This window comes from Vibrio sp. CB1-5, assembly GCF_059412285.1.
Map to the genome: position 1 here is coordinate 288,358 of NZ_JBJHPB010000001.1, position 41,349 is coordinate 329,706.

Annotated in this window: 38 protein-coding genes (1 of these 38 only partly in view); 14 read left to right on the forward strand and 24 right to left on the reverse strand. The window is 45.0% G+C overall.

Annotation, left to right across the window (positions count from 1 at the left end; genetic code table 11):
- On the reverse strand, positions 1-1,409 hold the 5' portion of the coding sequence (locus tag ACJB0T_RS01290) for an acyl-CoA dehydrogenase (RefSeq protein WP_479289787.1). It extends 874 nt beyond the left edge of the window; only the first 1,409 of its 2,283 coding nucleotides appear in the window; the start codon lies at positions 1,407-1,409; its stop codon lies beyond the left edge, outside the window.
- 1 nt (position 1,410) lies between these two features.
- The gene (locus tag ACJB0T_RS01295) at positions 1,411-2,070 is read right to left on the reverse strand and encodes a TetR/AcrR family transcriptional regulator (RefSeq protein WP_479289785.1); all 660 of its coding nucleotides are present in this window, start codon (positions 2,068-2,070) and stop codon (positions 1,411-1,413) included.
- Positions 2,071-2,739: 669 nt separating this feature from the next.
- Here ACJB0T_RS01295 and ACJB0T_RS01300 point away from each other — a divergent pair.
- The 7 genes from ACJB0T_RS01300 (at position 2,740) to ACJB0T_RS01330 (ending at position 8,797) form a co-directional block, all read left to right on the forward strand.
- Complete coding sequence (locus ACJB0T_RS01300) at positions 2,740-3,090, forward strand: phasin family protein (RefSeq protein ID WP_479289783.1); 351 nt, start codon at positions 2,740-2,742, stop codon at positions 3,088-3,090.
- A 57-nt stretch (positions 3,091-3,147) separates the two neighbouring features.
- Positions 3,148-4,908: a class I poly(R)-hydroxyalkanoic acid synthase gene (gene phaC / locus ACJB0T_RS01305; protein WP_479289782.1), complete on the forward strand. Its 1,761-nt coding sequence runs from the start codon at positions 3,148-3,150 to the stop codon at positions 4,906-4,908.
- On the forward strand, positions 4,898-5,296 hold the full coding sequence (locus ACJB0T_RS01310; RefSeq protein WP_479289780.1) for a MaoC family dehydratase: 399 nt from the start codon (positions 4,898-4,900) through the stop codon (positions 5,294-5,296). Before phaC ends, ACJB0T_RS01310 begins: the two co-directional genes overlap by 11 nt.
- Positions 5,297-5,423: 127 nt before the next feature.
- Positions 5,424-7,010 (forward strand): cytochrome ubiquinol oxidase subunit I, encoded by a 1,587-nt coding sequence (gene cydA / locus ACJB0T_RS01315; RefSeq protein ID WP_479289778.1) that lies wholly within the window; start codon positions 5,424-5,426, stop codon positions 7,008-7,010.
- Positions 7,011-7,024: 14 nt separating this feature from the next.
- Positions 7,025-8,161, forward strand: a complete 1,137-nt coding sequence (gene cydB / locus ACJB0T_RS01320; protein WP_479289777.1) for a cytochrome d ubiquinol oxidase subunit II — start codon at positions 7,025-7,027, stop codon at positions 8,159-8,161.
- Between the two features lie 12 nt (positions 8,162-8,173).
- Positions 8,174-8,281, forward strand: a complete 108-nt coding sequence (gene cydX / locus ACJB0T_RS01325) for a cytochrome bd-I oxidase subunit CydX (protein ID WP_000270284.1) — start codon at positions 8,174-8,176, stop codon at positions 8,279-8,281.
- 108 nt (positions 8,282-8,389) lie between these two features.
- A complete protein-coding gene (locus ACJB0T_RS01330; RefSeq protein WP_479289776.1) occupies positions 8,390-8,797 on the forward strand; it encodes an acyl-CoA thioesterase in 408 nt (135 codons plus the stop codon).
- Positions 8,798-9,040: 243 nt separating this feature from the next.
- On the opposite strand, the gene ACJB0T_RS01335 is transcribed toward ACJB0T_RS01330, so the two are convergent.
- Positions 9,041-9,862 carry an alpha/beta fold hydrolase gene (locus ACJB0T_RS01335; protein ID WP_479289775.1) on the reverse strand — a complete coding sequence of 274 codons (822 nt, stop codon included), beginning with the start codon at positions 9,860-9,862 and terminating at the stop codon, positions 9,041-9,043.
- 230 nt (positions 9,863-10,092) lie between these two features.
- Between ACJB0T_RS01335 and ACJB0T_RS01340 the strand changes: the two genes are divergently transcribed.
- Positions 10,093-10,257, forward strand: coding sequence for a hypothetical protein (locus tag ACJB0T_RS01340; RefSeq protein WP_479289774.1), 165 nt, complete (start codon positions 10,093-10,095; stop codon positions 10,255-10,257).
- 90 nt (positions 10,258-10,347) lie between these two features.
- Positions 10,348-10,482, forward strand: a complete 135-nt coding sequence (locus ACJB0T_RS01345) for a hypothetical protein (RefSeq protein WP_479289773.1) — start codon at positions 10,348-10,350, stop codon at positions 10,480-10,482.
- Between the two features lie 541 nt (positions 10,483-11,023).
- On the opposite strand, the gene ACJB0T_RS01350 is transcribed toward ACJB0T_RS01345, so the two are convergent.
- From ACJB0T_RS01350 to ACJB0T_RS01430, 17 genes are all read right to left on the reverse strand, one after another.
- Positions 11,024-12,202, reverse strand: coding sequence for a mechanosensitive ion channel family protein (locus ACJB0T_RS01350; RefSeq protein ID WP_479289772.1), 1,179 nt, complete (start codon positions 12,200-12,202; stop codon positions 11,024-11,026).
- A gap of 75 nt (positions 12,203-12,277) precedes the next feature.
- A complete protein-coding gene (locus ACJB0T_RS01355; RefSeq protein WP_479289771.1) occupies positions 12,278-12,832 on the reverse strand; it encodes a hypothetical protein in 555 nt (184 codons plus the stop codon).
- 2 nt (positions 12,833-12,834) lie between these two features.
- Positions 12,835-14,121 carry a hypothetical protein gene (locus ACJB0T_RS01360; protein ID WP_479289770.1) on the reverse strand — a complete coding sequence of 429 codons (1,287 nt, stop codon included), beginning with the start codon at positions 14,119-14,121 and terminating at the stop codon, positions 12,835-12,837.
- A complete protein-coding gene (locus ACJB0T_RS01365; RefSeq protein ID WP_479289769.1) occupies positions 14,121-15,272 on the reverse strand; it encodes a hypothetical protein in 1,152 nt (383 codons plus the stop codon). The genes ACJB0T_RS01360 and ACJB0T_RS01365 overlap by 1 nt, the downstream gene beginning before the upstream one ends.
- A complete protein-coding gene (locus ACJB0T_RS01370; RefSeq protein WP_479289768.1) occupies positions 15,259-15,924 on the reverse strand; it encodes a hypothetical protein in 666 nt (221 codons plus the stop codon). Before ACJB0T_RS01370 ends, ACJB0T_RS01365 begins: the two co-directional genes overlap by 14 nt.
- Positions 15,925-15,926: 2 nt before the next feature.
- Positions 15,927-16,844, reverse strand: coding sequence for a hypothetical protein (locus ACJB0T_RS01375; protein ID WP_479289767.1), 918 nt, complete (start codon positions 16,842-16,844; stop codon positions 15,927-15,929).
- Positions 16,844-18,145 carry a transglycosylase SLT domain-containing protein gene (locus ACJB0T_RS01380; RefSeq protein WP_479289765.1) on the reverse strand — a complete coding sequence of 434 codons (1,302 nt, stop codon included), beginning with the start codon at positions 18,143-18,145 and terminating at the stop codon, positions 16,844-16,846. The genes ACJB0T_RS01375 and ACJB0T_RS01380 overlap by 1 nt, the downstream gene beginning before the upstream one ends.
- Before the next feature lie 9 nt (positions 18,146-18,154).
- Complete coding sequence (locus tag ACJB0T_RS01385) at positions 18,155-18,883, reverse strand: ETEC_3214 domain-containing protein (RefSeq protein WP_479289763.1); 729 nt, start codon at positions 18,881-18,883, stop codon at positions 18,155-18,157.
- 482 nt (positions 18,884-19,365) lie between these two features.
- Complete coding sequence (locus ACJB0T_RS01390; protein ID WP_112461591.1) at positions 19,366-19,926, reverse strand: aldolase/citrate lyase/malate synthase family protein; 561 nt, start codon at positions 19,924-19,926, stop codon at positions 19,366-19,368.
- Between the two features lie 285 nt (positions 19,927-20,211).
- Positions 20,212-21,474, reverse strand: coding sequence for a quaternary amine ABC transporter ATP-binding protein (locus ACJB0T_RS01395; RefSeq protein ID WP_479289761.1), 1,263 nt, complete (start codon positions 21,472-21,474; stop codon positions 20,212-20,214).
- Positions 21,474-22,367, reverse strand: coding sequence for an ABC transporter permease subunit (locus ACJB0T_RS01400; protein ID WP_112461590.1), 894 nt, complete (start codon positions 22,365-22,367; stop codon positions 21,474-21,476). The genes ACJB0T_RS01395 and ACJB0T_RS01400 overlap by 1 nt, the downstream gene beginning before the upstream one ends.
- 128 nt (positions 22,368-22,495) lie before the next feature.
- Positions 22,496-23,506 (reverse strand): ABC transporter substrate-binding protein, encoded by a 1,011-nt coding sequence (locus ACJB0T_RS01405; protein WP_479289759.1) that lies wholly within the window; start codon positions 23,504-23,506, stop codon positions 22,496-22,498.
- Positions 23,490-24,002 carry an ATP-binding cassette domain-containing protein gene (locus ACJB0T_RS01410; RefSeq protein WP_479289758.1) on the reverse strand — a complete coding sequence of 171 codons (513 nt, stop codon included), beginning with the start codon at positions 24,000-24,002 and terminating at the stop codon, positions 23,490-23,492. Before ACJB0T_RS01410 ends, ACJB0T_RS01405 begins: the two co-directional genes overlap by 17 nt.
- Positions 24,003-24,376: 374 nt before the next feature.
- Positions 24,377-25,630 carry an anaerobic glycerol-3-phosphate dehydrogenase subunit GlpC gene (glpC, locus tag ACJB0T_RS01415; protein WP_479289756.1) on the reverse strand — a complete coding sequence of 418 codons (1,254 nt, stop codon included), beginning with the start codon at positions 25,628-25,630 and terminating at the stop codon, positions 24,377-24,379.
- Positions 25,627-27,009, reverse strand: coding sequence for a glycerol-3-phosphate dehydrogenase subunit GlpB (gene glpB, locus ACJB0T_RS01420; RefSeq protein WP_479289754.1), 1,383 nt, complete (start codon positions 27,007-27,009; stop codon positions 25,627-25,629). Before glpB ends, glpC begins: the two co-directional genes overlap by 4 nt.
- Positions 27,006-28,703 carry an anaerobic glycerol-3-phosphate dehydrogenase subunit A gene (gene glpA, locus ACJB0T_RS01425; RefSeq protein WP_479289752.1) on the reverse strand — a complete coding sequence of 566 codons (1,698 nt, stop codon included), beginning with the start codon at positions 28,701-28,703 and terminating at the stop codon, positions 27,006-27,008. The genes glpB and glpA overlap by 4 nt, the downstream gene beginning before the upstream one ends.
- A gap of 195 nt (positions 28,704-28,898) precedes the next feature.
- Positions 28,899-29,660, reverse strand: coding sequence for a DeoR/GlpR family transcriptional regulator (locus ACJB0T_RS01430; protein WP_479289750.1), 762 nt, complete (start codon positions 29,658-29,660; stop codon positions 28,899-28,901).
- A gap of 316 nt (positions 29,661-29,976) precedes the next feature.
- Here ACJB0T_RS01430 and ACJB0T_RS01435 point away from each other — a divergent pair, with 316 nt between their 5' ends.
- Together ACJB0T_RS01435 and glpK are read left to right on the forward strand one after the other, a co-directional pair.
- Positions 29,977-30,837: an MIP/aquaporin family protein gene (locus tag ACJB0T_RS01435; protein WP_479289748.1), complete on the forward strand. Its 861-nt coding sequence runs from the start codon at positions 29,977-29,979 to the stop codon at positions 30,835-30,837.
- 54 nt (positions 30,838-30,891) lie between these two features.
- The gene (gene glpK / locus ACJB0T_RS01440; protein WP_479289746.1) at positions 30,892-32,409 is read left to right on the forward strand and encodes a glycerol kinase GlpK; all 1,518 of its coding nucleotides are present in this window, start codon (positions 30,892-30,894) and stop codon (positions 32,407-32,409) included.
- A gap of 73 nt (positions 32,410-32,482) precedes the next feature.
- Here the strand turns inward: glpK and ACJB0T_RS01445 are convergent, their stop codons facing one another.
- The 4 genes from ACJB0T_RS01445 to ACJB0T_RS01460 form a co-directional block, all read right to left on the reverse strand.
- Positions 32,483-32,908 (reverse strand): DUF3995 domain-containing protein, encoded by a 426-nt coding sequence (locus ACJB0T_RS01445; protein WP_479289744.1) that lies wholly within the window; start codon positions 32,906-32,908, stop codon positions 32,483-32,485.
- Between the two features lie 132 nt (positions 32,909-33,040).
- Positions 33,041-34,147 carry a lipocalin-like domain-containing protein gene (locus ACJB0T_RS01450; RefSeq protein ID WP_479289742.1) on the reverse strand — a complete coding sequence of 369 codons (1,107 nt, stop codon included), beginning with the start codon at positions 34,145-34,147 and terminating at the stop codon, positions 33,041-33,043.
- Positions 34,147-36,642, reverse strand: a complete 2,496-nt coding sequence (locus tag ACJB0T_RS01455; protein ID WP_479289739.1) for an ABC transporter permease — start codon at positions 36,640-36,642, stop codon at positions 34,147-34,149. Before ACJB0T_RS01455 ends, ACJB0T_RS01450 begins: the two co-directional genes overlap by 1 nt.
- Complete coding sequence (locus tag ACJB0T_RS01460; RefSeq protein WP_479289738.1) at positions 36,629-37,306, reverse strand: ABC transporter ATP-binding protein; 678 nt, start codon at positions 37,304-37,306, stop codon at positions 36,629-36,631. The genes ACJB0T_RS01455 and ACJB0T_RS01460 overlap by 14 nt, the downstream gene beginning before the upstream one ends.
- Positions 37,307-37,672: 366 nt before the next feature.
- Between ACJB0T_RS01460 and ACJB0T_RS01465 the strand changes: the two genes are divergently transcribed.
- The 3 genes from ACJB0T_RS01465 (at position 37,673) to ACJB0T_RS01475 (ending at position 41,245) form a co-directional block, all read left to right on the forward strand.
- Positions 37,673-39,349 (forward strand): peptide ABC transporter substrate-binding protein, encoded by a 1,677-nt coding sequence (locus ACJB0T_RS01465; protein WP_479289736.1) that lies wholly within the window; start codon positions 37,673-37,675, stop codon positions 39,347-39,349.
- Positions 39,350-39,425: 76 nt separating this feature from the next.
- Positions 39,426-40,415 carry an ABC transporter ATP-binding protein gene (locus ACJB0T_RS01470; RefSeq protein WP_479289734.1) on the forward strand — a complete coding sequence of 330 codons (990 nt, stop codon included), beginning with the start codon at positions 39,426-39,428 and terminating at the stop codon, positions 40,413-40,415.
- Entirely contained in the window at positions 40,415-41,245 is an 831-nt protein-coding gene (locus ACJB0T_RS01475; RefSeq protein ID WP_479289732.1) for an ATP-binding cassette domain-containing protein, read from the forward strand. The genes ACJB0T_RS01470 and ACJB0T_RS01475 overlap by 1 nt, the downstream gene beginning before the upstream one ends.
- The last annotated feature ends 104 nt before the right edge of the window (positions 41,246-41,349 follow it).

The window sequence follows — 41,349 nt, forward strand, 5'->3', positions numbered from 1 at the left end:
TTTGCCGCCGCTTCCATTTCCTGGAACACATATGGATGGCATCGAGTCGCACCTTGTCCAAAAATCATTAGGTTACGAGTCAAAATGTTAGCACCTTCGACTGTAACCGCAATAGGGATACCTAAGTAAGAAGATGCCAAATAATTCATCGGACCGCACTGAATCGCACGACCACCATGAACATCAAACGAGTCATTAATCAGTGTTCGAGCAATCTCTGTCATATGGTATTTGGCAATCGCTGTAACAATACCCGGCTTCTGCCCCTGATCGAGTGCAGTAGTGGTTAGAGTACGTGATGCCTCAAGTAAGTAATTCAAGCCGCCGATGCGACCCAGCGCTTCCGCTACCCCTTCAAACTTACCGATAGACATGCCAAATTGTTTGCGGACGTAAGAGTATGCACCTGTAGTACGAGCAGTCAGGTGACCAATAGCAGTACCCAGTGCTGGTAGTGAAATCCCCCTACCCGCTGATAAACACTCAACCAACATACGCCAGCCTTTACCCGCGTAGTCTTTGCCACCGATGATCCATTCAAGAGGAATGAACACATCTTTACCCTTAATCGTACCATTCATAAAGGCTAGGTGCAGTGGATCATGACGCTCACCAATGGTGATGCCATCGGTATCCGTAGGGATAAGCGCACACGTAATGCCCAACTCTTTTTTGTCACCCAAGAGGCCTTCTGGATCTTGCATCTTGAATGCCAAACCCATTACTGTCGCGACAGGAGCAAGAGTAATGTAGCGCTTGTTAAAGTTGAGGCGTAGGCCTAACACTTTTTTACCTTCGTGTTCGCCATAGCAAACCACACCGGTATCTGGAATACCACCCGCATCCGAGCCCGCTTCTGGCCCAGTCAGTGCAAAACATGGGGTGTCTGTACCATTAGCAAGGCGCGGTAGCCAATAATCTCTTTGCTCTTGAGTACCATAGTGAGAAAGCAGTTCACCAGGGCCCAGTGAGTTCGGCACCATAGTAGTGATCGCTGCGCTCATGCTACGCGTCGCAATTTTCGCTACAATCGTTGAGTTCGCATGTGAAGAAAACTCACGACCACCGTACTGCTTAGAGATAATTAACGAGAAAAAACGCTCTTTGCGAAGAAAATCCCATACCTCTGGCGACAAGTCTTTATACTCTTTAACAAACTTGTGCTCATCTAACATTGAAAGCAGCGTTTCTAATTCATTATCAATAAATGACTGCTCTTCTTCTGTCAGCGTAGGCTTTGGATACTGATGCAATGTTTTAAAATCTGGACTTCCTGAGAAAAGCTCTCCATCCCACCAAACACCGCCAGCTTCCATGGCTTCTCTTTCCGTGTTTGACAATGGTGGTAGTACTTTTTTGAATAAGCTAAATGCTGGCTCACTCACTAATTTTCTACTAACGAAACCCATATTACCTTTCCTTTTGATTAGTTACGTTGTGTGACTTGTTGTTTTCGATACCAGCAGACACATATGCGATCGCTTGGTCGAAAATATTGATTAACTTTGTGTCAGTATCAAATGAACTTGATGCTATTTCGGATAGAGCTTTACTCGATACAGAAGCAAAAACAAATGCTCCTAATGAGAAATGCAATTTCCAAAATAAATCTTCTTCGCTGATGTCTGGGCTAGCTTTACGAATCGAGCTGGAAAAAAGATCCAATGTCTTACCGTAGTGATTAACGATAAACCACCTCAAGTGCCCTTGAATATCTCCATAGCCATTGGCTATAAGTAGCAGAAATCGACTCATTCCATCAGGCTTTATCTTATTAAGATTAATTAATGGAGTTCTGATCGCATAAAGCACCTCTTCCACAGTATAATCACCAGAGCGATTTAATTTTCTTAATTCGCTATCCACCTCTGGCATTAATTGGATTAAGTAGCTATCCAATATTGCTCTAACAAGTGTGTTTTTATCACCAAAGTGATAATTTACTGCCGCTAAATTGACATTAGCTTTAGCGGTGATATTTCTGAGCGATGTATTGCTATATCCTTGTTCAACAAAAAGTTTCTCTGAAACTTCTAGTATTTTTTTTGTTGTACTTTCCTTTGCACTCATAAATTCAAACGCCCGTATGAAACGTGCGTTTAATATATCCACCAAAACACAAACCAACAAGTGATTAACATCAAACTTTTAAAATTAACAACACCTCGCTTGATAAATTTCACATTAACACATTGAAAAATAATAACTTTGTAACAATGTCAATTTTACGCAAAAACACAACATTAACAACAAGCCTTTAAAATCAATAACATAGCCACAAGGCCACATCTATTATTTGCACGCCGAATACAATCACCAAAAACAATATACGCACAAAGGGCCAATTTGAAATTAATATTAAAACCACCGATACATTCACCCTGCCAATACCAGAAGTTGGCAAGAATCTCTAGCGCACTCTCAGAACGTGACCTTGATCATATTTATATAAAGTTAATTAATACTGATTAACCGTAAATTTCAAACAAATAATCCTCACCATAAATTTAAGAAAGCCCTTTATTTTCTACATTCAAGCCCTATTTTCACCTCTCACATTAAACAAGCCCAACAACATTTTAGAGTACCAACTCTATTCTATTGACACGTTTAGGTGGTGACATTCGACATTCAATTATTCACAATATCCTCATTCAAACACCTGTTTGAATTTTTCATTGATATAAATCAAGGCTCGGTCAGTTTTTAGCTTACCGACCAAATAAAAAGGAAGTCATCATGCAAAACCAAGCTGCGCTAGAAGCGGTAAACACTCAACTACAAACTGTTCTTAACCCGTTCGCTAACTTCAGCCAACTGGTCGCTAAAAACGTTGAAACGCTAACAAAAATGCAATTAGAAACACTTACTGCCTATAGCGAACTAACAAACGAAAACCTACAAAGCTTGGTGGAAGTTAAGCAACCGCAAGATCTGATGAACCACGGCAGCAAACAGCTAGAAATCATCAGCAAAGTAAGCCAACGTCTATTGGAAGATGGCCAAAAGCTTAGCCAAATTGGTAACGACTTTAAAACGGCAGTTGATGAGATCTCTGCATCAACAATCAAAGCAGATAAAAACGCTTAATCTTTGAGGCGGTGCTTGCCACCGCCTCATTTAACCATACTTAACAAGGATGGGAAGATGGACAAAACACCTCCGTTCCAAGACGTTATCAACAATTATTTTGAAGCTACTCAAGGTTGGTTTGGCGCGTTCCAAAAGCCGACACAATCTACCATCTTCAAATCTCAGGTCCAAGACTGGAATCAGTTAGCACAATCTGTGGCAAAAGATCCTACCAAAATCTTAGAGCAGCAGATGAATTGGTGGAACCAACAAATCAATCTGTTCAGCGATTGTGTGTTGGCTGCAAATGGTTCTCAAGAAAAAGAAACAGACCCGCGTTTTCGTGATGAAAGTTGGTCTGAGAACCCGTTTTACAACTACATCAAACAAAGTTACAAAATGGTGTGCAAGTCAGTATTAGACACCATCAACGACAATCAGGACATGGATCCTGATGCGAAAGAAAGATTGGAGTTCTTCGCACGTCAATTTCTGAACGCGATGTCACCTAGCAACTTCGTCACCACCAATCCAGAAGTGATGAAGCTTACACTCGAATCTAATGGTGCCAACCTAGTCAAAGGTCTAGAGCAGCTACAAGAAGATATGAGCAAAAGCGTCGATATGCTCAATATCCGCATGACCGACAGCGATGCGTTCAAAGTGGGCGAAAACATTGCTGCGACCGAAGGCAAAGTGGTTTACAAAAACCATATGTTTGAGTTGCTACAATACCAAGCGACCACAACAGAAGTGTATAAGCGTCCAATGATGATTGTTCCTCCATTTGTGAACAAGTACTACATCATGGATCTTAATCAACGTAAGTCATTCGTTAAATGGCTAGTTGACCAAGGCCACACCGTCTTTATGGTGTCTTGGATTAACCCAGACGCGAGCTACCGAGATACTGACTTTGGTACTTATATTACCGACGGCATCATTCCCGCTCTTGATGCGATTGAAAAAGAGACTGGCGAGCGTGAAGTCAATGGCCTGGGTTACTGTATTGGTGGCACACTGCTGACGACAGCAATGGCTTATCTAGCTGGTAAAAAGCGCAAGCAGCGCATTAAGTCAGCAACACTACTGACTACTATTCTTGATTTCCAACAACCGGGTGAACTGGGTATCTTCATCAACGACCCAATGATCTCGGCAATTGAAGCGCAAAACAACATGCAAGGTTATATCGATGGCCGCCAAATGGCCGTGTCGTTTAGCTTGTTGCGCGAAAATAGCTTGTATTGGAACTACTATGTGACCAATTACCTCAAAGGTGAAAAGCCAATGGCGTTTGATTTGTTGCACTGGAACAGTGACAACACCAACGTACCGGCAACCTGTCACAACCAGATGCTGCGCCAGTTCTACCTAGAGAACAAACTAAGCCAAGCGGGCGAATTCGAGGTTGATGGTGTCTCGATTGACCTAAGCAAAGTGAAGTCTCCTACCTTCTTCCTATCTGCGATTGAAGATCATATTGCACTGTGGAAAGGCACTTACAAAGGGACTGAACTTCTTGGTGGTCAAAATACATTTGTCCTAGCAGAAAGCGGTCATATTGCTGGCCCAATGAACCATGCAGACTCAAACAAATATGGTTTCTGGACCAACAAAGACGTAAAAGCAGACGCTGATACTTGGTTGTCAAAAGCCGATAAACACACTGGCTCGTGGTGGAACCATTGGCAGCAATGGTTAGATGCCCGCAACTTCTCTCAAAAACAAGAAGCTCGAATTCTTGAAGGAGAATTGGACGCACCAGGCACTTACGTGAAACAGCGAATCGAAGATGTACTGAAAAATTCAGAGGAGAAAGCAGATGTCGCTTAGTATTGGTCAAGAAGCAAGCCTTACAAAAACCTTAGATAAAGCCGCGGTAGAGCAATTTGCGTCTCTAGCTGAAGATTACAATCCAGTTCACTTGGACGAAGCGTTTGCTGCGATGACGCCATTTGAAGTGCCGATTGTGCATGGCATGCTGGGCGCAAGCCTAGTCTCTGGCTTACTAGCCTCTAAAATCCCTGGTCCGGGTGCTATTTACCTTGGCCAAACACTTCAATTTACTTGCCCGATTCGAGTGGGTGAGACGGTGACTGCTCGTGTTGAAGTAAAAGAAGTGCGCGAAGATAAGCCTATCGCGAAGCTCATTACCGAAGTTCTAAACGAACAAGGTAAAGTTGCTATCAAAGGTGAAGCAACGGTGTTACTTCCAAACTAATTTGTTATTTACTGAGTTCCCTACCAGTTTGGACGGCGTATGCCGTCCTTTTTTTTCCAAAAAGAATAATAGCGCTGCTGGATGTAAAAAGCGCTTCAATTGATATAACAAAGACAAAGGAGTTGTCATGATAGATATCGTTGATCTGTCTCGATTTCAATTCGCTCTCACGGCAATGTATCACTTCCTATTCGTACCATTGACTCTGGGGATGGCATTCTTACTGGCCATCATGGAGTCGCTTTACGTAATGACCAACAAGCAAATCTACAAGGACATGACTAAGTTCTGGGGCAAGCTGTTTGGTATCAACTTCGCTTTGGGCGTGGCAACAGGCCTGACTATGGAATTCCAGTTTGGTACTAACTGGTCATACTATTCCCATTATGTTGGCGACATATTCGGTGCGCCTTTGGCGATCGAAGCTCTGGTTGCCTTCTTCCTCGAATCCACCTTTGTTGGGCTGTTCTTCTTTGGTTGGGACAGGTTATCAAAACGTCAGCACCTCACCGTGACATGGCTAGTGGCACTGGGATCAAATTTCTCTGCACTATGGATCTTAATTGCCAACGGATGGATGCAACACCCTGTGGGCGCTGAATTTAATTTCGAAACCATGCGTATGGAAATGGTGAGCTTTGCAGAGGTTGTATTAAACCCCGTAGCACAGGTGAAATTTGTTCACACTGTTGCATCAGGCTACACCACTGGGGCTATGTTCATCCTTGGCGTGAGTTCTTACTATCTGCTTAAAGGCCGAGATATCGCCTTCGCTCGCCGCTCTTTCGCTATTGCTGCATCGTTTGGAATGGCGTCGATTCTTTCCGTCATCGTACTCGGAGATGAATCAGGCTATGAGCTGGGTGATGTACAGAAAGTGAAACTCGCAGCGATTGAAGCAGAATGGCACACTGAGCCAGCTCCCGCAGCGTTTACCTTGTTTGGCCTACCAAACCAAGATGACATGCATACTGACTACGCCGTTAAGATCCCTTATGTCATGGGCATTATTGCCACGCGGTCAATTGATACACAAGTAACGGGACTTCACGACCTACGTGAAGAACACGTTGATCGTATTCGCACTGGCATGTACGCCTATGAGCTTCTCGAAAAACTTCGTTCAGGTGACCGTAGCGACGCAAACCTAGCTGCGTTTGATGAAGTAAAAAATGACCTAGGTTACGGCCTGCTACTTAAGCGCTATACCGACAGCGTGACCGACGCAACAGAAGAGCAAATACAAGCCGCCGCCGATGACTCCATTCCAACTGTCTGGCCATTGTTCTGGTCATTCCGCCTTATGGTTGGTTGTGGGTTCATTATGCTGCTGATCTTTGGTGCTGCGTTTATTCAAACCTGTCGCCAAAAAATCGAACAGAAAAAATGGATTCTCAAAGCCTCGCTGCTTGCTATTCCTCTCCCGTGGATTGCAATCGAAGCAGGATGGTTTGTCGCTGAGTTTGGACGCCAACCATGGGCCGTAGGTGAAATTCTGCCCGTGCATGTAGCGGCATCGGCACTGACCGCCGAACAGATCTGGACATCACTGTTCGCCATTATCGCGCTCTACACAGTATTCCTGATTGCAGAAGTATACCTGATGGTGAAGTTCGCCCGCAAAGGTCCAAGTAGCTTGAAGACGGGTCGCTACCATTTCGAACAAAATGTCGATTCGGTAGAGAACAAAGTAAATCGTCAAGTAGAAGCATAAGCAAGGAGAAAAACATGTTTGATTACGAAGTGTTACGATTCATCTGGTGGGTGTTAATCGGCGTACTCTTTGCTGGGTTCGCGATTACCGATGGCTTTGACATGGGGGTGGGTGCATTAGTACCTATCCTAGGTAAGACGGATAACCAGCGCCGCGTAATGATCAACTCAATTGCTCCACACTGGGACGGCAACCAGGTTTGGTTGATTACCGCGGGTGGTGCTCTGTTTGCAGCTTGGCCATTAGTTTACGCCACATCGTTTTCTGGGTTCTATCTAGCGATGATTGTGACACTGGCGGCGTTATGGCTACGCCCTATTGGTCTCGATTATCGTTCAAAACTAGAAAACACGAAGTGGCGTAGTGCATGGGATATCGCTATCTCAGTTAGTGGCTTTATTCCGCCTATCATCTTTGGTGTCGCCTTTGGAAATCTGCTTCAGGGAGTACCATTTCAGCTTAGCGACTTTATGATGCCGACCTATCACAGTTCGTTCTTTGCTTTGCTTAACCCATTTGCCCTCTTATGTGGTCTGGTAAGCCTGTTCATGACTCTGCTACAAGGCTCTACCTGGCTACAAATGAAGACAACTGGTGATATCCATACTCGCGCTCGCAACACGGCACAGCTAATGGGCTTGCTCACGGTTGTCGTCTTTGTTGTTGCAGGTTTCTGGATTCAAACCATAGACGGCTACGTCATTGTCGGTGGCATCGACACTAATGCTGCATCAAACCCGCTCAATAAACACGTTATCCGCGAAACCGGAGCATGGATGGCAAACTTTGCACAATACCCGCTGCTGTGGATCGCCCCGGCACTGGGTGTTGTGATGCCACTACTGGCCATACTCGCTTCTCGTTTAGAAAAAGGGGCGATCTCTTTTATCGCCTCTTCATTGGCTAACGGCGGCATCATTTTTACAGCTGGCTTCACAATGTTTCCATTCGTAATGCCAAGCAGCATGAATCCAGACCACAGCCTAACCATGTGGGATGCCACCTCCAGTGAGCTGACCCTAAACCTAATGACGGCAGTCGCCTTTGTTATGGTCCCAGTCATCCTGAGCTACACCGCTTGGACCTACTACAAAATGTTCGGCCGTCTCGATGACAAATTCATCGAAGAAAACAAAAACTCACTTTACTAAGGAGCATAGACAATGTGGTATTTCGCTTGGATTTTAGGAGTATTACTCGCGTGTGCGTTTGGCATCATTAATGCGCTTTGGCTAGAGCACAGTGAAATGATGGATAAAGACAGCGAGTGATCTGGTGTAACACATAGAACGGACTCACTTTCGTGCAAATAGGCCTGAAATTTCGTTTTGGGGTTTATTTGCACGACTCAAATTAGACAGCAAATGAAGGAAATGTGCATGATCGAAACATACCGTGGAAAGGTGTATCCCAACCAACTAGACCACATGGGACATATGAATGTGCAATGGTACACCGCAAAGTTTGATGAAGCGACGTGGCACTTGTTATCTCATATCGGCATTAATAATCGTTATATCCGAGAAAATGAGCGAGGCATGGCGGCACTTGAACAGAAGATCAGTTACAAGGCTGAAGTAATGTCAGGGGATCTTCTTGTCGTTAAATCAGAAGTTTTAGAAGTCTCGGATAAAACAGTGCGCTTTAAACACCACATGTTTAATGTCGAAACTGGCACCCTTTCGGCCACGTCGGAGCTGCTTGGTGTCCATCTAGATAAAAAGATACGTAAAAGTACCCCGCTGCCGGCCTTCGCCAAAACAAACTGCGAAAAGCTCATTGGCTAAAAGCGAGAGTTATCAAGTCTAACTGCACAGTGAATACATGACCTCTTAATGTATTCACTGGTTGCACTTGTCAGCCACATTTGTACTTGCACTGCTGTAAGCGCATGAAGCAAGCGATTTACTCAGCTTTATACACAGATTTTGTGAACAAAATTCGCTCAACAAGCCTTTAAACAACACCTAAACGCACTCTTTTTTCTTTCTAACTACGCTAAAGTTACCAACCTAAATATACAGCCTCACTTAGGCACAAAAGCGGGTAATACTGTCACTAAGCTCCTGAACGTGCGTCTTAATGATCAAATGTCCGCCCTCTATGGTTTGCCAATGCGCGTTTTTGATGCCCTGCTTTAACCACTTCTGATTAACCGTTGGCAGCACCATATCGTTCTTCCCAGAAATAATTAGCGTCGGTTGGCTAATGTCATTCAGTTGAGTCAAATGACTATGAGAATTAACGGCGACCACTTGCGAACCAAGCCCCCACAATCGGAATAGAGTACTCATCTGTCCGTAAATACAGTCATTATAAGTAGGCGAAAAATCCCCCCCTTGGCTGGCGAGCTTTTGCCACACTTCTAAAGCAAAAAACGGGCTGTAGACACTGGTTAATCCACCAGCTGACGTTGCGATTAATATCAGATTTCGTATTGGACTGTCGTTCTCCATCGCTAAGCACTGTGCCAATACCCCACCCCATGAGTAACCGACGACATCGCATTGCTCAATGCCTAACTCAGTAAGGATAAGAAGTAGCAGTTGACTGTGTTGCTTCATCGACAATGGCACTAAACTCGCTGGCGATTGACCAGTACCCGGCGCATCAAAGCTGATGCACTCCCTATCGGGAAACTGCGTCAATAAAGGGAGCGCGGCTTCAAAGCTCGACCCAAGACCATTACAAAATACGAGCGGAAGATGCCCTTGATGTTGTGTATTCATCAGCCTCGCGACTCGATACACACAGATAGAGTACCCACCCACCTCAACCATTTGTGTGGTGTATTGAAATCGATTAAATGTTGAATGAGAAATAATCACCTCTTTAACGCAGCTGGCTGTCATCAATTGAGCCCATGCAATAAGAGTAGATGACTTAGAGGGATATTGAGTGCCTTTCAGTACAATAAAACAATACGCAAATTATAAGCGGATTCTCGGCTCTCGGCGTGATTCCGCCATTACATCGAAAAATCACCCCTCTTTTTTGTAACAAACATCTCACTACAGAAACAATGCATTTACACAAACAACCCAAAACGATAACGTAACCTTGAGAACAAAATGGAGGACTCATGAACGACTTTAACTTTTATCTTGTTAACGATTATTGCGCTTGTTGTAATGCAGTGACACCTCATGAAGCCTTTGAAGTTCAACACGACAGCCCTAGTCGTAATCAAAACAGCACCGCTGTTATTGAGCATCATTGCGAGCAATGCCAGCAACGTAATAACTAATTAAATAAATAGCGACCTGATACGCTATCAAAATGCCCTAATTCGATAAGGGCACTTTTTTACCCCCAATAACAAACAAGAGGTTTCACCATGAGTGAGCGTGACAATGAACATGGACAGTTAGATCAAGCCAACGAACTTATTCGACTTCAGCAAGAAGTTGAGCAGCTCAGAAGCGAAAATGAGATTCTAAAGCAGCACTTCGAACGTCATGACGAACTTTAACGTCACTGCTTAACCTTAAGCAGACACGGATAAAAACGAACCAAGGTGACCACTGAAACGGCGTTAAACGCTAAATTAGATGGGCACCTTGGTTATTACAATTACGTTTCAAGAAGTCACGGCAACTTTACTTTTTATATCCAGCCAAATCGCTACTGATAAACGCTCATTGCCACTTCATGGTACTTAGCATTAGTGTTAGCTCCCCCTATTGCGTAACATCTATCACATCTTTTTTAACCCATAAGAAAAATGCGTTTTGCTCCATTAGAAAACATCGATGCTGAAGTGAATTAATCGTTTGTAGTTCGGTTTATACAAGACGGAATCTGATCAAGTCACGGTCAATGTTGATGCAAATAACTGTTCAATTTTTGATTCACAGACCACGCTTAGGTATAGCTTTGATTCAGAAATAAGCGTTATACTCGCCAATTGAGCTTCCAAAGACGAATCTTTGGAGGCTCATAGTCACTGATGAACTTGTTGATTAGAGTACTTCCAACCAGCTTCAGTCGAGGTAATTGTCCCCGATGGCGCTTCACGCAACCTGAGCCAGCTCAAGTTGACTTACATCTTGGAAAACCCGCAGCTCAAACAGGTTCAAAACCGAGTAAAGATGTTCAAATATCTCTGCCTGAACAGTTTCAAAATGAGTCCAATCCGTGTTCTTTGTGAAACAGTAAATCTCTAGGGGAACGCCTTTGGCAGATGAGTCCAACTGGCGCACCATAAGTGTATGTTTCTGAGTGATGTCTTCTCTGGAGCGCAAGTAAGCTTCTATATACAGACGAAACAGCCCTGCGTTGGTCAAGCATCGTTTGTTGATATTGTCGCCTAATTGATTGAGCTGATGAGTTTCACATAGCTCCGCTATTTGGCTTCTAAGAAGTGGTACGCTCGCCAATCGACTGACCTGATTCATATCTAGAAACTTAATACTGTTTGCATCTAACGCAAGACTCCGTTTAATTCTTCGACCTTGGTTCGTCATGCTGCGCCAGTTCTTGAGACCAACGTTGAGTATCTCGTAAGTCGGGATGATGGAGGTGGTTTTATCCCAGTTCTCGACGGTAATAACGTTGAGAGTGATGTCCTTGATAACCCCATCCGCATCATATTTTTCTACCTGTATCCAGTCGCCTTTGCGAACCAGTCGATGTACGTTTATCTTAATAGCCGTAACGATACCAAGAATGCTGTCTTTAAAAATGAGTATTAGAACTGCCGACATTGCTCCAATACCACTTACCAGTGCCATAGGCGGAATATCGAGTAAGATAGCCAAGATCATAACTATCATCATCACAGAGGTAACAATCTTGATGAGCTCCATAAACGGCTTGATAGGGATCCCATCCAGTGATTCGTTTTTGCTAAATCGAGCCTCAAAGAGGTCGAGCACTGAATGAATCACTAAAACAGAGAATACGATGAGCCCCATCTCCGCAAGTTTGTTGTACCAACCCTGCGCCGAGAAGTATTGAAACCAAAATAGACTAAAGACAAAGCCCACTAAGTACTGGACTCGATGCACAAAGCGCGCTTCATACTGCTTTTTTTCTCGATTGAGCTTTAGGTCTAAAAACTGTGATAGAACTGTGCGAACAAGCCAAGGGATTAAGCAAAACGAAATGGTAGTGGCAGCAATTTGAAAAAAGTGTTTTTCTATATCAGTGAGCGTCAGATAAAGAGATTTAAGAGTTTCCAGTTGTTCCATATAAAGTATTCTATTCAGTGAGCAAATAATGACAAGACAAACCGTCGAGCTTATCTTGCCACTATGGATAGAGTCCTATTGAGTGAGTTTTGTTAGCTCACCTTCAAGATCAGATACGGCTTTTTGGGTCTTAAACTCTTGATACATTGCTGTTTTATCTTCAGGGTTGATTTGCGCACCACTCATCTTCAACATATCGTCAAAATAAGACTCTAAGGTATCGTTCTCAATAGCGGCCATCGCACATACTTGCTTTTCACCGTACACTTCACCAACATTGAGTTTAACAATTTTAGAGCGGTTTAGGCGAGCATGAGAGATTTGCTTGCTAATAGAGCTAAACGTTTCTGTTACCTCCGTTCCTTGAGCGTTACTTATCAGCTCTGAAGCGTGTTTATCCATATTGCTGGCTTTTAAATTAATCGACTGTATTAAACTTGTACGCGCGGCGCTCTCTGCTCGCTTTTTGTCAATATTGAAGTTCCCTGAAGATGATGCACAACCCACTGCAGCTAGTCCATTTTCATAACTTGGTTGATATACCCAACCCTCTAAATCATCCGCGATAGTGAGAATTGGAGCAGTCAGTAGTGCGATTGCTGGAACAATGTGTGAAATGATTTTTTTCATAGTTACTTAACCACAATAGTGTTATTTGTTTGTTCAATATTCTGTTGTGTAATAATCGAACTTGATTTTAGTTTTTTGACTATGTTTTTAGTTGTCTCTATAGAGCGCAACTCCACCGTGACACGGTCAGAATGCTTATCTATTTTGGTTTCGATAAAGCCCGAGTTCTGCCTTAGCCAGCTGGCTATCTCTACCTGACTAACCGAGTTTGGGAACGTGATAGTAATAACGCTACCACCTCTCTCCAACAAGTAATCCAATGCACTATTCATTGCATTTTTTAGGAGTGTTCGATTCGATTCAAGGTGCAAAGATAGTAATCTCGTTTCGACATCGTCACTCGTTGGGAGAGAAAACTGCTGTGGAGTATTTTCCCAATAGGCCAGCCTTTGCCAACGTTTATCAAACCACTCTAGTGACATCGAAAGTTGACTTTTACCATCTCGCTCAACCAATTTAGTATTTAGTTTCACTATAATATCGGCATCATCGAGTATAACACCGGTCTGGTATCCCAAGCTTTGAAGCATGGCAGTAGTGCTATTTCGGAGGCTCTCGGGCTTTGCCTGTACAAACAAAACAGGTTTGTTGAGCAAATCATATTTGTCACCAACAAGGCCATCAAGCACTGCCATATCTACAGTAATGTCCATTAGAACGCGAACACCGCCATTTTGATCGGACTGTTCCAAAAGAATAGAATCATGGATGATTTCTCTATTAGCAGGCATATTATGAGCAATAGCCGGGTTGTACCCCAAACCAGATAGCGCTCGCTGCAACGCTCGCTTCTTGGCCAAATCTTCTGCGCTGTGAAGTGCTGACTTCTGCGATGTTGATTTGGCAATGACTTCTATCCGAAAAGTCATGGACTCACTAGATTCATCCCATTCCCAATCATCATCAAAATCAGTCTCAGATTTCATCCGTGCAGTGACGTCAACGCAGGTATCACTCCCTTGGAGATAAGGGTCACCCAATACAATGGTCAGTTGATTCAGCTCGTTATTAGACAGCACTTTTTCCGGCCACAACCCATTCTTATATCGCCGCTGTTGACTGCTACTTAGCTTGCCAATTGCTTCATAATAGGAGGGGATAGCAAGATCTGGTGCAGACGCCTTAGCTTCTGTCTTAGAGTTACTACCTCGACCATACACACAAGATTGATACTCAAGAACCAAGTCCGGGTTTTGCCAATTAAGATCGGCAGCCACTGCTCTTTGAGTCAATGCTACTCCTTGACTCAAAAAGAAGGCGCCCAACAGCGCCAACTTTGTTCTTTCCATTACAACACTCCACCCGAAGTGATACGGTTAGTAAGGAAGTCTTTCGGTGTACCAACACTTACTGCGAATAAACGCGCATTCTTAGAAGGTCTATAGATTCCTTCATCCGCTTCACCTTGAATACGCTTGGCATCTTTAGAGTCTTTCCATTTTACAATTTTACCCTGTGATTCAATATCACTAGGGTTCACTCTTGCCACACCAACTGGCTCAGCAAAGCCTAAACTATATTCAAAGATGATCATGGTTTCATTTGGCAAAATACCCGCGTTCTGACCTCGGTCCAACGAGATACGTTCACCTTTAATGCCCAACACCTGAGCAGTGGCGGGTACTTCTGACAGCATCCGACTCAATGCAATACCAAAGCCTCGAGAAGACATGTCATTGAGAACCGCTGAGACTGCATTGGCATCATAAATATCGAAGCCACCTTCAATCTCACCAGACTGCATCCAGAATTGCATTTCGTTCATCGGCTTAACATCACCGGTACGAACCTTAATTTTACCAACATTTGGATAGCTGATTTTTTCCTGGGTATAAGGGTCAACAAAACCAATGGTAAAATCTAAGCTCAGATCAACTAAATTGGTTGAGCCTCCAGTTATGAGCTCACCCGTTTTTACAGCATCAATCGTCATTGCATAGTCTGGATGTAACACGCCATTTTTCATTCGACGAGCTAGCTCTGCATCTGACATTCCAGCCATAGAATCACCAAGGAACTTAACCGCTCTGTCGTCGCCAGTGACTATTCGAAAGCGATTTAAGCCAACCAGTTGATTTTCGAACTGGTTTAGGAGCTGTCTACCATCGTAAGCCCTAACCGATGACAACCAATCATTGGGATTCTCCGTATTAGCGGTCACCGGATCTGACATGTAAAGACGAAGCACCTTTTTGCTCAGAGGACAATCTGGGTGTTCATTGTTAACTTCAAAAGTACACTTGTTCAGGCCACGCGTGTTGTAGTAAGCCGGCAACTCAATGTCACTGTCTAAAAACTGCTCTGGCGACTTAGCGTATTCATACTCAGACGCTCCCTTGTGAGCGTTAGTTTGAACACGACTGTTTGGTGCCTGAGTGGATTGACAGCCTGTAACAGCGGCGGTTAGCAGCGCAACTGTTACAAGATTAAGCTTTGTCATCTTCCTTACCTATACGCGCTTTAATTGCTTTGTCTGCCGCTTCCATATCTTTGATATATTGCTGCTCTGCACTGATCAACCCATTGGTCTCTGTGATCAAACCGACACGAGTTTGCATTTCATCGATAACAAATCCAAGCGGGTTCTCCTCTTGATCAATGGCACTGCCAATCATTCTGCGAGCCTCAATCTCAGCAATTACCGTAGGGTTTTCAGCTGCAATTTTTGCCATGGTAGCACCCTGAACACCAAGCTTTATCGCAAGTTCGAGGTTTGATTCAAAAATCTTGCTTTGCGCTTTTGTATACTCAGTGTACTTCGCTTTCATCTCTGGGTTTGCGTCTAGCAATGCGATAATTTCTTCTTTTGGCAATTCCGAATGCATAGCAAAAAACTGCTGTACATCTTTATGTTGCTTGCGGATCTCTTGATATTCTCCCACAACGTCACACTGTCGCTGTGCCACAGACAGTACCCCTTGCGAAGCTTGGTCAAAAACCGGACTGTACTCAGTATACGCTTTGGTGTTCGTCTCACAGCTAGTATTGATCTCAGAAAGTAACGCCTCACGATCATCCCATACACCTACTGAACTCGCACAACCAGCCAAAACAGCACTTCCAACCAAAACAGACAACAGTTTGTACTTCAAAATTACACTCCTAATATAAGTAAAATGGGCTCAGCTCCAAATTCCGATAGAGCCATCTCATATACAGCGAGCTCGGCTTGTTCTTTGGAATCTAGCACTGGGCTAATGTAGTTGTAGTTTCTAACACTAATTGATTGAGTCTCCCCTACTCGGCGGAGCTCAACTCTAATAGTTCTTTTTATTCGAAACTGGCCGTTTTTCTTCGCCAGCTGACTTTTCCCCGAGAAAAGAACTTGATATTGACTACCTTTCTCAGAGGACAAACCGGATCTAACAATGCTTTTCGTAACATAGTCAGATATATCTGTATTATTGCTGTCAGATATAACTTTTAAGTTAATGCGTGACATTTGCTGATTGGCTTCAGTTATCAGCGGAATTATTTGTTCTGCATAGCGTGACATGTCTTGGTTAGATAGAGCAAGGAGCGCATTGAGTACCGTATACGCTCGCTCTAATTCTTTTTTAACCGAAAGCACACTGACAACAGCGTCAATTTCTAATGTGTTCTTGGCATACTCTATTGCACTTCGAATCTTTTTAATTTCACTATCTAGTTTCTGACGATAGGCATTCATCAACTCATTAGTGTCGATACTGATCAATACTTCACTAGGACTACCATCATGCTTTTTCTCGATTTGGTATCTATACACTGGTAAATTTTCTGTACTCACTCTTGCGATTTCACTGAACTCTTCGGTCGAGTGACCGTTGCTATATTTTAGCAATGACTTACTTTCTACAGAAATAGTGGCAGTGATCTTTTGCGCAATTCTTAGAAGAGCATCCTTTTCAGCTTGTTTACTATCATTACCACGGCCAACAGCATATAGGGTTGACGAAGTATCTGCTGGTTGATTAATGCTAGCTAGAGTGCCAAAACTGAGCAAATAAATTACTATCAGTAACAGTCTCATTAGGAACTCTCACCACGATAACTTGCTTGACGCTTAGTGACTTTCTTCAGGTAATTGACAGTTTCTTCATACGGCAGGTTATTGATTAACGTATCGTAAACCTGCTCGGGTGTCATACTATTGATTTTCTTTGCCGCGGCTTTAACGCGCCTCTCACCGAACGCTTTCGCTACATTTCCCGCACCTGTGTTGTATGCAGCAATAATGCAGTACTCTCTACTTTTGGGATCTTTTATCTCCCGTAAATAACGAGTGTTCAAAATATCAAGATAACCAGTACCTGCTTGAATATTGTATTCAGGGTCATAGAGGTCAGACTCTTTCATCGGCTTGTCAATTTTATGCACCAACTTATTGACATCATGACCCGCACTCGTGGCGACTACTTGCATTAAACCAAAAGCTGGAATAGGTGACCTAGCTGACGGGTTAAAACTCGACTCAGTGTGCATGATGGCAAGAATAAGATCGGGCTTGATGTCAAATTCTTCACTCTGCTTGTAAACTTCATTCAAAAAAGGCTTGATTCGCTTCTCTAGGCTACTGCTCGGCATTTTCACCTGAAGACTAACAATTTTCTTGCCCGAGCCGTTTGATGTTGAAAGAGACTCGCGTTGTGTTTTGTATGTTTGATTCACCTGCACCAAACGCTCCTTCGCCTGCTCTATCAGGGCGGTTTGTTGAGCGGCTATGGTTTTTTCGTCAATATCATTTTGCGCCTGCTGGGCTAGTCTATCAGCTTGCTTCTCTATCTCATTTAGCTGTAACGCTGTTTCAGAGACAATTTCCTCCAATGCCTCTTTTTCTACATCCTTGTCAAATGACAGCAATCGCTCGGTTACTTTGTCGAGATCAACTGATTCGGGTACGGAAACAACAACATCACTATTTGAGTCCAGCGTGTGTTCAATTTGTTGATTCAAGCGACTTACAATTTCATTAGAGTCGGCATCAACATCCACAAGGACTTCTACAGTCACAACTTCTTGATCGTAATCAACAAGCGTTCGAGAGTCAGACTTTTCACCTTGTACTACTTGGTAATGTTGCCCCCCAACTTTTGTGTCTCCCCATTGCAGTACTGACAATTCCCTTTCAGCATCTAACCGCTTAAGATACGCAGTACGCCAATCCGCGTACTCCTGCATGTGCTGCGTGTACCAAGTTTCAAATTCTGCTTGTTCTTGTTCTTCTGACTGAAATGCAAGCTCTACTTGATTATCCAGTTCTGCAAATGGGTCATCGGAGGCGTGCGAATGCAAAGCCATACCAATGCTGATGGCCAAGAAAAGGTTTTTCATAATTTGTCTCTAGGAAAAGTATGCGTTAAATTCGTATTTAGAAAGCAGCATTTCTATCAAAATTTCTTCAGGTAATTCGCCTATAATAAAGGTGTCTGCTGGTTGGCTACGAATTGACGTCTTTAATGATTCTGCAGCTTCATCATTACCTAATACGAACTCTTCATCTAGAGTAGATATCTGCTTCGCCAACTTTGCATTTAGTTGGGTATATTGATAGGAACCTACCATTAGCGTGTTATACATTGCGTCTCTACCCAGTGCTATTGCATCTAAATAAAAGTTCGCATTGCCACTTTCAAAGTGGCTATTGTCTGGCAAACTGATTACACTCGAAATTGGCTGAAAATCAAGCTCATTAGAAGTGAACGGGATAGATACATTAAAGTCCCTGACTAGACTTTGTACTGCATAGCTAGCAACTCTACCTTGCTTCACTGCGACACTTAAAAGAAATTTCTCATCGTGAAAGTAGTGAAACTGCACAGCTTTATCTAGCTTGGAGCTTTTAACCGCTTGCGATACTCCAATCAACGAAGACAAGTATTGAAATGAGTGCCCAACATTAACCTGATTGATTAAATTATACTCGTTCTCGTTGGTGAAGTTGGCCTCAATTCTTTGATAAGCGCTAATAATCACTGCTTCTGTATCACTCCATGCACCAACAGAAAGAATGACAGCAGCCACTGAAACAGCTATTGACCTAGCCTTTGTTAAATGATTTGTAAAATCCATCTGATACTATACTTTATAGCTCTATTTATAGAATCAGGTTAACAAAAACCAATTGCACATTCAATTATATAAATAACAATAATTCCAATAATTTATTCAATGTCAAACTTATCACACAGAACAAAATGCGGAATATAAACAGAACACAATATCATTAAATCACTTGCCATCTATAACGGTACAATATGCGAAATAAATCATCCTTCAGATAAAGTTAAATAACGAATTTGAATTCACCTGTAAAAAATCTAACTCACCTTTATATCCACCCTGATTTCAGATTAATGTTTCACTTTGTTATTTTTAAAAAGCACACGCTCATGTTTTGGCTATATTCTGAGCAGGCGTTAGATAACTAGTCCGTGATTTCAATCAGGCGCTATTATAGATAAGGATACCTGTGGTTACCTTCTATTCCTTTTGGAAAGAGCTCAAAAAAAGTCCCGCTGGTTAAGCGGGCCTGTTTCTTTCTATTTTCTTAATTAGCAAGCGTAACTAAAGGTCAAACAGTAATCATCACCACCTTTTGCCACATATTCTTTATCTTCATTGCTCGCCGATGGGTGACGTTTTTCGTCCCCTTTTACAAGGCTAACCCAGTGGCGTAGTCCCATCTCTTGGTCTGCACCAAATGTCGTGCAAGTTTCGATTTGGATATCATCAATCTCTACCAGCTCAAGGCAACCTGTACCTTTACGGCGAGCGATGGTCATTTCTACATGCGTACCGCTTTCGTCGCGGAACAAGATATTGTCCGGGTTGCACTCGTCACCAGTGTAAGCAACAAAGTGTTTGTTGTGGCGTAGGCCGCTGTGCTGGCCGTTTTTGAAGAAGGCTTGCACGTGGCGGTAGTTGATTTCGTAACTCACTACGTCTTCGTGTGAGCCATTTTCTAGCGGAAACAGCGTATCAAGAAGCTGCTTGGCCATTTTCTGCTTTTGCGTAGGCTCGCCTGCGTCGACCATTTCAACGGCAAACACGGCTTGTGCGATAAAGTTTTGTGGATTTTGTTGTTGTGTATTATCGAATGTTTGCATTTTCATAGTCTATTCCTTCAGCTACTTTGAGTACTGCATTAACCAAGCTGTTTACTGCTTTGTTGGTGCTTCATGACTGTTTGGTTACCGCTTGATTTTTAGAATAGCGCTTTTTTACAAACAATTTCACAACAAAATTTTTACACTGTCAATTTTACAAAAACGCATTTTTACACATTGCCGATTTTCCCGATGCTACCCTCAAAAAAAAAAGCGCAAACCATCGGTTTGCGCTTTGCTTATTAAGGGAAGCTCGTCAAGCTACTGATTGAGTTGAACTAGCCTCTTGTCCTACGCTGCCCCTTTATCGGTTACGCGCTCATCTACCCTTGAGTCATTGCTATCTGAAGGTTCACTCGTTGCACTATCACTCAGTACTTCTGCCAGTGTCGACTTAGATAGGTGGCCTTGAAGGTCGCCATTATCATCGACAACAGGAAGTGGGTGGTCACTATCGAGAGTCTCAGGAATCACCTCTTCGAGCAGTGCATCGCTTTGAACGGCAGGTACGTCATCTAACAAATCTTCCGGTATCTCTTTGTGATAGTCGTTTTTGTTCACTTGCTCTAACGTTTCTTGAGTAATGACACCTTGGTAACCGTCATCGTTAACAACGTATCCATAGTCCTCGGATGATTTTCGCATCTGACTGAGCGCTTCACCCAGTGTTTCCGCAGTGATACGAAGAACAGGAGGCTGCATAACCGTCTCAACTGTCAGTGCTCGAGCTCGGTTCACATCTTTAACAAACGCTTCTACGTAATCGTCTGCTGGGTTAAGCAGGATATCGACGGGTTTGTCTTGCTGGACAACTACACCATCTCTCAAAATGGCGATACGATCACCAATCCGAAGTGCTTCATCCAAATCATGGGTAATGAAAATAATGGTTTTGTGGAGCTTTTCTTGAAGCTCGATCAACTGATCTTGCATTTCACTACGAATGAGAGGGTCGAGTGCAGAAAAGGCTTCGTCCATCAGCAAGATCTCAGCGTCGGTACACAGTGCGCGAGCAAGGCCAACACGTTGCTGTTGTCCGCCAGATAATTGGCTTGGATACTGCGCTTCATAGCCTTCTAGGCCAACGGTCTTGATCCAATCTCTGGCTTTTTTGAATCGTTCTGTTTTGCTCATTCCTTGGATTTGCAATCCGTACGCGACGTTATCAATGACGGTTTTGTGCGGAAGTAAGCCAAAGCGCTGAAATACCATAGACATCTTATGGCGACGGAAATCACGCAGCTCTTTGTCAGACAGTTTCATAACATCGGAGCCATCAACAATAATCTCCCCTTCACTTGGGTCAATGAGACGATTGAAGTGTCGGATAAGTGTGGATTTGCCTGAGCCAGATAGACCCATAATCACAAAAATTTCTCCCGGATAGACATCTAGGTTGATGTCCTTAAGACCGAGAGTATGGCCAGTACGCGCTAGAAGATCATCTTTTGATTCGCCATCCTTTACAGCTTGGAGATAAGACTTATCTTTAGGACCAAAAATCTTATATAAGTTCTTAATTTGAATCATTGGCTGAGGTTGAGTAGTAGACATTATTCTCTACCTCCTAAGTGAGCTTGGGTACGTTTTGCATAACTTTGTGAAACACGGTCAAAAATAATGGCAAGCGCCACGATAGCAAGGCCATTGAGTAGACCTAGCGTGAAATATTGGTTGGTGATGGACTTTAGAACGGGTTGTCCCAAGCCTTTTACACCAATCATCGAAGCAATAACGACCATCGCAAGAGCCATCATAATGGTTTGGTTGATACCAGCCATGATGTTCGGCATTGCCAACGGCACCTGAACCCCAAATAGGCGCTGTGTCGGACTCGCACCGTATGCGGTAGCGGCTTCGAGTACTTCTTTATCTACGAGTCGAATACCTAAATCAGTCAAACGAATAACTGGCGGGATGGCATAAATCACAACAGCGATAACACCAGGAATTTTGCCGATACCAAGGAGCATGACCACTGGAATCAAATACACAAACGCCGGCATGGTTTGCATCACGTCAAGTATGGGGGTAATGATGGCTCTGGCTTTTTTCGACTGAGCCATGAGGATCCCGGTGGGTATCCCTAGTGCTATAGCGAGCATGGTTGAGACTAAAATGATGCTCATGGTTCGCATCGTATTGTCCCACATACCGAAAAAGCCGATAACAAAGAACGCGATACCGACGGAGGCGCTGAGTTTCCAAGATCGGCTCGCCACATAAGCGAGACCAACCAGAATTCCGATAATTAGCCACCAAGGGCTGGAAAGCAGTAACTTCTCGAACCAAATCAAGAAGCTCAATAATGGGTCGAATAGAGATTCGATTGTGTCGCCGTATTCTCGAGAAAAATCTCGATAGGCACCGTCTAAGGTTTTTCTTATTTCTAATAGTTGTTTGCGGTCTAATTGAGGTATTTCACTCAACCACGTGGCATTAGACATCTGTTACTCCTTGATTACTTCTGCCAGAAACAGCAATGACTGCTGCCTTGTGTTCGCCTTTGAAAATAGCGAGCTTGTATCAAATAAGAAGGGGCTATTCCTCTAGCCCCTTTTACTACCAGTTTGGTTTAAAGTTCATCTACTGCTTTTTGTACTTTTGCTGCAACGTCTGGTGTTAACCATGCAGACCAAGTTGATTTGTACTCTTTCATAAAGTGTTCAACAGCGTATTCGCCATCGGCTTGCTCATCTTCCATCCAAGCCAAAAGACCGTTCATTTGCGCGTTGGTAAACTCACGCTTAGCAAAGTACGCCATCGCTTGTGGAGAACGCTTAGCAAAGTCTGTAGTCACAACCGTTTCCACGATTGATGGTGGGTACATAGTTGCTTTTGGCTCTAGACACGTTTCTTGAGTGATACACTCTTTAAACATCGTCTCGTCAACACCACTACCAAAGTCGACTTTAACCATTTTGTACTTACCAAGAACCGCTGTCGGTGCCCAGTAATAACCAAACCATGCTTCTTCGCGCTCATAAGCTTTTGCAATTGAACCCGAAAGACCCGCACCTGAACCTGGATCGATTACCTCAAACCCTTTATCTTCCATACCGAGTGCTGTGAATAGGTTGCCAGCGGAGATTTGGCAGTTCCAACCAGCTGGACAAGAGTAAAACGCCGATTTGCTTGGATCTTCTGGGTGCTTAAACATCTTAGCGTTGGCGAGTACCCCTTCAATCGTTGCCATTGACGGGTCTTTGGCAACCATATATTCAGGCACCCAAAAACCTTCTTCACCGCCATCCGTTAAAGTGGTGCCCGCGTATTGGATTTGACCGTCTTTGACACCCATATCCAAGGCTTCACGCATTGAGTTACTCCAAAACTCTGGTGCAATATCTGGCTGACCTTTTGAGATCATTGACGCACCCGTCGGTTGAGTGTCACCTGGGACAAGTTCAGCGTCACAATCGAAACCATGTTGAAGTATGAACTTATCTACGTTCGCGATAAGTGTTGCAGAGTTCCAGTTCATGTCTGCGATAGTGACTTCACCACATTCTTCAGCAGAAGCGGTTTGAAGGGAACTTGCAGCAAGAAGAGACGAAAACAATAACGTCCTAGTTAAGTTTTTCATAGTGATTTCCATATGAGGTTTTCAATAAGTGTATGAACGGTAGATTATTATTACAAACTTCGCTTAGATCCTGCTTACAATTACAACACGGGTGGTTCGCCCCAGCGACAACAGTGCTTTTGTTGTGAAAGATGATTTGGGCGGCAAAAACGCTCGCAGCGTTCACGCGTCTACGAGGAGGTTCTTCTGAGCTGCAGGCAGGAAAGTGAAGAATGTCATCAGGACAATCGGCTTGCAAAACATCATCTTTGTTCATTTGAATTAAGCTCAGATGAATCTGTTCGTTTTGCATTTCGATTAGATTTAAAGGGTCACGAGCTGAAAAAGCCCCGCCGATGGAATGAATGGCAGAGTCAGGTTCGAGTGCACAAGCAATGCCTAAATTCTGCTGTGTGACGCTCCCCTTTTCAACGTTTATACCAGTAAGTGGAAATGCTCTCTTCGAGTTTTCCCCAACCACTTTGTACAGTCCCTTAACTTCCAGAATGGGATCCATGTCGAGTTGCCCTTAAAGTCCTTTGTAATGTAACGTTTAGCACTCTAAGTAAAGCCAGCATCATTTTCAAGGTATAGCATTCTGTTAACAAGTCAAAAACATCAATAAATTAGTGATTTAGATATGCGATCTCCCTCGCACAATATATGCTAACTCACTAAAATCATTACAAAATTTTACGTTCAGTGTGAGATTGGATATTAGCCCCGCAAATAATTTTAAGTTTTTGATAATAAAAACAACAATTGGCAAACATCTTTCAATATGTTAGCTGCTTTATCAAGTACATGATTAATAGTTAGAACACTAACCTTTAACCCATCCATTTCACTAGAGCCTACGGATAGATGCACTCTACACTAAGCATATTTTCTTCATTCAAGTGCTTCTACAATGAGACTCAAAGGATGGACACAACATAACCCTGTATTCTCTTCGATTTGCCAACGACAAGTCTCGCAATCAGAAACCGCCAGATCGGCCTGTGAGTGATCAATTTGCTCAAATAAACCGTGACCTATCTTCATTGAAACATCGTAGTTTTCTCGCTTGTAACCATAAGTTCCTGCCAACCCGCAGCACTCACTATCTAGCACTTGCACTTCCAAACCTGGGATCATTTTTAGAAGTTCAATCGTAAAGATATGGTCACCGCTACGCTCCAAATGGCAAGGCGTGTGATAAACAATACGCTTATTCAGTGGCTTCATTTTTGGTAAGTTTCCCTCACGCCACTCACTGAACATAAAGCGACTAAATAGATGAACTTTATCAGCAACCTTCTGGTTATCGACATCGAGTACATGGGGATACTCTTCTTGTAAGGTAAACGCACAGGTCGACGACGTTGAGATCACCGACTCCGAGCGGCTCTCTAACGCTTTCTCCAACTGACTCACATTAAGCTCGGCGTTTTTCTTTGCTTTTGCATGAAAACCATTAGCAATCAGCGGTACTCCACAGCACTTCTCTCGCTCTAGTAACTGGACACCAATATTCATCGCGTTCATAACACGGATGAAGTCTTGGCCTACGCTGTGATCGTTATAATTAACATAGCAACCATGAAAATAGCTGATTTGACGGCGATACTGGCTTTGATCGGCGACGTGTTTTTTGTACCAACGACGGAAAGTGCCATGTGAATACTTAGGTAAAGACTTATGATCATGCACCTGAATCGTATGATGCATGGCCTTTTTCACGAGGCTTTGCTCGGTGAGCTTATTCACAATAGGGGCAAATGGCGTAGCTAAGCTACCAAACAGATCGGTATGGCTCAAAACGAAATCTCGTGCCGTTGTCAGGCTCAATGGTTTGCGTCCATGCTTGCCACGTGCGGCAGCGATAATGTCGCCAATACGCACCCCTGAAGGACAAGCCGTTTCACAGCGTTTGCAGTTGGTACAGAGCTTAAGTACGTCATCAAAAAACTCTGGGCTTTTCAGTCTCAAACGCTCGCCATCAGGGCCACATTGTTTGGGCCCAGGGTATTCTGGATTGGCTTTTGCAACCGGACAATAGACGGTACACACCGTGCACTTAATGCAGTTCTCAAAGGTTTTCGTTTGCTCATCACCATGAAGGCTAGCGACGGCGATAAGTTCAGCTGGGCGTACGGCAGTCATACTAGCGCTCCTTTCTTTTGTGATTGATTAGGCTGCTGTGAGTGGCCTAAATTTTGTGAATTACAAGCTGACACTTGGCTTTCAGCGATGGCCTCGGCAACATGGAAACCCGTGCTTATTGCCACGCCACCGCCACAGCCATGAGCGATAGGGTCATAATGAGCAAGAATAGAGCCTGCACAATAGACATTGTCTATACACTGCTGCGCTTTAAGAGGCTTGAATTCCCGATTAGTTGATACACCAAAGTTCATAAATGGATGGGATTTATGAGAGAAAAAATGCTTTGAATACCATGATTCCCGCGCACCGATGTCTTCAATATCCAAATCAAAGATGGGCTCGCTCACCTTATGATGCTCCGCTTTCAGACCTTTGCTAAAGAAGCTCCCAGACGCCAGCACCACATGCTTGGTATTGATAGGTACCGTTCGCATTTTTCGAGTATACAAACACGCAAGTGAAAGCTGGTCACCGTTTTGCTTGAACACACCGTCCATCACCTCGTCACCAACATGAAGCGCCCCGCCCGCTTCAATAAATGCTCGCCTTAACGTCTCTTCTATTCGAATACCCAAAAGCGATGGCGGCATGGTCGGCACTTCATGAAATTTCAGGTGGGTTTCAGCGGCCAGTTTTTCCATCAATGCTAAGCCGTCTCCATTGCCAAGTATTGAAGGCATCAGCACTAAGTCGTTCGGCGTAGCAACTTGTCTAAGCTGGGAACATACGCTGGCAAAATCTGCCTCTTGACGCAGCAGCCGAGACACATCAATAGATCGAAATTCATGGCAATTTCTTTGAGCTATACCTGATGTATCAAGCGTAATTTTCACTGTGAGCAGCTCTTTGTCCGCGAACATTGGTAAACTCGCCAACTTGGCTTTGGCAATCTCCGGTTGGAAATCTCGGAAACCTTCAATCGATACTAAGATTATTCGATTAATCTGATTGAGAGCTGCGAAATTCTGATCAAGTTGCCATACATAAGGTTGAGATAACCATGTGGACTTTAATGTGCCTAGGCTACTGATTCGATAGTGATTATCCAATGAATCTTGATGTTTCAAAGGCAGCCCATGTTTGTTCATCAACTGCTGAAACCAGCTGAGCGATTCGACGACCCGTTTCTCACCTAACTTTGCGTAAGGGTGTAAAGACGAAGTCTTAGCAAGCTCAGCAATTTCATCAAAAGGATTACTGACTGCTTCGCCAGTTGTTGGCGAATGACTCAGCACATCGATAGAGCCAGATGAAAAATGCATCGCACTCTGACCATGAGAAACCACGGCGGTTTTGAGTCCATGCTCAATGCATCTTAAAGCGCTGCTAAACCCTGCAAGGCCGCCACCAATGACAACCACATCATAATCAATCATTGCTCAGCCTCCACTTCCTTATCTGTCGCTTGCTTATCTACCGCTTGCTTAGTTTCGCTGTGATTTACACCATCTTGCTTGAACTCAAAATCCCCAGCGCCAAATAACCCTTGGTATATCCAATAGCTGAATTCCGCCTCTCGCAGAGCGTCCCCCCAAAGTACGGGTTTCGTGCCCTTCCAGCGCTCTTCAAGAAAGTCATGCAGCATCTCTCCAACGTCGTACCCCGAAAAGTTACCGTAGTCGGCCAATAGACTGGCTGCTCGATAGCTGCACATTTCGCCCTGACATGGCCCCATTCCCAACCTTGTTCTTCGGCGCAAGTCTACAAGGTTATGCACATCCAACGCTTTTACCGCGTATTCAATTTCACCTGCTGTGACCATCTCACACTCACAAATCACAGATTGGCTGGCTTGGTCATCAGATAAAAACGCCAGTGCCCGTTCTCCATGTCGATCAATCGCAGAGTGATAAACTGGCTTCGCGATACTTGCGGTTTTCTTAACAGGTGTTGGGGCACTATAAGAGCCTGGCAAAGGTGTGGAGTGCGTGATGCAAGGGTTGGTGTTGCCAAGCTTTTTCGCGACACTGTCGGTCGCCATTTGCGCCATGAGCCTGTAGGTCATTAGCTTGCCGCCGGTAATGGTGGTAAAGCCATGCAGGCCGTCAAACCCCGCGTGATCAACAAGAACGATGCCGCGGCTGATATTACGGCCGTTGGTGTCTTCACTGAGGGAAACCAAGGGCCTGACGCCCGCATAAGCGCGTAACACCCGACTTTGGCTCATGATTGGTGCCAGCTTCGCACCTTCTTCCAAAAGAATGTCCACTTCATTGGCACTCACGCGAAGATCGTCTATTTGGTCGTAATCAATGTGTTCGGATGTGGTTCCGATGAGGGAAATGGTGTCGCCGGGCACTAAAATATCGGCATCAGCTGGTTTACGGCAACGATTGATGACTCGGTTATTGATGCGGTAATCAAGTATGAGCAGAGAGCCCTTCGCAGGGAACATTTTTACGCTGAGATCCGCATACTCGCATATCGTCTGTCCCCAAATACCAGCAGCATTGATAACCTCATGCCCAAACACCTCAAACGGTAACTGAGTGCGTGTATTAAAAGCATTAACACCAATAACTCGATCCCCTTCTCGGATGAGAGACGTCACAACACAATGACTAAATAGCCTAGCGCCTCTCTCTTTGGCATCGAGTACGTTTGAAGCACACAATCTAAATGGGTCAATGGTGCCGTCTGGTACTTTAATAGCACCGAGCATTGCTGGGTTGGCGTTAGGCTCGAACAGCAGCGCTTCTTTGGTCGTCATTCGCTCGGTCTCGATTCCGGCAACATCACACGCAGCGACGAACTCATCTTGGAATGAAAGCTCATCTTCTGGAAGCGTGATAAACATACCGCCAGTATCTTCAATACAGTGTGAGGCAATGGACTTTAAGATGCGATTTTCGGCAATACACTCCATCGCAGAATCTGGATCAGTGACGGCGTAACGAGCACCAGAATGCAACAGGCCGTGATTTCGTCCTGTCGTACCAGAAGCCAAGTCGTCTCGCTCTAGTAAAATACAATCAATGCCCCGCAATGCGCAGTCCCGCATAATGCCAGATCCTGTCGCACCGCCTCCTATAACGATCACCTCTGTTTGATATCGAGCTATTGCTTTCATTGCATCCCACCCATTGAATTAACGCACAATTAGTGTGGCATTAAAACTCAATAAGTTTCGAGATTTCGCTCACAAATGTTCGTTCGAGCATAAAATCGCGCAATTCAGTTTCGATATAAGTCATGACAGGAAAACGAAATACAAAAAAACCAGCCATAAAGGCTGGTCTCTCTAGTCCTGACTCGTTATCAGACGCTAAGCAATTTCAACGTTAATCTCATTATCTTTCAGAACATTGCAGATCTCTTTTGGTGGTTTCATATCAGAGATGACCAAGTCGACTTCTTCGATACCACCCAGTTTCACCATCGCATTGCGGCCAAACTTACTATGGTCGACTCCCAACAAAACGCTCCGGCTATTTTCAATGATCGCGCGTTTTACTCGAACTTCATGGTAATCGAAATCCAATAGTGAGCCATCATAATCAATACCACTAATACCTAAAATACCAAAATCGAGTCTAAACTGAGCCACGAAATCAATGGTCGACTCTCCTGTGACGCCGCCATCGCGACCACGAACTTCACCTCCTGCTAAGATGACACGGAAGCTTTCTTTGTGCATCAACATCGATGCAACGTTGATATTGTTGGTCACAATACGCAAGTCACTGTGTTCAACCAATAGCGCTTTAGCAATGGCCTCTGGCGTAGTACCGATATCGATAAACAGTGTGGCACCATTCGGTATGTGTTGGACGAGCTGCGCAGCAATCCGCTCTTTCTCTGCCTGACTGGAGACTTTGCGGCTTTGGTAGGACGAATTTTCAGAGCTGGTCACAATGGTTGCCCCACCGTGATTACGTTTGATTTTGTTCGCATCCGCCAATTCGTTTAAGTCTCGACGAATCGTCTGTGGGCTCACATGAAACTTTTCAACCAAATCTTCCGTGCTGACGTAGCCATGCGTGGTCACCAATTCAATGATTTCCTGATGTCTTTTTATCGCTTTCAACCACACTCCCTCGCGTTAAAACCATGGTGAACCTCGAGTTTACTTGGTATTGGTAAGGTTTTAAATAGTCGCTACAGCAAATCCGTCCATTACTGTCTTCGATTACAGCTAAAGCAAACGAAACTCTGTTCTATTTCGCGGAAAATAACCTAAACGAACATAAAATGTGCTTTGGATAACAATTATGAACATAATACGAACATTTTTAACTTTCGTACGCACATATGAGACCTAAGCCGGATTTCTAACTAGTCTAATCAGCTACAATCCCAGCGCACATTTGATATGCATATGAAACAAGACCAAGGAAAGAACTATGAGTATAAAAAAAGATCCTGCGCTACTCGGCCAGTGTATCGCAGAGTTTATTGGTACTGGCTTGCTTATATTTTGGGGTGTCGGCTGCGTTGCGGCGTTAGTGTTAACCGGTGCTGAGTTCGGCCAATGGGAAGTGAGTATCGTATGGGGCTTAGCCGTGGCGCTTGCTGTGTACTGCACCGCAGGTGTTTCTGGTGCTCACATCAATCCAGCGGTGACCATTGCTCTTGCTGCGTTCCACGGGTTTGAAAAGCATAAGGTACTGCCTTATATCGCATCGCAAGTCGCAGGCGCATTCTGTGCGGCGGCGTTGGTATATGGATTGTTCAGCAACTTGTTTATTGACTGGGAGCTTGCTAATGGCGTGGCTAGAGATACACCTGAAGCGCTTGCAACAGCAGGTATTTTCTCAACCTACCCTCACGCTTCTCTATCTTTCTTGGGCGCAGCAGCGGTGGAATTTACCATCACAGCAGTTCTCATGTTCGGCATTTTAGCGTTTGGTGACAGCAATAACGGCGGCGAATCTCGCGGTGCGATGGTACCACTGTTGATTGGTTTGCTTGTTGCCACTATTGGTGGCTCGCTTGGCGCACTGACCGGCTTTGCGATGAACCCAGCACGTGACTTCGGCCCTAAGCTATTTGCCTACTTTGCTGGTTGGGATTATGCGCTGACGGGAGCGAAAGATATCCCATATTTCATTGTTCCAATTTTTGCCACTATCGCAGGCGGCTTATTTGGCGGCTGGCTATATCCAAAAGTGATTGGCGCTTATCTTCCTGCTGCTGGCGGTTGTACTAGCCCGGCACAGTGCGAGGAAGAGACTGAAGTCAACGACACGGAAGCACACGTTTAATAAGTTAACTCTTTCCCCTACAGATAATTACAACGAAATCAAAAGGACACTACTATGACTAAGAAATACATCGTCGCTCTTGATCAAGGCACCACCAGCTCACGTACGGTCGTTCTTGACCATGACGCTAATATTGTCAGTGTCGCCCAAAGAGAATTTACTCAAATCTATCCAGAAGCTGGATGGGTTGAGCATGATCCGCTAGAGATCTATGCCACGCAGAGTTCCACTCTGATTGAAGCACTTGGCCAAAAAGACATCACTTCCGATGAAGTGGCCGCCATTGGCATTACCAACCAACGTGAAACGACCATCGTTTGGAACAAAGAAACGGGTGCACCAGTCTACAACGCCATTGTTTGGCAATGTCGTCGCACAGCAGAAATCTGCCAAGAACTTAAACAACGCGACGGCCTTGAGGAGTATGTTCGTGAGAACACAGGCCTGGTACTAGACCCATACTTCTCGGGTACCAAAGTAAAATGGATCCTCGACAACGTCGAAGGTGCTCGCGACCTAGCCAAAGAAGGCAAACTGATGTTCGGTACTATAGACACATGGCTCGTCTGGAAGATGACGCAAGGCCGCGTCCACGTGACTGATTTCACCAACGCATCACGCACCATGCTTTTCAATATCAATACGCTTGAATGGGATGAACACATCCTCAAAGAATTTGATATTCCACGTTCTATGATGCCAGAAGTGAAGCCATCTTCAGAAGTGTACGGCCAAACCAACATTGGTGGTAAAGGCGGTACACGTATCCCTATTGCGGGTATTGCAGGCGATCAGCAAGCCGCGCTATTCGGTCAAATGTGCGTAGAACCAGGACAGGCGAAAAACACCTACGGCACAGGTTGCTTTATGCTGATGAATACCGGTAAAGAGAAGATTACCTCTAAAAACTCTTTGCTGACGACTATCGCATGTGGCCCGAAAGGTGACCTTGCCTATGCGCTTGAAGGCTCAGTGTTTATGGGCGGCGCATCTATCCAATGGCTGCGTGATGAAATGAAGCTATTGAGCGATGCAAAAGACTCTGAGTACTTCGCGAACAAAGTCGAATCAAGCAATGGCGTGTATGTGGTTCCTGCCTTTACAGGCCTTGGCGCACCGTATTGGGATGCTTACGCACGCGGCACGATTATTGGTATGACTCGCGGGACAGGTGCCAACCATATCATCCGCGCGACGTTAGAAAGTATCGCATATCAAAGTCGTGATGTGATTGATGCGATGCAAGCTGACTCGGGCATTGAACTCGCCTCTCTACGTGTAGACGGCGGCGCGGTAGCAAACAACTTCTTGATGCAGTTCCAAGCGGATCTACTAAACACAGAAGTGCACCGACCAAAAGTGGTTGAAGTCACGGCACTTGGTGCTGCTTACCTCGCTGGCATAGCAGTAGGGTTCTGGAATGGATTAGAGGAAGTATCAGGTAAGGCTGAAATCGACCGCACCTTCATTCCATCAGATGATGCGGAAAAACGTGAAACTCGCTATAGCGGTTGGAAACGTGCAGTACAAGGCGTACTAAGCTGGTCTGAGTTTACTCAAGCAGAAAAATAGTCACGACTAGTCATCGGAGCGCATTCGAAGTGTCATTACCTCGGTGCGCTTTTTTTGTTTGTTACTATTGCGTCTATCCACCCCAGACTAGATAGAAATAGCCGGAGCCAAGCAATAAACACAGCGGTGAATAAAGCACACTATCAAGCACAGCAAAATCACCCTGTTTGTTTTTTTTGGTAAAGCCAACCAAGTTAAAGTCGCCTATCGCTCTTAAAATGAAAACCGTTCCGACAGCAATGCCTGCCCACTGAACATACTCGAGAATCTCAGGTTCGATGAACACTAACTCTATCAACCCTAAAGACAATGCAGCAAACAGCGAAAGACAAATCGCCACTAAAAATGTCACCCCGGCGCCCGGCGTAAACGCATCGTTCCCTTCCAATTTGGGGATCGCCAATTGAACACCCTTTCTACCCCCAAACGCCCAATAAACATGAACCAGCGCAATGATCGATAGAATCGAAAACATCGATAAAGCTACAAGCGACTGCATGAACCCTCTCCAATTTTAAATACCTAAGTCGTATACAGAGAGATGTACTATGTTGGATAAGGCAAACCAAGTCGAAGCACGCCAATTACGTGCGTTACATTAAAGTTTGCGTGTCGGACGACATTACAAGGCTTAGTAACCCGTTAGTTCCATATATCCCAGACCTTCATGAGAGCCTTTTATCTGCACAGGCCCTTCCCAGTAAGGTATGGTCAAAGGCATTTTTGCATTGGGGTTAATGGCGTCTATCGTCAAAAATAGTTCGTGCGTTGGTATGTCGAGTTGCCATGATGTCGGGTGAGGTTGACCGTTTAGAACTGTGGTATTTCGAACTTTTAAAGATAACTCATTTGCGCCAATAGTGATTCCTTCTCTGTCACTAAACATCAATCGGCCATAGGCGTAGTTAGCTTCCCCCGTTTGGTTATCTCTGAGCTGAAACACCACCAAGCTAGTGTCTGTATCGAGCCTTAACGCAAACCAATCCCAACCTTGTTGAGAGCCTAACAAAAACCGTGAACTCCACTCTCGGTCTATCCATGCTTGACCTGTCACCTGATGTGTTTGCCCTTCCACTTGAATTGAACCCATCACGTCAATAAACGGTTGGCTGTAATAATGAGAAGCGACCTTACCATCGGCGCTTTTCACGCTATAACCATTGTCACCTTGAAGCTGAAAGTCTGATTTACTAGAGAGTGAGAGCTCGTAGCTAAACGTCTCTGCGGCAACAGATAATGTGGCAGGAAACATGTCTTGAGATTCACTATTCCATTGCCAATCATCCAAATAAACCCGAAAAGGCCTCTCAGTCACCCCTGCGATTTCTGGATGGGCGCGAGACCATTTCTCTTCCGCTAGATGATGTTGCGGTGTAGTAATTGCACTGTGCGCCATATATATCTGCGTACTGTTCCAGTCTCCGGCTTTTTGTTGTTCTGTATTTTGCATCTCGGCAAGCGCTAGTGCGATTCGAAACTGCGTCCATTGAACACCAAATGTTTCGCCTGCACTGTTTTCTAAATTTGCAGTGACATACCACCACTCATAGCGAAAATCATTATGTGCCTGATGATCTCTAGGAAACTCGATATTTCGACTGGCCGTGACCTTGGTAAAGCCTTGTTCATCTTGGCCTAGTAAAGCACCAAACCCTTGAGGCTTTGGCTCCTCGCAACCGCCCAATAGAAGTAAGAGGGACAACAGTGCCACCAAAAGACACGAGGCTCTATTTTTCATCACAGCACCTCGCTTTGAAGACTCGACATCGCAGGACGTTTCACCAAACGCCATAACGGCAATGCCGTCGCCGCTGATGCCGTTACGATACTCACAAGTGATAGCATCGCAATATCACTCCAACTCCAAACGAATTGCAGGCTCCAGCCAAATGCACGCAGCGTTACCATGTCCGTCAAGACATAGCCCACTAACGCGCCAAGTGGCATTGCAAGAGACAACGTAAAGCAAACCAATACCACCATTTGCATCACTACCATGCCCAGTAACACTCGACTTCGGACGCCAAGCGCGTACAGCCTAGCTATCGCTGCTTTTCTCGCCTCAATAAGCATAAAGCAGGCACTAAACAAACCAATTACCGCCACCAGCAAGGTAACGCCATTCAAGGCTTTGGTGACAGCAAACGTCTGTGAAAAGATCTCTAATGCTATGGTTTTGATCTGTTGCTGATCGTAGAGTTGATTCTCACTCAGACCAAACTCGTCCATCAGTTGCTTGCGCATTTCGTCGCTAGCAAGTTCTGATTGAATACCTAGGCTCGTTGGTACCGCCGAAAATCCGGCACGCTGCCAAAGGGCGGGCGCAATCAGTAATTCCCCTGAAGGAGAGCCGTAATCATAGAATATCGCCCCTACTTTTAATGGCTGGACAAGCGAACTGTTGAGCTCTGCGACTTCAAGCTCATCACCCAGTTCCAACCCGAGCTTCACCGCCATTGGCTCACTTATGGCCGCCAATTCCATTTGATAAAAACGCGGCCAAAAATCTTCAAAAGCCTCTTTTGCTACGAAGGTTTGCTCAAGGGTTAAGGTGTCTTTGGTGCCGAGTTTTGTGGGGAGGTTTGCAACCGTCATATCAAGATAGCTTTGGGTGAAGATTGCAGTTACGCCGGACATAGTTTGCAATCGACTTTGGACAGTGCTCATCTCACTTTGCGCCGGACTGATATAAATGTCAGCGTGAAGACGCTGCTCAAGCCATTGCTTTAACGTGTGCTCAAAGCTCATCACTAAAGTATTCATCGCTAAGTTAGCAGTCATGGCCAGTAGCAGTGCCATCATCGCAAGCGACAATGGCGCAACGAGCTCTTTAAGCTCAGCGACGAGATAATGTTTCAATCCGCTCGTGAATAGCTTTTCTGCCCATACGCTGAGCACAAGTAGCCCTTTCGGCAGATAGAGCGGGGTCGCTACCACCAAAATACCGAGCCAAAGCATGGTGACTCTGAAATGATCACTCAGGATTAGGCCAAGCACGGCCAATACCGTCAGAGCAATAGCCACAACCAACAACTGGGTGGTCTTCTGTGGCTCTGGCAGAGAATAATAGCCGCTGTGGATTGATAAAGGTTGCTGTACACTACCTCGAAAGTGTTGCCAACAGGCCCCAAGTGCAGCCGCTAAAGTGATAACGAACGCTTGAAACAACCAGCTCCATTGCCAAGAGCCGGGAAGAAGTGTCGCACCGTATAGCTGCTCTAACGTCAAAGCGACTGTTGGATGCAGCCAATGGCTAAGCTGCATACCGAACACAAAACCAAGCAAGGCGCCAATCAGAACCATGACGGTCAGCTCTACCAACAAGGCCATAAACACCGTCGTTGAGTTAAGCCCTGCTTGCTGTAACTGCACCAGCAGTCGTCTGCGCTTTAACAAGCTGTATTTGACGCCATTGTAAGCAATAAACAACCCAACCAAAAAAGCCAGCATGCTCATTGCTGTTAGGTTGAGATGAAAGCTATCGGTCAATGAATCAAGATCGCTGCTTTGAGTGTTTTCAATCCACTGCCCTCGCTCTGCGACAATACTAAACCAACGTGTGCCTTGCGGGTTTGGATTATCAAATACTGCTATGTAGCTAAGCTGTCCAGAACGATTTAACAATCGCTCAGCGAAACTGACATCCACCAGCATTCGGTTCCCTAGTTGCCATTGATCCGGGACTGAAAAGATTCGCGTGTTAATGTCGTCAAGACGCACTTGGTTAGGTCTACCCATTCGCTCAAACTGTTGCTCACTAACGAGCGCAATCGCCTCACCTCGGAGCATGTCAACCAGAGGCAGTTGTTGATCGAACAGAAAGACTGGTTGCTTGTCATCCTCCCGGCCACTATTCATAGCCGCAGTAACAGCGGCAACAACATCGCTGCCTTGAACGGAAAATCGCTGTCCTTCAGAGGAGCGCACACGTCCTTCAAGTACCGCTAATGATTGACTTAAGCCTGCCTGCCGAAGCTGAAAGTAAAGGTCTTTTGAAAAGTATTTTTGTCCTGTCGGGGGGATAATGAACTGAGACGCGGGTAAACTCAGTTGCTCAGCGGCATCGGCGTAACTGCGCTTCGCGTTAAGGTTTATCGCTTGCACTGCAACAAAAAGCATCACAGCAAGCACAATGCCGATTAATATGGCGGCGGCTTGCAGTGGGGCCTGAAAATAATGGCGCGTATAAACACGCAACACAACAGCGAGATGCAACGGCTTAATTCGCATCATAAAGCTGCCCATTCACCAACCGTAATCTTGACTTCATGAAGCCCGCGCACTCCTCACTGTGAGTCACCAGAAGCACCGCGGTATCGCCTTGCTGGGTAATATCGGCCAGAAGCTGCATCACTTCCCGTCCCGATTGCTCATCTAAATTTCCTGTTGGCTCATCTGCTAAAAGCAATTTCGGCTCACTAGCCAGCGCTCTGGCAATGGCTACTCGCTGCTGCTGCCCCCCAGAGAGCGCCGCGACATGTCGGTCAAGCAGTGCACTTAGCCCTAACTTCTCAACCAGATAGTCACACCACGCATTCCATTTCTTACCAGCAAGGGACAGCGGAAAAGCGATGTTTTGGCGCACATTGAGTGGTGTCAATAAGTTGAACTGCTGGAATACCACACCTAGCTTATGGATACGAAATTCACTCCAATCACTGTCTCCCCAACGACTCGTGTCTTGACCATCAAGGACAAGCTCGCCCGAATTCAGCGGTTCAAATCCAGCAATGATGTTCATTAAAGTACTCTTTCCGCTACCGCTCGCTCCCATTAGCGCAATACTCGAACCAGTGGTCATCGTCAGCTCACAGTCACGCAGCACAGAGTGCACCTCATTGCCATCGACAAATTGCTTGCTGAGACTACGCAAAGAAACTAACGAACTGTCGGACATAGAGTCTCCCTAAATATGTTTTTCATTTCACTCACTTCAAGCTGATACGCAATCAAACGAACTTCATATCAGCGTAACTAGGTGATAATTAAGTTAATAAGTTGTAATCAACCGAAATAAATCAAGGACAAAAATCGCTCATTTTCTGATTTTAGTTCACTAAATAGATGGGAAATGTGACATGAAATACAAATCGACTCAACAACTAACCCATTGAGTTGCTTGGTAATGGACATCCCACTATGGTGAACAGGATATGCACCCGAGCGCATCTCCATGTTCAAAACGGTAACTGTGAGTTTTGGGTGATAAGGATGTTACTAACTTCGAGCGTCAGACTTGAAGTCAATAAAATAAGGAAATCAGATGCTATTTAAAAAAACCGCATTTGCACTCGCCTGTGCTTCTGCATTGCTTTCAACGTCAGCACTCGCTGCCAACGACAAGCTCACTATTGGTATTACACAATACCCCGCCACACTACATCCAGATATTGACAGTATGGTCGCAAAAGCCTACACCAATGGATTTGTTAACCGTACAACCATTGGCTATGACCAAAACTGGAAGCTTGTCTGCTTTTACTGTGAACAAGTCCCTAGCTTCGAAAATGGGTTAGCGCAAATAATTGACAGGCCTCACGCTAAAGAAGGGGAAAGCAAACAAGGCGTTAAGATGCGAGTAACACTCAAACCTGATCTCTACTGGGGAGACGGTACCCCCATTACCACTAAAGACATGGCGTTCTGGCACAAAGTAGTGACTTCTCCGGACGTACAAGGGAACCCGGGGCTGACTACATTGCAACAGATCGAAAAAGTTGAGGTAGTCGATGAGCATACGGTAAATGTGTATGTAGACCGCATCTCGTTTAAATACAATGCAGACTACATCCCGGGTGTTCTGCCTACCCACATCGAAAAGTCCATTTTCGAAAACGAGCCTAAAAGCTACCATCTAAATACTAAATTTGTCACAGAACCAACGATGGCAGGCCTCTATAGCGGCCCCTACATTATCGAACAGCTAAAGCAAGGTCAGTTCGTTAAATTGAGCCGCAACAAACACTGGAAAGGAAAACAGCCACACTTCGATATAGTCACGTTAAAAACCGTGTCGGACACTCAAGCCTTGCAGGCAAATCTACTTTCAGGTGACGTTGACTACATCCCAGGGGAGCTAGGGTTAACTCTCGACCAAGCATTGCAGTTTGAGAAAAAGTTTGGAGATAGGTTTAACGTCGATATTCGCCCAGCCTCACTTTACGAGCATCTAGATGTTCAGCTCGACAACCCGCACTTATCGGAAGTCAAAGTTCGCCAAGCATTACTTTTTGGGTTGGATCGTAAACTGATTACCGACAAACTGTTTGAGGGAAGACAACAAGTCGCCAACTCAGATACGAGTCCTCTTGATAGTATCTATACCACTGATACGCCCACCTACGAGTACAACCCCGAAAAAGCTAAGCAACTGCTGAAAGAAGCAGGCTATGAACTCGTCAACGGTGTGCAAATGAAGGACGGTAAACCGCTGGAAATCGAGTTTATGACCACTGCGGGCAACAAGACACGTGAATTAGTGCAGCAGTTTGCCCAAGGTCAGTGGAAGAAAATCGGCATCCAAACAGCGATCAACAACCAAACTGCACGTGTGTACTTTGGTACTACGTTGACAGAGCGTAAACACAAAGGCCTCGCTATGTTTGCGTGGAGTTCATCTCCAGAAAACCCGCCATTAACGATTCTGCACTCTGATTACATCCCAACTAAAGACAATCAATGGGCAGGACAAAACTACGCTGGCTACAACAATCCTGAAATGGATCGAATCCTAGAAGCGATCGATGGCGAACTTAACAAAGAGAAGCGCACTGAGCTTTGGAAGCAGTTCCAAAACCTGTATGCGACAGAGCTTCCAGCACTGCCTCTCTACTATCGTTCAGACAGCTACATTTTTCCAAAATGGCTGGTCAATGTTGAGCCAACAGGGCACCAACATTATTCAAGCTACTGGTCAGAAAACTGGAGTCGAGCCAACTAGGTTTCTAACTTTAAAGTTCGAGATAAATAAGCATCGAAACCGTTAAGCGGTATCCATTTTTAAGAATGAAGTGTCTATGAATGAAGTTATCTTAGACGTCCGCAATATGAGTGTGGCCCTTGGGCCGCACTTTGCTGTTAAGGATGTCAGCTATCAAATCAGGCCAGGAGAGATCCTTGGCGTCGTCGGTGAGTCTGGCTGCGGTAAGTCTCTCACCTCTCTTGCCATTATGGGGTTGCTAGATAAGTCACTCACCTTGTCTGGCGACATCCGCTTCGGCGACAAAAATCTTGTGGGTCTTAGCGAAAAGCAATATCAACATATCCGCGGGGAAGGCATTGGCATGATCTTCCAAGAGCCAATGACCGCCTTAAACCCAGTAATGAAAGTTGGCGACCAGATCGCCGAGATGTTCATTATCCACGAAAACAGCTCACCCAAAGAGGCGCGCGATCGTGCAATCGAAATGCTCAAACAAGTCCACATTCCTTATCCTGAAAAACGCGCTAATGCCTATCCGCATGAGCTATCAGGGGGAATGAGACAGCGAGTGATGATCGCCATGGCTCTTGCTTGTAAACCGAAAGTGCTCATTGCTGATGAACCGACAACAGCGCTTGATGTGACGGTTCAAGCGCAAGTGCTCGACCTATTAGAAGAGCTGCGGGAGACCACAGGAACAGCGATACAATTTATCAGTCACTCTCTTGGTGTCGTGTCGCAAATCTCGGATCGCGTCATGGTGATGTATGCGGGACGTGTCGTTGAAATTGCCGATGTAAATGAGATTTTCGATAACCCTCAGCACCCCTACACTCAAGCACTGCTCGACACAATTCCACGAGTTGGTGTCGATGTGGACAGGCTGCCTGCTATTCCCGGCAGCGTACCACCACTCGATCAACGAAGTGAAGACTACAGCTTTCGAGACCGCTGTCCAGAGCTCTACGATAGCTACTTCCAGAAAGCGGAGAAGCGCAATCAACAAAGGCAGGCTACACAAGTGGCTCAGTCGGACTCGGTACTGCAACAGCCTATGTTTCGTCAACAAGGAGGCGCAGCCTAATGACTTTGCTCGAAGCCAGTAACCTGCACAAACACTACCTCCTTGAAGCCGGCTCGATGTTTGGAAGAAAACCGAAAACCCTTCATGTCACCAACAATGTCTCCCTCAAGGTTGAGTCAGGAAAAACCACCGCGATTGTCGGTGAATCAGGCTCAGGAAAATCGACGTTAGGCCGCATGCTCAGCATGTTGGAGCGTCCCGATTCCGGCGATATATTTCTCGCAGGACAAGAGGTGTCTAGATTGCCTAGTCATATGCAGCGTCGATTACGACAACGCATTGGCCTTGTGTTCCAAGACCCCTACTCTGCGTTGAATCCGCGTATGCCGATTCTTTCTTCACTGATTGAACCGATGAAAGTCAACGGCATTGGAAATAAGCAATCACAGCGTGCTCGCGCTATCGAAGTCTTAGGTTGGGTGGGCATGCGAGAAGACGTTCTTACCCGCTATCCTCATGAGTTCTCCGGCGGACAAAGGCAGCGGATCGCCATTGCCAGAGCATTAATGCTAAGGCCTGAACTTATCATCGCCGATGAACCACTCTCGGCACTTGATGTATCAGTTCAGTCGCAAATCCTCAATCTATTTAAAGACTTACAGCAGGAGCATGGTATTGCGTTCTTGTTCATCAGCCACGACATGGCCGTGGTTTACCACCTGGCACACGAAGTGGTGGTTATGAAAAGCGGAACCATCGTCGAGCAGGCCACCAAAGCGGACTTTTTTGCGAACCCCAAACATGCTTATAGCCGTGAGTTACTGAGCGCTGTTCCGGATATTGGCAACACACGCAGGCGAAATCACACTCGTCAAACCGTCACCGCATAAACAGGTCGCCACTGGTCTTTAACCACTGACCTAAGCCATTAAAACGAATTACCTACACAGGTGGTTTCAGCAATAAATCTGGAAAGGTTTACGTGATAAGGCTT

What these genes read in the sequence shown, in the direction of transcription:
- ACJB0T_RS01295 (WP_479289785.1), bottom strand. Translation starts at nt 2,070, where the DNA reads ATGAGTGCAAAGGAAAGTACAACAAAAAAAATACTAGAAGTTTCAGAG.
- ACJB0T_RS01300 (WP_479289783.1), top strand. Translation starts at nt 2,740, where the DNA reads ATGCAAAACCAAGCTGCGCTAGAAGCGGTAAACACTCAACTACAAACT.
- phaC (WP_479289782.1), top strand. Translation starts at nt 3,148, where the DNA reads ATGGACAAAACACCTCCGTTCCAAGACGTTATCAACAATTATTTTGAA.
- ACJB0T_RS01310 (WP_479289780.1), top strand. Translation starts at nt 4,898, where the DNA reads ATGTCGCTTAGTATTGGTCAAGAAGCAAGCCTTACAAAAACCTTAGAT.
- cydA (WP_479289778.1), top strand. Translation starts at nt 5,424, where the DNA reads ATGATAGATATCGTTGATCTGTCTCGATTTCAATTCGCTCTCACGGCA.
- cydB (WP_479289777.1), top strand. Translation starts at nt 7,025, where the DNA reads ATGTTTGATTACGAAGTGTTACGATTCATCTGGTGGGTGTTAATCGGC.
- cydX (WP_000270284.1), top strand. Translation starts at nt 8,174, where the DNA reads ATGTGGTATTTCGCTTGGATTTTAGGAGTATTACTCGCGTGTGCGTTT.
- ACJB0T_RS01330 (WP_479289776.1), top strand. Translation starts at nt 8,390, where the DNA reads ATGATCGAAACATACCGTGGAAAGGTGTATCCCAACCAACTAGACCAC.
- ACJB0T_RS01335 (WP_479289775.1), bottom strand. Translation starts at nt 9,862, where the DNA reads ATGACAGCCAGCTGCGTTAAAGAGGTGATTATTTCTCATTCAACATTT.
- ACJB0T_RS01340 (WP_479289774.1), top strand. Translation starts at nt 10,093, where the DNA reads ATGAACGACTTTAACTTTTATCTTGTTAACGATTATTGCGCTTGTTGT.
- ACJB0T_RS01345 (WP_479289773.1), top strand. Translation starts at nt 10,348, where the DNA reads ATGAGTGAGCGTGACAATGAACATGGACAGTTAGATCAAGCCAACGAA.
- ACJB0T_RS01350 (WP_479289772.1), bottom strand. Translation starts at nt 12,202, where the DNA reads ATGGAACAACTGGAAACTCTTAAATCTCTTTATCTGACGCTCACTGAT.
- ACJB0T_RS01355 (WP_479289771.1), bottom strand. Translation starts at nt 12,832, where the DNA reads ATGAAAAAAATCATTTCACACATTGTTCCAGCAATCGCACTACTGACT.
- ACJB0T_RS01360 (WP_479289770.1), bottom strand. Translation starts at nt 14,121, where the DNA reads ATGGAAAGAACAAAGTTGGCGCTGTTGGGCGCCTTCTTTTTGAGTCAA.
- ACJB0T_RS01365 (WP_479289769.1), bottom strand. Translation starts at nt 15,272, where the DNA reads ATGACAAAGCTTAATCTTGTAACAGTTGCGCTGCTAACCGCCGCTGTT.
- ACJB0T_RS01375 (WP_479289767.1), bottom strand. Translation starts at nt 16,844, where the DNA reads ATGAGACTGTTACTGATAGTAATTTATTTGCTCAGTTTTGGCACTCTA.
- ACJB0T_RS01380 (WP_479289765.1), bottom strand. Translation starts at nt 18,145, where the DNA reads ATGAAAAACCTTTTCTTGGCCATCAGCATTGGTATGGCTTTGCATTCG.
- ACJB0T_RS01385 (WP_479289763.1), bottom strand. Translation starts at nt 18,883, where the DNA reads ATGGATTTTACAAATCATTTAACAAAGGCTAGGTCAATAGCTGTTTCA.
- ACJB0T_RS01390 (WP_112461591.1), bottom strand. Translation starts at nt 19,926, where the DNA reads ATGAAAATGCAAACATTCGATAATACACAACAACAAAATCCACAAAAC.
- ACJB0T_RS01395 (WP_479289761.1), bottom strand. Translation starts at nt 21,474, where the DNA reads ATGTCTACTACTCAACCTCAGCCAATGATTCAAATTAAGAACTTATAT.
- ACJB0T_RS01400 (WP_112461590.1), bottom strand. Translation starts at nt 22,367, where the DNA reads ATGTCTAATGCCACGTGGTTGAGTGAAATACCTCAATTAGACCGCAAA.
- ACJB0T_RS01405 (WP_479289759.1), bottom strand. Translation starts at nt 23,506, where the DNA reads ATGAAAAACTTAACTAGGACGTTATTGTTTTCGTCTCTTCTTGCTGCA.
- ACJB0T_RS01410 (WP_479289758.1), bottom strand. Translation starts at nt 24,002, where the DNA reads ATGGATCCCATTCTGGAAGTTAAGGGACTGTACAAAGTGGTTGGGGAA.
- glpC (WP_479289756.1), bottom strand. Translation starts at nt 25,630, where the DNA reads ATGACTGCCGTACGCCCAGCTGAACTTATCGCCGTCGCTAGCCTTCAT.
- glpB (WP_479289754.1), bottom strand. Translation starts at nt 27,009, where the DNA reads ATGATTGATTATGATGTGGTTGTCATTGGTGGCGGCCTTGCAGGGTTT.
- glpA (WP_479289752.1), bottom strand. Translation starts at nt 28,703, where the DNA reads ATGAAAGCAATAGCTCGATATCAAACAGAGGTGATCGTTATAGGAGGC.
- ACJB0T_RS01435 (WP_479289748.1), top strand. Translation starts at nt 29,977, where the DNA reads ATGAGTATAAAAAAAGATCCTGCGCTACTCGGCCAGTGTATCGCAGAG.
- glpK (WP_479289746.1), top strand. Translation starts at nt 30,892, where the DNA reads ATGACTAAGAAATACATCGTCGCTCTTGATCAAGGCACCACCAGCTCA.
- ACJB0T_RS01445 (WP_479289744.1), bottom strand. Translation starts at nt 32,908, where the DNA reads ATGCAGTCGCTTGTAGCTTTATCGATGTTTTCGATTCTATCGATCATT.
- ACJB0T_RS01450 (WP_479289742.1), bottom strand. Translation starts at nt 34,147, where the DNA reads ATGAAAAATAGAGCCTCGTGTCTTTTGGTGGCACTGTTGTCCCTCTTA.
- ACJB0T_RS01455 (WP_479289739.1), bottom strand. Translation starts at nt 36,642, where the DNA reads ATGATGCGAATTAAGCCGTTGCATCTCGCTGTTGTGTTGCGTGTTTAT.
- ACJB0T_RS01460 (WP_479289738.1), bottom strand. Translation starts at nt 37,306, where the DNA reads ATGTCCGACAGTTCGTTAGTTTCTTTGCGTAGTCTCAGCAAGCAATTT.
- ACJB0T_RS01465 (WP_479289736.1), top strand. Translation starts at nt 37,673, where the DNA reads ATGCTATTTAAAAAAACCGCATTTGCACTCGCCTGTGCTTCTGCATTG.
- ACJB0T_RS01470 (WP_479289734.1), top strand. Translation starts at nt 39,426, where the DNA reads ATGAATGAAGTTATCTTAGACGTCCGCAATATGAGTGTGGCCCTTGGG.
- ACJB0T_RS01475 (WP_479289732.1), top strand. Translation starts at nt 40,415, where the DNA reads ATGACTTTGCTCGAAGCCAGTAACCTGCACAAACACTACCTCCTTGAA.